This window comes from Fontimonas thermophila, assembly GCF_900113085.1.
In the GTDB taxonomy this organism is placed as follows: domain Bacteria; phylum Pseudomonadota; class Gammaproteobacteria; order Nevskiales; family Nevskiaceae; genus Solimonas; species Solimonas thermophila.
Genome location: NZ_FOOC01000003.1, coordinates 229484 through 286587, shown reverse-complemented (window position 1 = coordinate 286587; position 57104 = coordinate 229484). Strand labels below are relative to the sequence as shown.

The window sequence follows — 57104 nt, the reverse complement described above, 5'->3', positions numbered from 1 at the left end:
ATGCCAATGGCTTTGGAGCGGCTATTGCGCTCGGCCTGCAGCTTCTCGGTCTGCGTCTGCAGAGCCTTGCGGCGGTTCTCCAGGGCTTGGAACGCCGCAACGTCGAATACGAAGCCACGACGCGCAAGTTGGGCTGCGATGCGTGCCGGATCGGCGCGCAGCAATTTCGGATCGAGCATGATCGGACAATCGCGTGGATGGGGCGGTTATTGTAGGGCTGCGTCGCAGCCTTCACGCGAAGTATGCGCGGCCGATCCACAAACCCAGCCCACAAGCGGCCAGGCACAGCACCAGGTTGAGCGCGACGTTGAGCGCGGCTGCGCCAAGACCGACGTCCTCGAGCAGGCGCAGCGTCTCCACCGAAAAGGCCGAGAATGTCGTGAACGCGCCGAGAAAGCCGACGATGAGCAGCGCACACAGCACACCGTCGGTCGCACCCTGCTCTACCAGGCGCACGTATAGCAAACCGGCGGCGAGGCTGCCGGCCACGTTCACCGTGAGCGTTCCCAGCGGAAAGGCCGGACCGAACCAGGCTGTCAGCAGGCGCACGATACCAAAGCGCGCCAAGGCACCGAGTGCGCCGCCCAGCGCAACCGCAAGCCATTGCATCATGTGTGCTCCTCACCGGAACGTGGGCTTGTGCGCTGCTGGCGCAAGACCGCGAGCTTCTCGGCGATCCGGATCTCGAAACCCCGTGCCACCGGATGGTACAGCTCGGTGCCGACGAGACGGTCGGGCAGGAACTGCTGGCCTGCGGCGTGGGCGCCTTCCTCGTCGTGATCGTACCGATAGCCACGGCCGTAACCGAGATCTTTCATCAAGCGTGTCGGCGCGTTGCGCAAATGCATCGGGACTTCGAGCGAGCCGCTGCCCTCGACGAGCCGGCGCGCAGCGCCGTAGGCGGTGTACACCGCATTGCTCTTGGGCGCACAGGCGAGATAGACGACGGCCGCGGCGAGTGCCAGCTCCCCTTCCGGGCTGCCAAGCCGCTGGTAGGTATCCCAGGCGTCCAGGCACAGCGCCTGCGCGCGCGGATCGGCAAGACCGATGTCCTCGACGGCCATGCGCAGCACGCGACGCGCGATGTAGTGCGGATCGCAGCCGCCGTCGAGCATCCGCGCCAGCCAGTACAGCGCGGCATCGGGATCGCTCCCGCGCACCGACTTGTGCAGCGCCGAGATCTGGTCGTAAAAGTTCTCTCCCTGCTTGTCGAAACGCCGTAGACCCTGGCCGACGAGGCGCGCGAGCACGGCATCGTCGAATCGGAACTCAGCGCCGGAGCCAGATTCCCGTGTCTGTGCACGAACCAGCTCCATGGCCGTCTCCAGCAGCACAAGCCCGCGGCGCGCATCCCCGTCCGCCGCCTCGGCAAAACGATCGAGCCAGTGCGGTGGCAGCGCATCCGCGGCAAGCCCGCAGCCGTGACCGGCATCGATCAAGGCGCGCTGCAACACCTTGCGCACATCCTCGGCCGACAGCGCGCGCAGCACGAAGACGCGCACGCGCGACAACAGCGCGGCATTGAGCTCGAACGAGGGATTCTCGGTGGTCGCACCGACAAGTGTCAGCGTACCGTCCTCGACATAGGGCAGCAGTGCATCCTGCTGCGCCTTGTTGAAACGATGGATTTCGTCGATGAATAACACCGTTGCCTGTGGCGTGAGCGCGGCAGCGGCGGTCTGCGCCTGCACCACTGCCTCGCGGATTTCCTTGACGCCGGAAAGCACCGCCGACAGGGTGACGAAACGCGCCCGCGTGTACTGCGCGATCAGCCGTGCGAGCGTGGTCTTGCCGACCCCGGGCGGCCCCCAGAGCACCATCGATGGCACGCTGCCAGCCTCGAGCAAGCTGCGCAGCGGAGCGCCAGGCCCCAGCAGATGATCCTGCCCGACGATGTCGTCGAGGCATTGCGGGCGCATGCGCTCGGCCAGCGGCTGAGAAAGACCAGTCTGGCCCCGGCTCGGCGCTGACGGGGCAGCCTGCGACGTCATCGCATCCACCTAATCGAGCTGCACGACATCGACGCCTGCAGGCGGCGTGAAACGGAATCGCCGGCTGTCGACCCGCAGATTGCGCTGCACATGCTCAAAACGGATATCGCTGACGCCGCCCAGCGGATCGTGAAAACGCATGCGCACGGGCACGCCCGAAGCCTGCAGCCACAGCTCGATCAGACGGATATCCGCATCTGCGGTCCGTGGCTCGAGCCGGAGTTTTTCGCTGTCCCCCTCGCGCCCGGCGTCAATGATCACGAAACGCGCGTCGAGGCGCTCGCCTTGCGCCAGTAACGATGCCGGCGTGTCGCGCAGCACCGCGTCGGCATCGCGCACCGTCGCCTGGGCGAGATCGGGCTCGTAGTTCCAGATCTGCTTGCCATCGCAGATCATCAGCTGTTCGTAGGGCAAATCGTAGCGCCAGTAAAACCGCCCCGGTCGCGCGAGCACAAACTCGCCACTGCGCGTGCCCAGCACAGCGCCGTGTTCGTCGTACTGCGTCTGCTCGAAACGGGCCGACAGGGTTTGCACTTCGGTGAGAAACCGCTGCAGGCGCGCTTGCGCCTCGCTGGCCGCAAACGTGAGCGGACTGCAGAGACACAATACGGCAGCGACAGCGATGCGGATCATGACGACGGGCAACGGACAACTCTGTTGGAGAGTATGAAACGACAAGGCTGGCGCGCCAATGAACACGGTACGCCTCACTCATGCCCACCGGGAACGAGGATCTCGCGATTACCCCCCGGCCCGCTGGGCCCGACGATACCGGCGGCCTCCATCTGTTCGACCATGCGGGCAGCGCGGTTGTAGCCGATCTTGAGCCGCCGCTGCACCCAGGAGACCGATGCCTTGCGCGTCTGGAGCACCAGCGCCACGGCTTGGTCGTAGAGCGGATCGGCTTCGGCACCCTCGCCATCCTCGCCGCCGGGATTGGCCGGCGCTTCGTCGGCACAGACATCTTCGACGTATTCCGGCGGCCCCACCTGTTTGAGATAAGCAACGACCTTGTGCACTTCGTGATCATCGACGAATGCGCCATGCACGCGATCGAGCCGGCTCGCACCGATCGGCCGGAACAGACCATCGCCGTGACCGAGCAAGGTTTCAGCGCCCATCTCATCCAGAATCGTGCGCGAATCGATGCGCGAGGCGACCTGAAATGCCAGGCGCGATGGGATGTTGGCCTTGATCAGGCCGGTGATGACATCGACGCTGGGCCGTTGTGTGGCAACGATCAGGTGGATGCCAGCAGCCCGCGCCTTCTGCGCCAGTCGTGCGATCAATTCTTCGACCTTCTTGCCGACCACCATCATCATATCCGCCAGCTCGTCGATGATGACGACGATGTTCGGCAGCGGCTTGAGCAGCTCCGGTGGCGAAAGTGGCGGTTCGGCATCGAACAAATCGGGCGGTGCGGCCTTGAGCGGATCAGCAATCGGCGCTCCGGCTTTTTCGGCCTCCTCGATCTTGCGGTTGAGCCCGGCGAGATTGCGTACGCCCAATGCCGACATCAGCCGGTATCGCCGCTCCATCTCGCCGACACACCAGCGCAGCGCGTTGGCCGCGTCTTTCATGTCGGTGACCACCGGTGTCAGCAAGTGCGGAATGCCCTCGTAAACCGACAGCTCCAGCATCTTCGGGTCGATGAAGATGAAGCGCACCTGGTCTTTGGTCGCCTTGAACAGCATCGACAGAATCATCGCGTTGATCGCGACCGACTTGCCCGAGCCGGTGGTACCGGCGACGAGCAGGTGCGGCATTTTTGCGAGATCCACCACGACTGGATGCCCCGCGATGTCCTTGCCGAGCGCCAGCGTCAACGGCGAGGTCGCATGCCGATAAGCGCTGGAACCAACGATCTCGCTGAGCGTCACCATCTCGCGCCGCTGGTTCGGAATCTCCAAACCGATCACCGATTTGCCTTCGATCACTTCGATCACGCGCACGCTCGACACCGACAGCGAGCGCGCCAGATCCCGCGACAGATTGGTGATTTGTGAACCCTTCACCCCGGGGGCGGGTTGCAACTCGAAACGCGTGATGACCGGCCCGGGCGTTGCCGCGACCACCTGTGCCTTCACCCCGAAGGATTCCAGATGACGCTCGACGTCGCGGGACAGACGCTCCAGCTCCTCCGCGCTGTACTGTCGCCCGGAAGGGCGCGGCGGATCGAGAATCGTCAGCGGCGGAAGCGGGTCACCGTCGAACGCCGGAACCGGCTCACCGGTAGCTTTGGCCCGAGTGGTGTTGCGGGGCTTGTCCCCGGCAGGCGGCGCCGGCAGCAGTTCGAGCTGTTCTTCCTGGCTGCCCAGCAGCGGGGCCAGACGGCGCTTGCGCTTGTCTTTCTCCTTGACCGGTGCGCCGGATTTTTCGGATTCCGGCGTGGATTCAGCTGTCACGGCGACGCCGGCCACAGAGGAACCACTGGAGATGGCCGTATCGGGAGAAGCGGCGGGCGCGACAGCCCGTTCACGGCGCTGCATGCGCGCCAGGATCCAGGCGCCCAGCCGATCAACCACTGTGAGCCATGAAAACATCAATGCCAGCGGCGCGGCCGCGATCGCCAGAGTCAGCAATACCAGGCTGGCGCCGAAACCGTTGAATACGCCCACTAGGCTTTCTGCGAGCCATTGCCCGGCGATCCCACCGCTACCTTGCGGTGCCCAATGCGGCGAGGCGCCGACGTGCAATGCGGCGAGCGCGGCCAGGCTGGCGAGCAGCACGAACCAGGCGGCGACCCGCACCCCGCGCGGCATGCCGCTGTCATCGGGTTCCGGCGCGCGAAAAATCCGCAGCCCGATCAGCAGCACGGCCCACGGCAGAAGAAAGGCCACATAACCGCACAGCGAAAGCAGCACATCGGCGATCCACGCGCCCGCTGCGCCGGCGAGGTTATGGACCGGCTCGCCCGTCCCCGACGAAGACCAGCCTGGATCGTCCGGATGAAAACTGACCAAGGTGACGAGCAGAAACAGCGACAAGCCGAGACAAACCAGCATGGCCGCCTCGCGCGGCAGCCGTTCGAGCCAGCTCGGGCCGGCGGCGGCATCCGTGGCGTGGGACTTGCTTCGTGACATGCGGACGGTGGAATCGAACAGAGGGAGTATAGCGGAGGCGAAGACGCTCACCGCTGCGCCTCAAGCCTCTTGAAAGACGGCCGTAAACCTTCATATACCGTGACGGTCAAACGGTTAGAGACGGGTTTGCAGAGTCGATCATGACGATCCAGACACGCCATTTCGTATTGACGCCGGAGGGCACCATCCGTGAGTTCACGCCGGAACAGGCAGCCCTGATCGCAGCCGGCGCTGGCCGGTTGCCCGAGTTCGCCGGACATGATCTGCGTTACCTGCAACTGACGCTGGAGAACGTGCCGGACAGCGACGAACTGCGCATCCAGACCGTTGGTGCGCGAATCCATTTCGACGAACACGGTCGCCTGTCCGAAGCAGGCCCGCCTGCCGAATCCGAGCCGATCACCCGCTTCGAGCACGATGCCGTCGTGCAGTGGGCCTTGCGCGATCTGCCCGCAGTGGCACCGACCTTTCACTGACGGGCATGCCGGTGGTGGGCGCCGCCGGCGCGCTGGCGTATGCTTGGCGTGACGCCACCCCGCCTAGCCGACATGGATAGCCCGGTCCGTCTGCACTGGCTGGATCCGCGCAACCCGCACCAGCCTTTCCCGCCCGCGCATCTGGCGATGCGCGAACCCAATGGACTGCTGGCGATCGGTGGTGACCTGTCGGTTACGCGACTGCTGCGCGCCTACGCCCAAGGCATCTTTCCCTGGTACAACCCCGACGAGCCCATCCTCTGGTGGTGCCCCGATCCGCGTGCGGTCCTCATACCGGCGGACCTGCACGTATCGCGTTCACTGCGTCGCACGCTGCGCCGGGCCGACTACGCAGTCACCATGGACCGGGATTTCGATGGCGTGCTGGCGGCCTGCGCCGCCCCGCGCGGAAACAGCCGCGGTACCTGGCTTGGCGACGACATGCGCCACGCCTACCGCCAGCTCTACGAGCGGGGCCATGCGCATAGCGTCGAGGTCTGGCGCGCCGGCGTACTGGTCGGCGGGCTGTACGGCGTGGCGCTGGGGCGCATCTTTTTCGGCGAATCCATGTTCTCGCGGATCGACGATGGCTCCAAGATCGCCCTGTACTGGCTGTGCCGGCAGCTCGAAAACTGGGCGTTCGATCTGATCGACTGTCAGGTCAGCTCGGCACATTTGCGCAGTCTCGGCGCCATCGAGCTGCCGCGCAGCGACTTCTTGCGGCGCCTTGCACTCGCACAGGACGGCGGGCGTCTTCCGTCGCGCTGGCACTTCGAGATCGAGCGGCCGGCCGACCCAGCCCATCTGCCACCGTGAACGACGTCCAGCCAGTACGGCTCTACCTCAGCGCCGAACATGCCTGCGGCTACCTGGCGGGTCGTATCGCGCGCAGCGCTTTCGTCGATCCGCAGTGGCGGCTCAATCCGCCGCGCTACGAGCGTCTGCTCGAACTCGGTTTCCGCCGCAGCGGCGGGCATGTCTACCGACCGCATTGCCGGGATTGCGCATGCTGCATCCCAGCCCGCATTCCGGTCGCCCAATTCCACCCCAACCGCGCACAGCGGCGTTGCCTCAAGATCAATACCGACCTCGATCTTACACTCGAGCATACGCTCGGCGACGAACATTACGCGCTATACCGCAAGTATCTGCTCGGTCGCCACGCCGATGGCGGCATGGATCCTGACGACCGCCATGCCTTCCACGGCTTCCTCGAATGCCCCTGGGCACCCGTGCGTTACTGGTGCTTCCGCAAGAATGGGCGCCTGCTCAGCGTCGCCGTCGTCGACCATCTGCCGCGGGCACTGTCCGCGGTTTATACCTTCTTCGACCCGGCAGCGGCATCGCGCAGCCTCGGCACGCTGGCGGTGTTGCACCAGATCCAGCACGCGCGCGAAGAGGGCTTGAGCCACGTTTACCTCGGCTACTGGGTGCCGGAGAGCCGGAAAATGGCCTACAAGCAACGTTTCCAGCCTCTGGAAATCCTGGGCAGCGGCGGCTGGAGTCTTGACCGGCAGTAGCCTGCGCCTGGCATGCCGACAGCCGTCGGCGAGCGAACATTTCCGCGCCACTTCCCTATAATGCACGCCTCTTTGGGCATGGCGGAGCGTATGGCGAAGGAAGATCACATCGAGATGAACGGCGTGGTGGTGGAGACGCTGCCCAACACGACGTTTCGCGTCAAGTTGGAAAACGGGCACGTGGTCATCGCCCATATCTCTGGGCGGATGCGCAAGCACTACATCCGCATCCTCACCGGCGACAAAGTCACCGTTCAGCTCACACCTTACGACCTGACCAAGGGCCGGATCACCTTCCGCGACAAATAAGCCAGGTCAGATCGAGCCCGCTGCACCTGCCGCGCCGGGAATGCCCCGACCGAACCTGCATCAGCAGGGCGAGGTCACCAGTGGTGCTCCTTCACACAGGTTCGAGCTGCGAGGACTTTTCGCGGCCTTCGATCTCGAACGTGAGTGCGCCATCGCCGCCGAGGGTGACGTGCACGCGGCCACCGTTGGCGAGCTTGCCGAACAAGAGCTCTTCCGCGAGCGGGCGCTTGAGGTTCTCCTGGATCACACGCGCCATCGGGCGGGCGCCCATCTTCGGATCGTAACCGCGCTGCGAAAGCCACAGGCGCGCGGATTCATCGACCTCCAGCTGCACACCCTTGGCACCGAGCTGCTCCTCCAGCTGCATCAGGAATTTGTCGACCACGCGCAGGATCTCGGCCTGACCGAGCGGCGCAAACTGCACGATGGCATCCAGCCGGTTGCGGAACTCCGGCGTGAACAGGCGGCGGATCGCCTCCATCGCATCGGTCTGGTGGCTTTGCTCGGCGAAGCCCATCGTGCGCCGCGAAGACTCCTCGGCCCCGGCGTTGGTCGTCATCACCAGGATGACATTGCGAAAATCCGCCCTGCGGCCGTTGTTGTCGGTCAATGCACCATGGTCCATCACCTGCAGCAGCAGGTTGAATACGTCCGGATGCGCTTTCTCGATTTCGTCGAGCAGCACGACGGCGTGCGGATGCTTGATCACCGCTTCGGTCAGCAACCCGCCTTGATCGAATCCGACATAGCCGGGAGGCGCACCGATCAGACGCGAGACGGTGTGCCGCTCCATGTACTCGGACATGTCGAAGCGGATCAGCTCGATGCCCAGAAGCTGGGCGAGCTGGCGCGTGACTTCGGTCTTGCCCACGCCGGTCGGACCGGCGAACAGGAAACTGCCGATCGGTTTCTCCGGATTGCCCAGGCCCGATCGGGCGAGCTTGATGCATGCCGTGAGCTGCTCGATGGCCTGGTCCTGGCCGAAGATCACGAGCTTGAGATCGCGCTCCAGCGTCGCCAGACGGTCCCGGTCGTTGGCCGAGACGCTTTTGGGCGGGATGCGTGCGATACGCGCGACGGTTTCCTCGATGTCGCGTACCTGAACGGTCTTGCGGCGCCTGGACTCCGGCAGCAGGCGCAACCGCGCCGCCGCTTCATCGATGACATCGATGGCCTTGTCCGGCAAGTGTCGGTCGGTGATATGCCGGGCCGACAGCTCCACCGCGGAGCGCAGTGCCCCACGCGTGAACTGAACCTGATGGTGCTCTTCGAAACGTGCACGCAAACCTTCGAGGATCTTCACCGTATCCTCGATGCTGGGCTCGCCGACGTCGATCTTCTGGAAGCGCCGCGCGAGCGCGCGGTCTTTCTCGAAAATGCCGCGATATTCCTGGTACGTGGTCGATCCGATACACCGGATCTGCCCGGAAGCCAGCAGTGGCTTGAGCAGATTGGATGCATCCATGACGCCACCGCTGGCGGCGCCGGCACCGATGATCATGTGGATTTCGTCAATGAAGACGATCGATCCAGGCCGTCGTTGCAGCTCCGCGATGACGGCTTTGAAGCGCTTTTCGAAATCGCCGCGGTACTTGGTCCCGGCGATCAGCGATCCCAGATCGAGGCTGTAGACGACGGCATGCCGGAGCAGGTCGGGCACACGACCCTCGACGATGAGCCAGGCCAGCCCCTCTGCGATTGCGGTTTTGCCGACGCCGGCCTCGCCGACCAGCAGCGGGTTGTTCTTGCGCCGGCGGCACAGCGTCTGCATCACTCGCTCGATTTCGAGATCGCGCCCGATCAGGGGATCGATCGCACCCTGCGCCGCACGCTCGTTGAGGTTCACCGCGTATTGCTCGAGCGCACCCTGCCCGGCTTGCGTCTTGTCGCCGGCATCGTCGCGTTCCTCGGAATCCGCCGGCTTGTCCTGAATCGCGCCGTTCTTGGCAATGCCGTGCGAAATGAAATTGACGATGTCGAGACGGGTCACACCCTGCTCGCCGAGCAGATAGACAGCGTGCGTATCCTTCTCCGAGAAAATGGCGACCAGCACGTTGAGCGTGGTCACATGCTTCTTGCCGGCCGCCTGCACGTGGTAGATCGCGCGCTGCAAGACACGCTGGAACGACAGCGTCGGCTGCACCTCATGCCTGTCGGCGTCCTTGACCGACTGGACGTGCGTGCGGATGTAATCCCTGAGCCCTTCCTCGAGCTTGTCGGTGTCGGCACCGGCTGCGGTCAGCGCTTCGGATACCTGCGTGTCCGACAGCAGTGCAAGCAGCAGATGCTCCACGGTCAGCAGCTCGTGACCTTCCATCCGCGCCGAGACGAAGGCGGCATCGAGGGCTTTTTGCAGATCTTCGGACAACATGGCTTACGCTCCACAGCGGCGCCAGTGGCAACCGCGGTCAAGTCTTCTCCATCACGGTCAACAGCGGATGCTGGTGCTGACGCGCATAGCTGTTGACCTGTGCGGTCTTGGTTTCGGCGATTTCCGCCGGAAAAACGCCGGCGACCCCGCGACCCTGGGTGTGAATCTGCAGCATGATCTGCACCGCTTTCTCGCGTGGATGATGGAAAAACCGCTGCAAAACCTGGACCACGAAATCCATCGGCGTATAGTCGTCGTTGAGCATCACCACCTTGTACATAGGCGGATGCTGAAGCTTGGGCTTGGCTTCTTCCAGCGCAATGCCCTGTCCAGAATCTTTCCTAACCTCGTTGCTCATCGATGCAAGCCCTGTATCCGCCGGTGCCCTGCCGAACCTCGGCGCGCACCGCAGGCGATCCACGGTCCATCCAAGGCTTTCAGTGTAGCGCCGCAGGTCCACGCGGTGGAGACGGCCGCAACCGCTGGGCCGACAACGCGCTGAACGGCTTCAGAAAGCCGACAAACCGGTCTGTGCACGCCCGAGGATGAGAGCATGGATGTCCTCCGTCCCTTCGTAGGTATTGACCGTCTCCAGGTTCAACAAGTGCCGCATCACCGGGTAATCCTCGCTGATGCCATTGGCCCCGAGCATGTCGCGTGCCGCACGCGCGATCGCCAGGGCCTGGCGACAGTTGTGGCGTTTGAGCAGGGACACCGCCTCGGGGCTCGCCTCGCCGGCGTCGAACATGCGCCCGAGCCGCAGCGCCGCTTGCAAACCCAGCGCGATATCCGTTTGCATGTCGGCAAGTTTCTTTTGGATCAATTGGTTGGATGCGAGCGGCCGCCCGAACTGGCGGCGCTCGACGACATAATCCCGCGCCGTCAGCCAGCAGGTCTCGGCCGCCCCCAGCGCACCCCAGCAAATGCCGTAGCGGGCCTTGTTCAGGCAACTGAAAGGGCCGCGCAAACCGATGACATCGAGCCGCTGGATCTCCGGCACCCGCACCCCGTCGAGCACGATCTGGCCGGTCACCGAGGCACGCAGCGACAGCTTGCCCTCGATCCGCGGCGTGGACAGCCCCGCCATGCCGCGCTCGAGCACGAAACCCCGCAGTGCGCCCTCGTCGTCGCGCGCCCAGACGACGAAAACATCGGCAACCGGGGCATGGCTGATCCAGCTCTTGACCCCCTCGAGCACCCAGCCACCGGCGTCGCGGTGCGCCCGGGCCGACATGCCCCCCGGATCGGACCCGTGATCCGGCTCGGTCAGCCCGAAAGCCCCCACCGCCTCCCCGCTCGCCAGCAGCGGCAGCCAGCGCTGCCGCACGGGCGGCGCGGCGTAAGCCAGGATCGGATACATGACCAGACTCGATTGCACCGACAGCGCCGAGCGGTACGCCGAATCCACGCGTTCGAGTTCACGCGCCACCAGGCCGTACATCACCTGGCTGCCGCCGGGACAAGCCTCGCCCTCCAGGCCGATGCCCAGCAACCCCAGCGCCCCGAGCTCACGCAGGACCTCGCGATCGAAGCGCTCTTCCCGGAACGCCGTCTTGATCCGCGGCAGCAACCGCTCCTGGGCGTAGGCCCGCGCGTTGTCGCGGACCAGGCGCTCGTCGGCGCTGAGCTGGCGCTCCAGCCCGAGCGGATCACGCCAGTCGAAAACAGCCGCCATACACCCTCCTGGATGGTCCGCTCAAACGATGGTCACTTGTGGGTGAACGTGAATGCACCATCCCAATCCTTGCCGGGGGGATGCTCGCGCAAATACATGATGCGTTCGATGAACAGCTCATAGACCCGGTGCGGACGCCCCGACTGCTGCAACTGGAAGAATTCCAGCTCGGCCGCGTCCCACTGCTGGGCGCGGTACAGCTTGAGGGCACCGCGATGCCGGGCCAGATCCTGGCGCAGCGCAGGATCGAGCGCATCCTTCGGTCCCATCGGCTCGTAGATCGCCACCGGCTCCTGCTTGCCCTTGACCCGCACCAGATCCAGCTCGCGGAACGCCCAGTCGGACGGTGCGGCCAGGCGCGTTGCCTCCGAGCAAATGATCGATACGCCGTATTCCTTGGTCAGCCCCTCGAGACGGGACCCCAGATTCACCGCATCGCCCATGACCGTATAGGCCATGCGAAACTCCGATCCCATGTTGCCGACGTTCATCTTGCCGGTACTCAGGCCCACGCCGATGTGCAGCTTGGGCCAGCCGCGGGCTTCGAACTCGGCGTCGAGCTCGCGCACCGAGCGCACCATCTCCATCGCCGCGAGCAGCGCGTGCACGGCATGCCCGGAATCCGGCAGCGGCGCCCCCCAAAACGCCATGATCGCATCGCCCATGTACTTGTCGATGGTGCCGCGATGGCGCTGGATCACGCCGGTCTGCTGGGTGAGGAAACGGTTCATCAGCCGGGCGAGCTCGCGCGCGTCGAGCTTCTCGGAAATGCTGGTAAAGCCGCGCACGTCGGAAAACAGCACGGTCATCTCCCGGCTCTCGCCCTCCATCGAGATCGAGTCGGGATGCGCCGCCATCTCCTCGACCAGCTCGGGGGGCACATACTGGCCGAAGAGTCTTGCGATCTCACGCTTGCCGCGCGACTCGATGAAATAGCCGTAGAGCAGATGCGCCATGAACAGCGCCAGGGTGAAAATCACTGGTACGCCGAGGGGCATGATGAACTGGGCCTTGCTCCAAAGCCCGAGTGCGAGCGCGATGATCGCCGCGATCGCACCGAAGCCGATGGCGGCACTCGCCGGCGCCGAGAGCTTTGAAAAAGCCCAAGCCAGCAGCAGCGCGATCGCCAGGTGCATCACGGCCTCGATGCCCATGTAATACGGCGCCCGCTGGTGGATGCGGTTTTCGAGCATCCCCGACACCAGATTGGCGTGGACCTCAACGCCGGTGAACACCTTGTTGACCGGCGTGCTGCGCAAATCCAGCAAACCGGCCGCGCTGGTCCCCATCAGCACGATGGCACCATCGAGCAACGCCGGATTGGCCACCGTGCCGTGCAGCACATCCACCGCAGAGACGTAATGGAAGGTTCGGTTATCGCCCCGGTATGGCACGTAGGCTGCGACATGCTCATCGACCGGCACCGCGAGCGATCCGATGCGCACACGCTCGAGATGCAGCGACGTGCGCACGTCGGGCGGTTCGAACTCCAGTTCCACCGGCGGATTACCCAGCGCCAGCCGCACGATCGACAAGGCCAGTGACGGATAGACCGCGCCATCGTATTGCTGCATCAGCGGCACGCGCCGGTAAACCCCGTCGTCCTCGACCGCGACCGGGTTGTCGAAAAAGCCGCAATACGGCGTTGCCGCCTGCAACCGCGCAACATTGCCACCGTAGCCCTGAGGCTTGATGAAATCAACGTCATACAGGCGTGCGGCCTGGGCATCGATCAACGGCGCGCACAACGCGCCGGTCGCCGCCTGCTCGCCCTCCGGCACAAAGCGCTTGAAGAAAAATCCCAGCACGACCGGGCGACCGCTCAAGGCCTGGGCGAAACGGGCGTCGTAATCGAGTTGGCGGCGGATGTCCTCGGCGCGCGCCACCACCTCGGGAACCTGGGCGAAATCCTGACTCAAGAGCCGCTGCCACAGCGCCAGAGCCTCATCATCGGGCTCGGAGAAGACGATGTCGAATCCCAGGACACGGACTTTGTAGCGGTCGAACAGCTGATCCACCAGATTCGCCAGCTTGTCGCGCGACCACGGCCAGCCTTCGGCCGCCAGACTGCGCTCGTCCAGATCGACGATCACGACCTTGGGATCCGGCGTGCCGGGCAACGTCAGCAGCACGCGCGCGTCGTAGGTGAAATCCTCGACGACTTCAAGCAGACGTAGCGGAGCCCAGCGCGCCGTGTGCAAAAGAAACAGGGCGAATACAGCCAGGCTGATCGACAGTCGGATGAGGCTGCGTTTCGACACGGGCTCCCCCAGGCAAAACCGGCCATGGCGATTGGATCGGGACGTTACTAAAGTGGCGGTATGGCGGCAAACCCGCATCACCGCTACGGAAGCCGCAGCGGGGTCGGTTATGATGCGGACCATGCCCAGCACCTTGAACGTCGAGTCACTCGTGCGGATTTACGAGCGCTACGGTCGCGCCCTGCCGCCTGTGGCCAATCTGGTCTTGACGATCACGGCGGCCTGGCTGCTCGCGCAACTGGTCTGGTCACTGGTGCCGGAGCCGGAGGCAGCCCGCTGGCAGCTGCCCTCGCTGCAACCCGCACAGACGCGCCAGCACGAGACGGCATCCGCGGACATCGACAAACTGATCGGATCCGAACTGTTCGGCCGCTACGCGGCACCGCAAACCGGCAGCCGTGTCGAACAGGCTCCCGAGACCCGCCTGTCGTTGACACTGCTCGGCATCTTGGCCGGCTCCGCAGCCGAATCACGCGCGCTGATCGCCAAGGATGGGGGCGACGAAAAACCCTATGCCATCGGCGACGACGTCATCGCCGGCGTCAGCCTGCACGCCATCTTCCCCGACCGGGTGATCCTGTCGCGCAACGGCCAGTTCGAGACGCTCCGGCTGAACAAGGATGCGCCGAGCACGGCTCCAGCCGCCAATACCCCAGTCGATCGCGGGCCTGGCGACGGCAGCACTGCGCAACTCCTGGGCCAGATCCGCGACGAGATCCTCAGTGATCCGACCAAGGCTTCGAACTATCTGCGCGTGCAACCGGCGAACGTCAACGGCCAACTGCGTGGCTATCGCATCTATCCAGGCCGTGAGCGCGAAGCCTTCCAGCAGTTGGGGCTGCGCCCCGGCGACCTGGTCACCGCAGTCAATGGCGTACAATTGGACGATAACCAGAAGGCGCTACAGCTGCTGGGGGACTTAAGCCAGGCCAACGCGATCACATTGACGATCGAGCGCGGAGGTCAGGTACAGACGTTGAACCTGAGCTTGAACTGACATGATCCGCCGCCCATTCTCGCGTACTGGCGCCGCCGTCGCCATCGTCCTGCTACTCTGCGCGACCCTGCCGGCGCGGGCAGACATCACGCTCAACCTCAAGGACGCCGACATCAGCACACTGATCGCGACGGTCAGCGAGGTCACCGGCAAGAACTTCATCGTCGATGCCCGCGTCAAGGGCAAGGTCACGGTGATCAGCTCCTCGCCGATGGATGCGGCCGGTCTCTACGAGACTTTTCTCGCCGTGCTGGCCGTCAACGGTTTTGCCGCGGTTCCGGCCGGAGACACGATCAAGATCATCCCCGAGGCCAACGCCCGCCAGGAAGGCAGCGCGCGTTACGGCACAGGCGCGGGCCGCCCGATCGACGAAATCGTCACCCACGTCTATCAGTTGCAGAACATCAATGCCGCGCAGCTGGTCCCGATCCTGCGCCCCTTGGTTCCACAATGGGGTCATCTCGCCGCCTACCAGGCCAACAACACCCTGATCATTTCCGACCGCGCGGCCAACGTCGAGCGCATCGGCCGGCTGATCGCGCAGATGGATCAGGCCGGCGACCGCGAGATCGAATACATCCGCCTGCAACACGCGGCGGCCAGTGAGGTCGTGCGCATCCTGACGGCGCTGACGCAACAGGACAAGCAGACCGACCCGACTGCGAAACCGGCGACGATCATCGCCGACGAACGCACCAACAGCATCCTCGTCGGCGGCGACAAGACCGAGCGCCAGAAATTCGGCGAGATCATCCGCCAGCTCGACATCCCATTGAGCGACGATGGGGCCACCCAGGTCGTCTATCTGCGTCATGCCAGCGCCGAAAACCTGGCCCCGATCCTCGAGGGTTACGCGCAGCAGGTCAGCCAGAACGAACGGTCGGGTGGCAGTGCGACCGCGGCACCAGCGGCCGCCAGCGGCGGCGGGACCTACGAACGCACGCGGGTGCTCGCCGACAAGGACACCAACGCGCTCATCATCACGGCCCCGCCGAAGACGATGAAGCAGATCCGCAACGTGATCGCGCAGCTCGACATCCAGCGCGCGCAGGTGCTGGTCGAAGCCATCCTCGCCGAGGTCAGCGCCAACAAGTCGAGCCAGCTCGGTATCGACTGGGCCGTGTTCAACGGCGATCGTATCGCCGCTGCGGGCATCCTGGATCCGAACACCCTGGCTGCTCTCGGTACCCTTGCTTCCTCCGGCAACGAGCGTGCTGCTGCCGGCGCACTGGGCCAGGGAGTCAATGTCGTGCTCGGCAAGGATGGGGGCGACAACGGCACCACCTTCGGCCTGCTGCTCAAGGCCCTCAAGGGCGATGGAGATTCCAACGTCCTGTCGACACCGACGCTGGTCACCCTGGACAACGAGGAGGCCAAATTCTCGGTCGGCCAGGAAGTGCCGTTCCTCACCGGCCAGTTCACCAACACCGGGACCAGCAACAGTTCGGTCAACCCGTTCCAGACGATCGAGCGCAAGGATGTCGGCCTGAGCCTGTCGGTGACACCGCAGATCAACGGCGATGCCGATTCGGTCAAACTCAAGCTCAATCTCGAAGTCTCGAGCCTGTCGAGCGGCCGCGCCGGTGCCTCCGACCTGATCACCAACAAACGCACGCTGACCAATGTCGTCAGCGTCGAAAGCGGCCAGATCCTGGTCATCGCCGGTCTGATCGACGATCAGATCATCGATACCCAGCGCGGCGTCCCCTTCATCAGCGAAATCCCGTTGCTCGGCGCGTTGTTCAAATATCGCTCGGTGGACAAAACCAAGCGCAACCTGATGCTGTTCATCCGGCCGTCGATCCTGCGCAAACGCATCCAGAGCGACTATTACACGCGCAAGAAATACGACGCCGTACGCCAGGCCCAGGTCGATGCCGCAACCGGCGCCGGTCCGCTGATCGGCAGCCAGCGCCCGATCCTGCGCCCGCTGCATGAATGGGGCGAGGAACCATCTGTGCCCTCCTCCACGACACCGCCGGCGACGATCGAGGATGCGACCGGTGCATCAGGGAACAAGCAACCCGCCGATCCGACGGCACCGCGTGCCACCGATACGCCGGACTGAGCCCGCAACCGACGCCTCTGACTCAGCCTGCACCATGGAGTCCGTCCTGCGGCGACCACCGTTCACCTTCGCCAAACGCCACGGGCTGATCGTTACGGAAGATCGTGGCGATCATGTCATCGCCGTCGCCCGTCCGGGCGTGTCGATCGATGCCATCCAGGAGACACGCCGCTACGTCGGCCGCCCGCTGCGTCTGCACACTGTGACGGCACAAGAATTCGATGCCTTGCTGTCGCGCACCTACGAGGGACAGACGACCACAACCGCAAGCCTGATCGAGGGACTCGACGAGGAGCCAGCGGATCTGGACGCACTGGCGCAGGCCCTGCAGGAAAATCAGGATCTGCTCGAATCCGACGACGATGCCCCGATCATCAAGTTCATCAATGGGTTGCTCGTCGAAGCAATCCGCGAGAACGCCTCGGACATCCACATCGAGAGTTTCGAGTCGCGGCTGCAAATCCGCTTCCGCGTCGACGGCGTTCTACGCGAAGTGATGTCCCCGCCCAAAAGTCTGGCGCCGCGGTTGGTATCGCGCATCAAGGTCATGGCCAAGCTCGACATCGCCGAGAAACGACTACCCCAGGATGGCCGTATCTCGCGCGCCTTCGGTGGACGCAAGGTCGACGTGCGCGTCTCCACGATCCCCACCGGGCAGAACCACGAACGCGTGGTCATGCGCATCCTCGACAAGCAAACCGAGCGGCTCGACCTCGAACAACTCGGACTCGACGAGCAGCAGATCACGACGCTCAAGCGCATCATCCATCGCCCGTACGGCATTCTGCTGGTCACCGGGCCGACTGGGTCCGGCAAGACGACGACGCTCTATTCCGCGCTGTCCGTGCTCAATGACCGTACACGCAACATCATGACGGTCGAGGATCCGATCGAATACTACATCGACGGTGTCGGCCAGACCCAGGTCAATACCAAAGTGGAGATGACGTTCGCACGCGGCTTGCGCGCGATCCTGCGTCAGGATCCCGACGTGGTCATGGTCGGCGAGATCCGCGATCTGGAAACGGCGCAGATCGCAGTGCAGGCCTCGCAGACCGGCCATCTCGTGCTGTCGACCTTGCACACCAACACCGCCGTCGGGGCGGTGACACGTTTACGTGACATGGGCGTTGAGCCTTATCAGCTGTCGTCTTCCCTGATCGGACTGATGGCCCAGCGTCTGGTGCGCCAGCTGTGCGCCGCCTGCAAACAGCCGTACGAAGCCAGCACGGTCGAGAAAGAACAGCTCGGCGTCGATCCCGCCCGCAGCCTCACGCTCTACAAACCCGTCGGTTGCCCGCAGTGCCGGCACATCGGTTTTCTCGGCCGCACGGGCATTCATGAGATCATCGAGATCGACCGCAAACTCGAGGCGATGATCCATGACAATGCTTCCGAACAGGCGCTGGAAGCCTATGCGCGCACCCGGGGGCCCGGCATCCTGCAGTCCGGCCGCAACAAGGTACTCGCGGGTCAGACCACATTGCGCGAAGTGCTGCGCGTGACCATCGAAGAGTGAGCCATGGCGGCCTACGAGTACAGCGCACTCGATGCGCACGGCCGCGAAACCCGTGGACTGATCGAAGGCGACACGCAGCGGCATGCCCGTCAACTGCTGCGCGAGCGCGGACTGACCCCGATCGAGTTGCGCGAGGTCAGCGAGTCACAGGACGCACGCAGCAGACTCTTCCGTCACCGGGGAGGCATCCGCAACACGGAACTGGCCCTGTTCACGCGCCAGCTCGCCACGCTGGTCCGCTCCGGTCTTCCGCTCGACGAAGCCCTGGCCGCCGTCTCCGAGCAGAGCGAGAGCAAGCGGGTCAAACGCATCGCGCTGGGCGTGCGCGCCGGTATCGTCGAGGGCCATTCGCTGGCGCAGTCGCTCGAACAGTTTCCCCATGCATTTCCGAAGCTGTTCCGCGCCACGGTCGAGGCCGGCGAGCAGTCCGGGCAGCTCGATGACATCCTCGAGCGCCTGGCCGACTACGTCGAACGTCGTCAGATCATGCAGCAGAAAATCATGCTCGCGGCGGTTTATCCGGCGATCCTCACCTTCGTCGCCATCACGGTCGTCGTGCTGCTGCTGACCTATGTCGTCCCCCAGGTCGTGGAAGTGTTTACCAGCATCGACGCCGAGCTACCGCCGCTCACCCGTGGCCTGATCGCATTGTCGGACTTCCTCCGGCATTACGGGTTTCATCTGCTGGGTCTGTTCGCGCTCGGTGCCTTCGTCTTTCACCGTCTGTTGCGCAGGGAAGGCTTCCGGCGCCGAGTGCATCATCTAGCACTGCGCCTGCCGCTGGTCGGACGCCTCGTGCGCGGATCCAATACCGGCCGCTTCACCCGCACGCTTGGCATTCTCTTCGGCAGCGGAGTCCCGATTCTCGAAGCGCTACGCATCGGCACACAGGTCGTCACCAATCTGCCGATGCGCGACGCCATCGAGGCCGCGGCCATCAAGGTACGAGAAGGCGCGCCGTTGGCGCGCTCGCTGGCCGCAAGCAAGCTGTTTCCGCCGATCACGGTGCATCTGATTGCCAGCGGTGAGTCGTCCGGGCGCCTCGACGAAATGCTCGACCGCGCCGCCGAGAATCAGGAACGCGAAGTGGAAACCCTCGTCGCTGCGATGATGGGCGTCTTCGAACCGGCATTGATTCTGGTGATGGGCGGCGTCGTGTTGCTGATCGTGCTCGCGATCCTGCTGCCGATCTTCGATCTCAACCAGCTCGTCAGGTAAAGAACATCTTCCGTATCCGCCGCGCGGCTTCGCGCACGCATCGTCACCACGACCCAACCATCCCAATCAGGACCTGCACCGATGGACGCTCCCATGCAATGGGTCGGACTCATCATCCTGGGTTTTCTTGCGAGCTTCTTCTCCGCATTGGCCGGCGGCGGTGCCGGGCTATTGCAGTTTCCCGCGCTGATCCTGCTCGGCCTGCCGTTTGCCGGTGCAGTGGCCACCCATAAGGTGGCGGTCGTCGCGCTGGGGATCGGCTCGACGGCGCGGCACTTGCGCGAAAACGCGCTCGATCTGCGATTCGTTGCCATGATGACAGGGCTCGGTCTGCCAGGTGTCGTTCTCGGCACGCGCCTTGCGCTCGAAATCCCCGATCGCCCAGGCAAGCTGATATTCGGGACGATCAACATCGCACTCGGGTTGTACTCGGTCTTTCGGCCTCAACTCGGACTCGAACATGCGCCGAAGAACCGGAAGGGCCGCGGCCTGCTGCTCGGTGGCCTGTGGACGTTCGGTGTCGGCTGGCTCACGGGCCTGGTGCCATCCGGCCCAGGGGTATTCACCACGCTGCTGTTCCTGACCTGGTTCGGCTGCGACTACCGCCAGGCGGTCGCCATCACGATGATCATGGTGGGCCTGGTGTGGAATGGGGCCGGCGCAATCACCGCAAGTCTTGCCGGACCGGTGGCCTGGACGTGGGTTCCGGCGCTGGTGATCGGCGGTCTGGCCGGCGGCTATGCCGGCGCGCATCTGGGACTGCTGCGAGGCAATCGCTTCATCAAGCGCGCCTACGAGGCCCTGACCATGCTGATGGGGGCCAGTCTGATCGCGCAGGCCATGAGCCCTGCGTAGATCCGGCACGACGGCGGAACGTTCAACCCTTTACAGCCGCAACCGGCGCCGCCGGCAGCGCCTCTGCCAGCAGTCGGGTGATGCGCGCCGGCACCGCATTCTCGACTTCCCGCACGGCGACCCGGATTGCTGCGGCAAAGGCCTGCGTATCGGCGCTGCCATGCGACTTGATGACGATCCCATTCAGACCGACGAAGCTGGCGCCGTTGTAGTTGCGCGGATCCATTCTCCTGCCCAGCGCCTTGAGCGCGGGCAGCGCCATCAGCGCCGCAAAGCGCGTGAAGATCGAACGCGTGAATTCCTGTCTGATGAAGTGATAGATCAGCCGGGCCACACCCTCACCGGTCTTGAGCGCGATGTTCCCGGCAAAACCATCGCAGACGACGACATCGATGTCACGCAGGAAGATGCCATCCCCTTCGACGAAACCGATGTAGTTCAGCGATGAAGCCTGGAGGAGCTGGGCCGCCTGCTTGATGACTTCGTTGCCCTTGATTTCTTCCTCGCCGATGTTGAGCAAACCGACCTTGGGCCGCTCGATCCCCAGTGTCGCCGTCACCAGCGCGGAGCCCATCACCGCGAACTGGAGCAGCTGCTCGGCGGAGCACTCGGCATTGGCACCGAGATCAAGCATGTGGACGTGACCGTTGATCGACGGAATCGCCGAGATGATCGCCGGCCGGTCGATCCCCGGCAGGGTCTTGAGCACAAATTTTGCGGTCGCCATCAGTGCGCCGGTGTTACCGGCCGACACAGCCGCATGCGCCACGCCTTGCTTGACCAGATCGATGGCAACGCGCATCGACGAATCTTTCTTGCTGCGCAGCGCCTTGGCAGGCGACTCGTCCATGCCGACCACTTCGCTGGCATGGCGGATGCGCAAGCGCGCCTCGCCGGCACGGCCACGAGCGCCCAGATCGCGCAGCAGCGTCGGCTCGTCGCCGACCAGAATCATCTGCAGCTCGGGATGTGCCGCCAACGCGAGCAGAGCGGCGTCCACGATCGTCTCGTGACCGTGGTCACCGCTCATCGCATCAATGGCCAATACAACGGGAGCCTTCATCGGCAACCCCGCTGCGCAGCGGGCGCAGGTTCAGTCGCCGGCGTCGACGACGACTGCCTTGTCGATGACTTTCTTGCCGCGGTAATAGCCATCCGCCGTGACGTGATGACGGCGATGGGTTTCGCCCGAGGTCGGATCGGTGGACAGCGCCGGGGCTTTTGCCTTGCGCTTCCAGTGCGCGTGGCGGTGACCGCGATACGCGCGCGATTTCTTGGAATCCTGAACTGCCATTGCTCTACTCCGTCGGGCGGTGACCGCCTCGCCAGCTCAAAACCTGTGGTGACCGTTTTTCCGATGCGCATCCAGCGCCTGTGCGAGCACCGCAAAGGGGTTGTCCCGCTTTGCGCCTGCATCCGGCACCGGCGTCGATGCGGTCTCGACGGCATTTTCGCACGTCGGACAGCGCGGCAGCATCGGCAACGCCAGCAATACTTCGTCCTCGACCAGCTCGTGCAGGGGCAGACGGTCATCCTGCACCCAGTAGGGGTCGAAGTCCGGCAACAGCGCGCGCTCCTCGTCCTCGCTGTCAACGAACCGCAGATCGATCCCGATCTGCAAGGGCTTGAGATACTCGCTCCCGCAGCGCTGGCATCCCAGCTCCACGACACTGGTCACGCTGCCATGCAACCGTGGCCAGCCACTGCGCGCATCGGCCGCCAGATCGATCCGCAACACCGACGCGTTGCCGCCGAGCTGCGCACACAGTCGCGGCAGCGCGGTCACCGCCAGCTCGCCACAGAACCGATATTCTTGCGCCACCGCGAGCGAGGCGCGCACTTCGCGCGGAATACTCATCGCTTGCCCCGCACAAGGGCCGCGCATCATAGTGATGTGCTCCGCGAATGTCAAAGAAATTCAATGTCTAACCCCCCCGCTACTGCGCCCGCCACACGCCCTCCGGAACTGATCCTCGCCTCCGGCTCGCGCTATCGCGCGGCGTTGCTTGCGCGGCTGCGCCTGCCGTTCCGGATCCAGGCCGCACAGGCCGACGAGACACCGCAGCCCGGTGAAACCGCGCCGGCGCTGGCACTGCGCCTGTCGGCAGCCAAGGCCGGGGCGCTGCGCGCGCAGTACCCAAACGCCTGGATCCTCGGCTCCGATCAGGTGGCCGTCGTCGATGGCATCTTTCTCGGCAAGCCTGGTTCGCGGGAGCGCGCACTCGCCCAACTGCGGCAATGCTCGGGGCGCACCGTCGAATTCATGACCGGCGTCGTCCTGCTGACACCGCAGGGTGCTCATCAGGGCCTGGACATCACCACAGTGCGCTTTAGAACGCTCACCGAGCCGGAAATCGTCCGCTATGTCGACACCGAACCCGCACTGGACTGTGCCGGCAGTTTCAAATGCGAGGGCTATGGCATCACGCTGTTCGAGTCGATCGACAGTCGCGATCCGACCGGTTTGATCGGGCTGCCGTTGATCACCGTGTGCCGGCTGCTGCGCGAGGCCGGCTATTCGCTGCCGTAACGCGCAAGTCCGGCGATGCAAGCCTGCGGGCTACCCGTCAGGCCGCACGCGTATGCGCAGCCGACAGCCACGACGGCACATCGGCCACTGCGTCGATCACCGCGGTGGCGCCGGCCCGCAACAGCCGCGCAGGCTCGTGGACGCCGCAGGCCACACCCAGGCCCGTCATCCCGATCGCACGCGCCATCGCCATGTCGTATTCGGTATCGCCGATCATCAACGCTTCCTCGGGTTTTAGCCCTTCGTCTTCGAGGAGCTCGACGAGCATGCGTGGGTCGGGCTTGGAAGCGGTTTCATCGGCGCAACGCGAATTGACGATCACGCGCGCCAGGTCGGCATGGTGACGCAGCGAGCGCGCCAGCCCGCGCCGTGACTTGCCGGTTGCGATGGCGATGCGAAAGCCCTCCCGGTGCAGTGCGTGGACGGCGGCGAGGGCACCGGCAAACAGCGGCGCCTCACCGCCGCCCTCGGCAAGCCACTTGGCACGATATCCATCGAGCAGGCTGCGCAGCGCGCCCAGCTCCAGCTCGGGGTAGAGGCGGCGCAAACCCTCGTCGAGTCCAAGCCCGATGAGCTCGCGGATCGAGGCATCGCTACGCGCCGGCAAACCTAGATCAGCGATGGCCGACTGCATTGCACGAACGATCTGCGCCGCCGAATCCGCCAGCGTGCCATCCCAGTCAAAGATCAAAAGCTTGATCCGATCCACGGCCCATCACCCCCGCGGCAAGCGGTCGAGCACGTCGCGCAACTCCTCGGGCAAAGGCGCGTTGAGTAACAGCTTGGGGAATGGCCCCGCTGCCGGCAACCCGAGGAAATGGGCGTGCAAGAACATGCGCTTCAAACCGAGCGCGCGCAGCGGCCGGTTGGCCTCGTGCTCGCCATATTTCTCATCGCCGGCCACCGGGTGACCCAGGGCGGCGGCATGGACACGGATCTGGTGCGTGCGGCCGGAGAAGATACGGACCTCGCAGAGCACCGCATCGCGGAACTTCTGTCGGGGTGAGAACCGCGATTTCGCCGGCTTGCCGTCGTCTTCGTCGATCCGTACACGCCGCTCGCCCGATACGAGCGCATCGCGCAGCAACGCGGCATCGACATCGCGGTCCTCGCCGCGCCAGCGGCCGAGCAGCAGGGCGAAATAGCGCTTGTCGGCCTCGCCCTGCCGGAACGCATGTTGCGCCCGCAGCAAAGCCGACCGCGATTTGGCGAGCAGCAGCACGCCGCTGGTGTCGCGATCGAGGCGATGGCACAACTCAAGAAAGGCATACCGCTCCCAGGCGCGGACCGCCTCGATGACGCCATAGGTCAGACCGCTACCCGCGTGCGCCGCCCACCCCGCCGGCTTGGATAGAGCGAGATAGTGCTCGTCCTCATAAAGCACGGCTTCGCGCAGACGGTTGAGCGCAGCATCGGGTGGCCGCACGGCTTCACCCTTGTCGGCGGCGCGCACCGGGGGGATACGCACCTCGTCGCCGCTAACCAGCCGGCGCTCCGGCTTGGCGCGGCCGCCGTTGACCCGCACCTGGCCCGAGCGCAAGAGTCGGTAAATGTGCGACTTGGGCACGCCAGGCAATTGTTTGATCAGGAAATTATCGATGCGCTGACCTTCTTCACGGGCATCGATGACGAGCTTGCGGACTTGTGGACGATTCTGTGTCAAACTATGGGACTCCGTGGGTTCCGGCGCGAAAACTGTTTCCAATCAGCCCGTTCCGGAATCTACGGTGACGGATGAAAGAGGCGGCGGTGCCGCAGCATTTTAGCAGCCCGCCCGCTGCCGACGCGTTTTAAGACGGCCGGCGCCTGCGCCGGTCATCCAGTAACACTGCACAACCACCGCGCAAGCCGCGCCTCCCGGGCATACACACGACATCGCATATGACTGCCGTCCTGCTGATCTGCCCCGCTGCGCGCCGCTTGCGCCGACCAGGAACCACCGATGAAACGTATCTTGATCAATGCCACGCAGCGCGAGGAGCTGCGCGTGGCGATCGTCGACGGACAGAAACTCCACGACCTCGACATCGAAACCGCCGCCCGCGAACAGCGCAAGGGTAACGTCTACAAAGGTCGCATCACCCGCGTCGAACCTTCGCTCGAAGCCTGCTTCGTCGACTACGGCGCCGAACGCCATGGTTTCCTGCCAGTCAAGGAAATCGCCCGCTCTTATTTCAAAGACCCGAGCAAAGCCGGCAACCTGCGCGAACAGTTGCAGGAGGGGCAGGAGGTCATCGTCCAGGTCGAAAAAGAGGAACGCGGCAACAAGGGAGCGGCGTTGACCACGTTCATTTCGCTGGCCGGACGCTACCTGGTCCTGATGCCGAACAACCCGCGCGCCGGTGGCGTATCGCGCCGCGCCGAGGGCGACGAGCGCGAAGAAGCCAAAGAAGCGCTCGAGAAACTGCAAATCCCGGACGGCATGGGCGTCATCATCCGTTCCAACGGCGTCGGCCGCACCCTCGAAGAGCTGCAATGGGATGCCGACTACCTCAAGGACATCTGGGCGGCGATCGAAAAAGCCGCGGCCGAGCGCAAAGCACCCTTTTTGATCTACCAGGAGAACAACATCATCCTGCGCGCCCTGCGCGACTACCTGCGCCCGGACATCGGCGAAGTCATCATCGACAACGAGGAAATCTACGAACAGGCCCGCACCCACCTTGAGCACGTGATGCCGCAGCAACTGCCGCGGCTCAAGCTGTACCGGGACGAAATGCCGCTGTTCTCGCGCTTCCAGATCGAATCGCAGATCGAAATGGCGCACGAGCGCACGATCCGTCTGCCCTCCGGCGGCTCGATCGTCATCGATCACACCGAAGCCCTGACCGCGATCGACATCAACTCTGCCAAGGCAACCGGCGGCGCCAGCATCGAAGATACCGCGCTGAACACCAACCTCGAGGCCGCTGATGAAATCGCGCGGCAGCTGCGTCTGCGCGACTTGGGCGGGCTGATCGTCATCGATTTCATCGACATGAACTCGAGCAAGAATCAGCGCGAGGTCGAAAAGCGCCTGGAGCAGGCGGTCGAAATGGACCGCGCGCGCATCCAGATTGGCCGCATCTCGCGCTTCGGCCTGCTCGAGCTGTCGCGTCAGCGTCTGCGCCCGACGCTCGCCGAACACACCCAGATCCCCTGCCCGCGCTGCTCGGGCCGAGGGCAGATCCGCTCGGTCGAGAGCCTGTCGTTGTCGATCCTGCGCCTGATCGAAGAAGAGGCGATGAAAGAACGGACCGGGCGCATCATCGCCCAGGTTCCGGTCGACGTCGGCACATTCCTGCTCAACGAAAAGCGCCTCGCGGTACGCGAGATCGAGGCGCGCGAGCGTGTGCACGTCGCGATCATCCCCAACCCGACGATACATTCGCCGAATTACGAGATCCGTCGCGTGCGCGCGGATCACCTGCAACAGGACAACAACAACGCCGTCAGCTACACCCTGGCGCAGAATTTCGATGCCGCTGCACACGAGGAGCTGGCCAAACCACCGGCGCCCGTCCGCCCGGCGGCAGAGGCCGCGGTCAAACAAATCCTGCCCGCGACACCCGCCCCCGTCGCCGTGCGCGAAACACCCGTGATGACGCCGGTCACCCGCGAAAGCCTCTGGGCGAAGCTCAAGCGCTGGCTGGGCATCGGTGTATCCCGCACACCGGCGACGCCACCTCCGGTGCAGCCCTCGGGCAGCCGCAATGCGCATGACGATCGCCGCGACTCCCGTCGCACTGACAAGCGCCGCGACGAACGCAATGGCCAGTCGCGGCGGGATCCGCTGATGCGGCCGCAGCAAACCCCACCCCGGCGCGACGAGCGGAGCAACCCGCCGCCGCGCGCATCGCAGGCTGCGCAAGCACCCAAGCGCGACGAACGTCCATCTCAGCAGCCGCGCAGCGCACAACCGCCGCGCCGCGAGGAACGGCCGACGCCGCCGGCGCCGCCGATCGCCGATGCGCAAGCCGCGTCCGCCGAAATCGCTGCGGCCGAAACCGCCAACCCACCAGAGCCGGCCGCAGCAGCAGCGAGCGAACGCTCCGAAACCCGCGAGGGTGGCCGTCGCCGCCGCCGCGGTGGACGTGGGCGGGGCCGCCGCGACCGCGAAACCGCAGGCGCTGCGATCCCGACAACCGCTGCGGATCGCGATACCGCCGACACCGCCGAGGCCCGCGGCAATGTCGTCGCATCGGCCGACGGCACAGACCGCATGCCGGCGGAAACCCCGCCATCATCGATCGACGGCGTACCGGGCGAAACGCGTGACACCCCTGTCGTGGACATACCGGCGCGCGCATCGACTTCCCTGACGGCGGCCCCCGTCACCGAGCCGCCGGTCACCGTACCGGCTCCGAACGAGTCTGCGCCCGAATCCACAGTCACCGACGCCGAAAACAAGGCGATCCTTGCTGCGGCCGGGCCCGTCCAGCCGACCTCGCCCGCGTCGCCACAGGCAACGCCCACGCCACCGGTATCGGTCGATACGACAACGTCCACGGAGACGGCGAGCACTGCACCGCCAAATCCCGACTCCACCGCCGCCACCGAGCCGCCTCGACCGCAGTTCCGCGCAACCGCGCCGGCGGCCGACTACCTCAAACTGTTCGAGAAAGCGGTCTCCGACCACCGCAAGCCAGACTGAGCATCGGGCGCGAGAGATCAATACACATCTCGGCGGTAGCGCGCTTCGGCGTTGAGTCGTTCCAGCGCCGAAGCGCCCAGTACCTCGAGCAGCGCAGCGTTCACGCCCGGCACCATCCCTTTCTGGCTGCCACTGACGTAAATCGCCGCGCCTGCTTCGATCCACTCACGAAGCAGATCTGCATGCTCGCGCAGCCGATCCTGCACATAACACCTTCGCGGCGTATCGCGCGAGAACACCCAGTCGATGCGTGTAATCGCCCCGGCTGCATGCATTGCTTCAAGTTCATCGCGATAGAACGCATCATGTGCGGCCTGACGCTCACCGAAGATCAACCAGTTGCGGTAGCGTCCTTGCATCTGCCGCTCGCGCAGGTGAGCACGCAGACCAGCCAAGCCCGTGCCATTACCGATCAGGATCATGGGCCGATCGTCCGCGGGTCCATGGAAGGACTTGTTGCGGCGGATGCGCAATTCAACACTCTGCCCCACCTCGAGGGTTCGGGTTAACCAACCCGAACCAACGCCGAGCTGCACCGACCCATCCGGCTGCCGCAAGCACATCTGACGAACGAGAAGATGAAGCCGTCCATCGGCTGGAATCGATCCGATCGAATACTCGCGGACGATCGACCCGCCATTTCCCGGAATGCGGATCTCGACCAAATCACCAGCACGCCAGTGTGCAACCTCATCCAGTGGTGGAGCCAATTCCAAGTGAAATGCTGGACGACCGATGCTGCCATCGTTCAGTAACCGGCGTTCGAGCAGCGTCCATGCAGTCCAGGTCGGATTGGGTTGTGCCGCTATCCCAGTGGGTGCAAGAACCTCGATCTGATGCCACCAACGCGCCAGCGCGGCGACGTCGCCACGATCGACCTCGATCCGCGGAAACAGAGACTGCGCACCGCGCGCTTGCAGCCAGCTGTCGAAACGCCGACCGAAGCCGCAGAAATGACGATAGCTGCGATCTCCCAAAGCGAGCAGGCCATACTCGAGTGAGTCCAACCTGGGCAGCGCTGGTGCAACCCTCGCAAAAAAGGCACTCGCAGTATCCGGAGCATCGCCTTCACCGGTCGTACTGACGATGAACAACGCGCGTCGGGTCATCACGAGTGTGTGCCGATCAATATCAGCGAGCGCCGCCTGCTGCACGGATAAACCCGCGGCGCGCAAGGCGTCTGCAGTGCGCTCAGCAAGTGCCTCGGCCTGCCCGGTCTGACTGGCATACGCGACCAGCAACAAATCCTCCGAGCGCATGTGAGCCCGCCGGGGTCGATGGCGCTGGTACGCCCGCGCGCACAGCACTCCGTAACCGGTTACAGCAACCGCTGCCAAGACGCAGCGGGAAGCACCCGGTGGAACCCAGTAAAAGGGCTCACCCTGCACGAGCAAGAGCACCGATGCCGCGGTGATGATCAGTAAAAAGAACGCAGCCTTTACGGCAAGCGATACCGAGCGTTGCATCGTTTTACGCCTGGCTTGCAGGCGTCATTGCACTTAGGGCGTCAGCACCTCGACCACTGCGGCATAGTTCACACGGCGCTCAGTCGCGGGTGGTGTACCCCTGTCATCCGTGACGGTTGCCGACAGCCAGTAAAAGCCTGGCTTAGGCCAGTCGAGCGTAAAACGTCCGTGTTCATCGGTCTTCGCACGAATCTCATCGACGCTGTTGCGGTAGCGAATGCCATCGGCAATGACTACGACTTCGAGGTCGACAGCCGGCTTGCCATCGAGGAGTAAACGAAAAGTGGCCGGCTCACCTACATAAAGATCGTTGAACCCCGTGATCGGCTGCAACTCAAGACCCCGCCCTACCGGCTTGAGCGCGATGTCGTTGGGCTTGCCCGCCGTGACGAAGGTTTCGAGCCGCCCCAGCATTTGAATCACCCTGAGCTTGTCGGCATTTGCCGGTACTTCGCGCCCAAAGCCTTCGGGAGTGAACGGTGTGCCGCGTGGCGGCCAGACACGACGCTGACCGTTTTCCTCCCAGACCGCTGTGATCCCTTCATTGACCCATGCAATCCGATAAGTGCCGGCCTGCACCAATTCGAGATCGAAGCTACTGCGCAAACGTCCTTTGAAGAGATTAACCGGCGTCACCGCATTGCCATCCGGCCCGGTCACGACGAGGTTGTCCAGTGGTAAGGCGTTGTGGTCGCGGATGAAGGGGTCGGTCGAACTCGCGGCATCAACCGTCACCCACTGCCCGACGTTGAGAACGGTCTTGGATGGCTCGAACCAACGCTTGTGCGCATGGACACCGGGCGCAAGCAACAATGTTGCCAGCACAGCCACGCAGATCGTCTTGGCATTCATCACGAAATCCTCTGCTCTTTATCAAGGAGCCAAACTCAGCTTCACGCTATCCAGCTCGCTTTGCCCATCAACCTTGAGCTCGGTCGGCGCAGCGACCGGCCATTCGAATGGCAACTCGAGTACCTCGCGGCCACCTTCCTCGCGCACCGCCTCGACGAGCAGACGATAGCGACCCGGCGTCAATTCACCGAGCGGTGGATGTCCTTGGACAAAACGGAGCACGTGCGTCCCCACCGGACGCGTTGCGCCGGTAACTCCGTCGACCGGTAACGCGAGCGCTCGACCACTGCGCCGCCACCACTGGCGCAGATCGGGCAGCCACTTGGTACCCCCCTCCGGTGCCCCAGCGCCAGCTGCCTCTGCAGACCCTCCGCCCCGCTTCTGCTGGTACCAGACGGCCAGGTTGGCGACCACCGAACGATCGGGACGTTCGATCCACATCGCCACATATGGTCGGTGATATTCGGCAACCGAAAGTTGCGGAATCTGTACGCTCACCTCCAGCGCAGCGGCATGCGCGGAATCGACGGTCAACGCACACAAAACCACTTGGAAAATCCTTCTGTACATCGCAGACATGCCCTTGCTCTGGTCAATGGATGAACAACAGCGCCAGCAACAGCGGTACCACAAAACCCAATCCGACCGTCGGCCACGTTGCAATGCGCTGTGCCGCATGCAGCCTGAGTAGCAGCAATCCACTCACCGAACTGATCAGACAGACCAATGCAAAAAGATCGATGAACCAGCGCCAGACGGGTCCGGTGTTGCGGCCTTTGTGCAGATCATTGAGATACGCGATCCAGCCGCGGTCGGTCAGCTCGTACTCGACCGCGCCATTGCTGCGGTCGATGCTCAACCAGGCATCCCCACCAGGCCTTGGCAAGCTCAGATAAATCTCGTCCGCCGACCATTCTGCTGGTCGTGCTCCCATGCGCACCGCCCATTGCGCAGAGAGCCAATCCCGCAACGCTGTCGGCAGCGGTGCATATCCATGTCGAGGGCCCTCCCCCAGCATCGCGACGAGTGCCTGCGGAAGCAGGCCGACGTACCGGTCGGTCCTGGGCTTTGCGTCGATCTGGGCAGCGTGATTGAGCGTGATGCCGGTAAAAGCAAAAAACAGTAACCCCGTCAGACACAATGCAGAGCTGATCCAGTGCCATCGATGCAGGTGTTTCAGCCATAGGGCACGACGCCCAAACCGCTCGGCATCGAACTTGTCGTCCGCCATGACTCAGACATCCACCCAGCGCCGGAGCAGGTTGTGATACACGCCGGTGAGTTGCACGACGATGGGATGATCCGGCGCATTCGCAGCGAGTTGCTGGACGGCACGGTCGAGATCGAACAACAGCGTTCGCTCGCCATCGTCACGCACCATGCTTTGTATCCAGAAAAACGAGGCGAGGCGCGTCCCACGCGTAACCGGCGTCACACGATGCACGCTCGACGCCGGGTAAAGCACGAGATGACCGGCCGCAAGTTTGATCCGATGAATCCCGTAGAGATCCTCGACGATGAGCTCGCCGCCTTCATATTCATCGGGTTCGGACAGAAACAGGGTCGCCGAGAGATCCGTGCGCACGCGTACGGACGAACCCGGAACGGTACGTACTGCATTGTCGATGTGATTGCCAAAGGATTCACCGCCTCTGTATCGGTTGAACAGGGGCGGGTAGATGCGCGCCGGTAACGCTGCCGCAAAAAACAACGGCGAGCGTCCGAGCGCAGAAAGAATCATTTCACCCAGCGCACGCGCAACGGGAGACTGCTCGGGAAGCTGCATGTTTTTCTTGGCCAGAGCAGCCTGGGGTCCGGATGTAACATTGCCATCCACCCATTCCGCCTCGTCGAGCTGGCGTCGGCAGTGTGCAACCTGATCCTTGGTCAGGATATTCGGTATTTGCAGCAGCATGGTGGCCCCCGGGCAATGGCGCCTCCATCGCCGGAGGCGCACCGTGCCTGCCTCGCCGTTCAGAAGCGATAGAACGCGCTCAACACTGTATTGAACCCTTCTCCAGGCGTCGCCCAACCGTTACCACGGATGCGCGTGTAATACTCTTCGTCAAAAATATTGTTGACGTTGAGCTGAAAATCGAGCTTGGGCACGGCCGCATAGCCCACCATGGCACGGTGCACCCAGTATCCGGGTACCTTGACATCGTTGGGTGCCGGCGCCGAACCATTCGGTAACACTTCGCCCTGGTACTGCACCCCGTACCCGACACGCAGGCGGATCGGTAATTCATATACCGTCCACAGACTCAATGCATTGTCCGGAGTATTCGGCAGTGGCTTGCCCTTCTGCGGATCGCTTTCGACTCCGTCCGCAACGCTTTGCAGAATCTCGCTATCGAGATGCACAAAGCTGGCAAACACCGACCATTGCGGAGTGATCTGCCCGTACGCACCGATCTCGACGCCATCGACACGGTTTTTACCATCGAGAACCTGTTCGCCGGTGGGGCTCTCCGGATCATTGACCCGGAATCGGTTGCGCTCATTGCGAAACAATGCCGCATTGACCGAGAGCGCGCCGTCCGCGAATTCCCACTTGCTCCCCAGCTCGTAGTTCCGCGCCTGCTCTGGATCGACGCTACAGTTCGCACCACTGGAACTGGTCGGAACCGCCCTGCAGCTGGCATTGACGGATGCCTTGGACGGCGTCTCTGAATTGCCGTAGGCGATGTAAACGCTGCCGTTGGGAACCGGCTTGAAAATCAAGCCGGCACGATAGGACAACAGATCCTCGCTATTCGTGGCCGGCACCCCACCGCCAATGATCGCCCCCAGATTGCTGTTGTCGGGATCCGGATTCGCGCTCGTCGGCGCGGTGTACGTTTTGATCGTATATGGCGTCGTGCTGCCAACGTTGCGCTCGTAACGCAGCCCGCCGTTGAGTTCCCAGCGCTCGCTCAACTCCAATGCGTCGAACGCATAGACCGCGACGTTCTCGACGCTGCCATCTGCCTTGCTCGTACGCAAACGATTCCGCGGACCAGTGTAGAAACTGTCAGGGTTGTAGAGATCCATGACAGGGAAAGAAGTCACCGGGCTGCCATCGGGATTGTTGAATTCCCGGCTACCGTCGATACCGTACCGCTCATGGCTGAGCTGGAACCCGGTCACCAGCGTGTGCCGGACGTCTCCCGTCGCAAAAGTCCAGGTCAGATCCGTCTGGTTGGTCAGAATCGCGTTCTCCGTATCGCGGACATTGCCCCGCGGTCCGGACGGCTGATACGTGCCAGACGTTGTACAGGTGCCGGACGTGGCACCCAGCGGGGGCTGGCCAGCCTCTATACAAACGTTGCCCTGAGGCGGATCGACGATCGTCAACTGTTCTGTCTGCGCCCAGCGGCTCAGATTCCGGATTCTGAGCAGCGAGCTGACCCTATGATCGATGATCGCGGTCGAACTGGCAGTCTTGCTCTTCTGGATATCGACGTTGCGATATCCGAAGTAATCGCTCGGATCGACACCGGGAACCGGACGATTATTGCGGAACAAGACACCGTATTCCGGGATGTTTTCGTCTTCTTGATAAAAACCGGTCAACGTCAGGCGCGTCGCCGTGCCGATGCCCAATGCCAGCGAGGGTGCCAGCCCCCAGCGCTCGTAACGCTCGACGTCACGACCCGGCACGTCATTGACATGCGTCATCAGGTTCAGGCGAGCTGCGGCGGTCTCGGCAAAGGGCTGGTTCAAATCAGCGGTCAGGCGATAGTAGCCATCAGTTCCGACACCGGCCGTAATGACACGCTCGGCATTTGCCTTGGGGGTCTTGGTCACGAGATTGATCGTGCCGCCAATGGCACCGACCCCCGAGTAGACCGAGTTCGCTCCCTTGGTCACCTCGACTTGCTCGAGGTTGAAAGAGTCCGACCGCGTGTACTGCGCACTGTCACGAACACCATCCACGGTGATGTCGCTGCTGGCGCTGTAGCCGCGGATCGCAATGCTGTCTCCGTAGCCGCCACCCCCCCTCACCCGCCCCGAAGGTGATACCTGGCACATTGCCGAGGATGTCGCGGAGCGTGAACACATTCTGATCACGCATGACCTCCTGCGGGATGACCGTGATGTTCTGTGGCGTATCCAGCAATGGCGCCGTGTACTTGGGAGAACTTACCTCGCCGATCACATACCCGCCGGTTTCGTGACCTTCCACCTGCATCGGCGGAAGCTCGGTCGGCTCGTTGGCGCTGACCTCTTGTGCCTGCCCGATCGAAGCCGAGAACACCGCAGCCATCGCCGCAGCCCACGGCGTCTTTCGCATTGCTGTCATGAGTTCACCCCAATAAAGTAAATAACAATCTAAATGATAAGAATTATCATTTGTGTATTTTATTCGCCCAGCTTGCGTTTGCAAGCCCCCACGACATCGCCAGGGATCTCGGCTCGCTGGCGTCAAGCCGGCGCCATGCGCTTCACGCAATAGAAGTAGAGGCCCGCCCTACGCCCCGCCAGCCCGATTCAGCTGCGGGACAACAGAGCGGCGACGACCTTGAGATCTTCCTCGGTATCCACCCCGCGGGGCGGTGGCGTATCGACTACCCCCATGCGGATACGGAATCCGTAGGTCAGCGCGCGCAGCTGCTCGAGCGCCTCGCATGCCTCGAGCGGCGCGGGCGGCAACTGGCTGAACTCGGCGAGCGCGGCAACACGGTAGGCATAAAGCCCGATGTGGCGAAAGACGAGCCCTTCCGGCATCCGTGGCGCATCTTGCGTGCCACCGTCACGCCGCCAGGGAATCGGAGCCCGGGAGAAATACAGCGCATAGCCACGGCGGTCCATGACGACCTTGACGACGTTGGGATTGCGCCATTCCTCGGCAGCATGGATCGGATGGCACAGCGAGGCGATGTGCGCTTCGGCATCGCCGTCGAGCAACTCGGCGGCCCGACGCACCAGCGCCGGCGGCATCAGCGGCTCATCGCCCTGGAGATTGACGACGACCGTGCGTGCGTCCCAGCCGCGGCTACGTGCGATCTCGTTGGCCCGATCGGTACCGGACTGGTGTTGTGGCGAGGTCAGTTGCGCATCGGCGCCGAATCCCGTGCAAACCCGGAGCACCTCCTCACTATCGGTCGCGATCACGATCTCGCTGGCACCGGAGCGACGCGCCGCCTCCCAGACGTGGCGAACCACCGGTTTGCCGCCGACCTCACGCAGCACCTTGCGCGGCAGGCGGGTCGAGCCCAGCCGCGCTGGAATGACGACCTTGAAACCGCTCACGCGTCCAATTCCTCTTCGCTGAGCGGTCGCGCCTCTTCTTCGAGCATGACCGGAATCCCGTCGCGGACCGGGTAAGCGAGCCGCGAAGCGCGGCACCACAGCTCATTGCGTTCAGGATGCCATTCCAGAGGGGCCTTGGTCACCGGGCAGACCAGAATTTCGAGCAGACGCTTGTCCATCATCCTGCGACACTCCGCAAACGGGACACGGATTCTTGCACACGCGCCGCATCCGCAGGGGCGAGCTGTGCCTGCGCCGGCACCTGCCACCAGTGGGGGGCGGCAAAAGCCGCGCACTTGACGGCGTCTTTCTCGGTCATCAGCACCGGCAAGTCATCGCCAAACGCCAGGGTCTGTCTGTCGTAGGCTTGATGATCGGCAAACGCATGTTCGATGAGATCGAGTCCACGCGCACGCAAGGCTGCGAAAAACCGCGCCGGATGACCGATGCCGGCGACCGCATGCACCGGCCGGCCGCGAAAATCTGCGAGCGGACGCACCACATTGCCGCTTATGCTCCGCGCATCGGTGATCTGCACGTGCATGCGCAACGGGCGCAATACGGAATCGGTCCAGCCATCACCGTTGACGACGACCAGATCCACCTCGCGCAAGCGCTCGGGCGGCTCGCGCAGCGGTCCTGCCGGCAACAGCGCACCGTTGCCCAGACCGCGGGCACCATCGACGATGCAGATTTCGAGATGACGTGCGAGGCGGTAATGCTGCAGACCATCATCGGACACGACGATATCGACCCGCGATGTCTCGACCAAATGACGCACGGCAGCCACGCGGTCCGGATCAACGACGACCGGCACCGCGGTTCGCCGCGCGATCAGCAGCGGCTCGTCACCGCAATGGCGTGGATCGTCCGCTGCATCGACCCGGTGGGGATAGTGCGGCGCGCGGCCGCCATAGCCACGGCTGACGACGCCCGGATTCCAGCCCCAGCGGCGAAGATGCTCGACCAACCAGATCACGAACGGCGTCTTGCCGGTGCCGCCCACCGTGACGTTACCGACGACGATCACCGGTACCGGCAAATACGGCGCGGTGCTCAGCAGCCGCCGGCGGCGCACCGCAGCGACACGGCCATACAACCATGCCAGTGGCAGCAGCGGCAGCGGCGGCACTGGCGAGTACCAGCGGGTCTGCAACCAGGCTCTCATCAGGTGCCCGCTTCGGTCTCGAATTGCATGCGGTGCAAGGCAGCATAAAGACCGTTGCGCGTCAGCAAGGTCTGGTGCGTGCCGGTCTCGACGATACGGCCATCCTGCATCGCCACGATCAAGTCCGCATCCTGGATCGTCGACAGGCGATGGGCGATGACCAAGGTCGTGCGTCCTTCGACGAGCTCTGCGAGCGCTGCCTGAATCAGACGCTCCGATTCGGTATCGAGCGCCGACGTCGCCTCGTCGAGAATCAGAATCGGCGCATCCTTGAGCAGCGCGCGGGCGATGGCGAGCCGCTGGCGCTGGCCGCCCGAGAGGATCGCGCCGTTCTGACCCACCGGCGTGTGCAATCCCAGCGGCAGCTTTTCGATGAACTCCCAGGCATGCGCACGCTTGGCGGCATCGATGATGCGCGCCTCATCGGGCGGCGGATCGAGACCATAGGCGATGTTTTCGGCGATGGTTGCGCTGAACAACCGCACCTGCTGATCCACCAGCGCGATCTGGTTGCGCAGATCACGCAAGCGATATTCGCGCAGATCGTACCCATCGAGACGGATGCTGCCTGCGCTGACGTCATAGAACCGCGGCAGCAGAGAAAGCAACGTGGTCTTGCCACTACCGGACCGACCGACAAAAGCAACCGTCTGCCCCGGCTGGATCGTCAGATTGATGTCCTTGAGCGCATCCGGCAAATCATCGCGATAGCGGAAATGCACGTGGTCGAACTCGATCGCGCCACGTGCGCGCACCAGCGGCCGCACGCCATCGGCGGGTTCGACTTCTTGATCGAGCATCTCGAAAATCTCGGCCGCCGCGGCGATCCCGCGCTGCAAGCGCTCGTTGACCGAACCCATGTTTTTCATCGGTTGCATCAGCGACAGCATCGCCAGCATGAAAGCGGTGAACGTACCCGCAGTCATCGTTTCGATCATGCTCGGTTGCGTCGCGAAAAAGACAATGGCCGCTACCGCCCAGGCGGCGATGAACTGGATCACCGCTGCGCTGCCGGCCCGCGTCGCGACGATCTTCATCGACAGCCAGCGGTTGTTTTCGTTGACCTTGTCGAAATAGCGCGCCTCGAACTCCTGGCCGTTGTAGACCTTGACGACCCGCTGCCCCGTCACTGCCTCGTCGACCGCTTCGGTCACGGTGCTGACGCTTTCCTGGATCCGTGCGCTGATTTTGCGGAAACGGCGGCTGACATAGCGGATGATCAGCGCGATGAACGGGACGACGATGAAGGCGAACACGGTCAGCTTCCAGTTCAACCAGGTCATCAACGCGATGTAGAAAACGATGGTGAGGCTGTCCTTGAGCACGCTCGTGAGCACGGTGCTCGCGGCATCGGCGAGCTGCTCGACGTGATATGTCAGCCGCGCGATGAGTTGACTCGAACTGACGTGGTCGTAATAGCGTGCCGGCAAACGCAGCAGCTTCTCGAACAACTGGCCACGCACGTCCTTGACGACACGGCGCGCGACCCAGCTCATGCCATAGGTGGCGCAAAACGAGCTGATGCCGCGCAGCAGAAACAGACCGACGATGAGCAGCGGCATGGTGCGAATATAGGCCTGGTTCTGCTCGACGAACGCCTTGTCGAGCAGCGGCTTGACCATCGCGGCGAAACTCGCGTCCACGGCCGCAAAACCCGCAGTGGCGATCGAGGCCAGCACCATCACGCGCCAGTGTGGCAGGGAATAGCCGAGCAGACGTCGATATGTCGGCCAGGGTTTGCGGATGGCGTCGGAGGCTGCGCTCATGCGAAAGATCGGATCAACCGGCGTATGCTAGCAATGTCTGTGTTCACCGCTCGACCCTGACGACTCGCGCCATGGCCAAGACTCTTTTTGAAAAAATCATCGACCGCGAAATCCCTGGCACCATCGTTTACGAAGACGCGCAGTGCGTGGCCTTTCGCGACATCAATCCGGCGGCACCGGTGCACATCCTGCTCGTGCCGCGCAAACCCATCCCGCGCCTGGACAGCGCCAGCGCCGAAGATCAGGCGCTGCTGGGCCACCTGATGCTCACCGCGCCCAAGATCGCTGCGGCTCAGGGTTATGGCGATGCCTTCCGCATCGTCATCAACAATGGCGCCGGCGCCGGGCAGTCGGTATTCCATCTGCACTTGCACATCCTCGCCGGCCGTCCGCTGAAATGGCCGCCGGGTTGACAGTCGCTCAGCCGCCGCCCTGTTCGAACAACGCGCGTAAGCGTTCGACGCGCGCGCGATTGACGCCCAGATCGCTGTATCCGATCCGCGAGCGCGAACGCACCTGAATGACGCCATCGCCGATCAGGAACTCGACATCATCGCGGAACCGCAACAAGCGGCTCACGAACACGACGTGCAGGTATTCGGGGGTCGCGTACTCGATGCGGTTGCGCGGCATCGCTGCAAGAGCAGCGATCAACCGCTCGCGCGCAGCCGCGGCTGTGCCGGAATAACGCAGCGGCGCGATCGCATGGTCTGAGTCGGATGCGACCGACGACACGCAGTTCGGCCGCGGCGGACAGGCCGCAAACGTGCCGGTATTCCGCCACAAATCCGCGGGCGCTGTCGTCGCACAGCCCTGCAACAGCAGGGCACCGATGATACAAAGCTGCAGATGCCATCGTGCGCTCATCGCCGCTGCTCCGCGAATGCCTGATCCATCGGCGGCACCAGCGACTGCGGATCGACACGCGCATCGAACCAGTTCACACGCCAGTCGAGATGCGCGCCAGTCGCCCGGCCAGTGGCGCCCGATTCGGCGATCACCTGCCCCTGGCGCACGGCATCGCCCTCTTTGACCAGCAGCTTGGACAGATGCAAAAAGGCCGACTGCAAACCATGGCCGTGGTCGATCATCAGCGTACCGCCGGTGTAGTACATATCCGGATGCGCGAGACTGACGACGCCGCTGGCTGGCGCACGCACGGGCGTGCCGGTCGGCACGGCCACATCGACACCATAGTGAGGCTGCTTGGGTTCACCATTGAGGATGCGCTGGCTGCCGAAGACACCGGACACCGGGCCCAGGCATGGCCAGATGAACCGCTCGGTGAATCCGGTCAATGCGCTGTCGCGCTCGCGCACCCGCGCCACCAGTGCCTGCTCGGCGGCGATGCGGCGTTGCACCTCGGGCGGTGGCGTCACCATTTTCGGCGGCAATCCATCGATGCGCTGGATACTGTACGCCCGCCGAGCCACCTCGGCCTGGAATGTGCGCGGCGCCGGTTCGTCTGGCAATTGGACCTTGAGCTCCGCCGTCGGCGGCTCGTCACGGTGCAGACCGAAGACGAACCGCCCATCCGCGGTCAGGCGTAACGCACGGCCATTGAACCAGACACGCGAGCCCGGCGGTGCCTGACCGAAGAGCACACTGCCCTGACGCCACTCGCCATCGATGGCAACGCCGGGAATGCCGGCGTCGGCGGCTGCGCACCCCATCGCGACGCTCACAAACCAAAATCCGGCCCACACGGCCGGCAGCCCCATTTTCACGATGTCGCTGCTCCTTCACCTGGCGGCGCGGACCGGAGGATGAAATGAAAGATCGAACCCTTGCCCGGCTCGGAATCGACCCAGATGCGCCCGCCATGATGCTCGACGATCTTTTTGCAAATCGCCAGCCCCACGCCCGTACCCTCGTACTCTTCGGTCGGATGGAGCCGCTGGAAGATCTGGAAAATTCTGTCGTGGTATTCGCGCGCAATACCGATACCCTGGTCAGCGACCGTGAAATGCCAGAAGCCGCCTTCGGCCTGGACATCGATCTCGACGCGCGGTTGCGGTCCTGGCTGGAACTTCAATGCGTTGGTGACGAGATTCTGGAACAACTGCACGATCTCGTGCTCGACACCGAGTACGGTCGGCAAGGGCGCATGGGTGATCTGGGCGTTGCGGCTGTCGATCAGCGCCCGGAGCTGATGCACCACACGCGACAGCACCCCCTCGCAGTCCACCGGCACAAAAACCTGCTCGGTACGGCTGACCCGGGAAAATTCGAGCAAGGCATCGATCAGCGACTGCATCTGCTTGGCGCTCTGCGTGATGTAGCCCAGAAACTCCAGCGCCTCGCCGTCGAGTCGGCCCGCATGTCGCTGTTGCAGTAACTGGGAAAAGCCAATGAGACTGCGCAAGGGCGCGCGCAGATCGTGGGATGCGATATAGGCGAATTGTTCGAGCTCACGATTGGAGCGCTTGAGATTCTCTGCGTAGTCGGCAAGCTGGCGCTCGAAGGCCTTGCGCTCGGTGACATCGCGCACCGCTGCCGTCGCCCATACTCCCTCCTCGGTCTCCAGTGGGCTGAGCGAGATTTCGACCGGGAATTCGGTGCCGTCCTTGCGCCGGCCGAGCAGCTCCAGACCTACTCCCATGCCGCGGACCTTGGGTGAACGGAAGTATCCGGTGCGATGCTCGGCATGACGGCTGCGCAGCCGTTCGGGAATCAAGATTTCGATCGGCTTGCCGATCAGCGAATCGCGCTGATAGCCGAACAGGCGCTCGGTCTGGGCATTGACGAGACGGATCCGCCCGGCGGCATCGATGATGATGATGGCATCGGGTGCGGTTTCCAGCAGCGCACGGAACTTGTCGTTGGCGCGCTTGCGCTCTTGGGCATTGCGGATTGCCGCCATGACGTAGAGGCCGCGGTCGGTGCGCAATGGGCTGAGCGAGATTTCGACCGGAAATTCGGTGCCGTCCTTGCGCCGGCCCGGCAGCTCGGTGCCGGCACCCATCTCGCGGGTGCGGGGCTCGGCAAAAAAGCCCTCACGGTGACGCAGATGACCGCGCCGGTATTTTTCCGGCACGAGCATTTCGATGGACTGTCCCAGCAGCTCCTCGCGCGTGTACCCGAACAGTCGCTCGGCCTGGGCATTGACCAGCACGATGCGGCCTTCCGCATCGATCAGCACCATACCATCCGGCGCGGTTTCGACCAGATCGCGGTACCAGCGCGGATCGATATCCGCTGCTGCCCCGATCGCCGGGATGCCCGTCGTTTCCGTCATGATACACCCCGCCTTTTGCTGCCACACGCAACCATCATGCCGCAGGGTGTGGCCTGTGCCGATCTTACGCCCGTCAGCGGGATTCCCTCAGGCGCCGAACGGCATCACCAAGCGGTAAGGTTTCCTGTTTTTCCTCACCACGGAAGCGCAGCGTGACAGTGCGTTCCTCGGCCTCCTTGCGGCCGACGATGACGATGACCGGAATCTTCTGCGTCGCGTGCTCGCGGATCTTGTAATTGATTTTCTCGTTGCGCAGATCGGATTCGGCGCGGATGCCGGCGGCCTTGAGCGCCGCGCAAACCTCGATGGCATAGCCATCGGCGTCGGAGACGATCGGTGCAACCACCGCCTGCACCGGGGCGAGCCAGAACGGCAATGCGCCGGCGTACTGCTCGATGAGAATGCCAATGAAGCGTTCGAGCGAACCGAGCACCGCACGGTGCAGCATCGCCGGGCGCCGGCGTGAGCCGTCCTCGGCGACGTATTCGATACCGAAGCGCTCCGGCAGGTTGAAATCTACCTGCACCGTTCCGCACTGCCAGGGACGGCCGATGGCGTCGTAGAGCGTGAATTCCAGCTTGGGACCATAAAACGCGCCCTCACCCGGATTGATCGTATACGGCGCGTTCATCAGCTCGCAGGCGTGGGCGAGTTCGCGCTCGGCCCTGTCCCAGAGCGCATCGTCACCGATACGCTTGTCCGGTCGCGTCGACAGCTTGACCTCGACCTTGTCGAAACCGAGCTCACGATAAACCTCGAAAATCAGCCGGCCGGCGGCAGCCGCCTCCGCCGGCATTTGCTCCGGCGTGCAGAAGATATGCGCATCGTCCTGGGTGAAGCCGCGCACGCGCATCAAACCATGCAAGGCGCCGCTCGGCTCATAGCGGTGACAGGAGCCGAATTCGGCCATGCGCAGCGGCAGATCGCGATAACTGCGAATCCCCTGCTTGAAGATCTGCATGTGTCCCGGGCAGTTCATCGGCTTGACCGCGAGCATCGCCTTGCGCTCGTCGCCCTCATCGACTTCGGCGACGAACATGTTCTGCCGGTACCATTCCCAATGCCCGGACGTCTCCCAGAGCTTGCGGTCCATCAGCAGCGGTGTCTTGACCTCGACATAGCCGTGCTGGGCGATCTTGTTGCGGATGTAGTCCTCCAGCAGCCGGTAAATCGTGTAGCCCTTGGGATGCCAGAACACCTGGCCGACCGCCTCTTCCTGGATGTGGAACAACCCGAGCTGTTTGCCGAGCTTGCGGTGGTCGCGCTTCTCGGCTTCTTCGACCATCTTCAAATACGCCTTGAGCTCATCCTCGGTGGCAAAAGCGACGCCGTAGATGCGCTGGAGTTGCGCGTTGCTGGCATCACCGCGCCAGTAGGCGCCGGAGACCTTGGTGAGCTTGAAGGCATTACCGAGCCGGCCGGTCGATGGCAGGTGCGGGCCCAGGCACATATCGAGCCAGGTATCACCCTGGCGGTAGATGCTGATCGGCTCCTCGGGCGCGATGCCCTCGGTGACCCATTCGGCCTTGAAGCTCTCGCCCTGCGCGCGGAAATACTCGATCACGCGCTCACGCGGCCAGATTTCGCGCCGGATCGGCAGATCGCGCTTGACGATCTCCCGCATCCGCTGCTCGATTTTTTCGAGATCGGCCTCGGTGAATGGCGTATCGCGCGCAAAATCGTAGTAAAAGCCGGTTTCAGTCGCAGGACCAAAGGTGATCTGTGTCCCCGGGAACAACTCCTGCACCGCCTGCGCCAGCACGTGCGCGGCGTCGTGGCGGATCACCTCCAGCGCTTCGGGCTTGTCGCGGGTGATGATGTTGATCGTCGCGTCGCGGTCGATCGGGCGAGTCAGATCCCACAGCTCGCCGTTGACGGAGACGACGACGGCCCTCTTGGCAAGACCGGGCGAGATGCTCTGGGCGATCTCAAGCCCGGTCACGGGACCGTCGAAAGTTTTTTTGTTGCCGTCCGGAAACGTGATTTCGATGGGCATGGCGATGGCGGCGTGAAAACCTAGGACTGACCGCGAACATAGCGGACGGCGGCGGCAAGCCGCGCGAGCGTGCGTTCGCGCCCCAGCAGAAACAAGGTCTGATCGATCGGCGGCGACACCGCCATGCCGGCGACGGCGACGCGGATCGGCTGCGCGACCTTGCCCAATCCAAGACCGCGCGATTCGGCAAAACCAGTGATCGCGGCATGCAAAGAGGTCGCAGTCCACGCCGGTAGAGCGGCAAGAATCCCCACCAACGCTTCGAGCAGGTCTGCCGACTCGGCCGTCAAATGCTTGGCCGCATCTTTTTCGTCGTAACCGCTTAGTTCGGCGTAGAAGAAACGGGACTTTTCGGCCATCTCCAGCAACGTGCGGCAGCGCTCGCGCTGGGCGCGGATGACATCCTCGATCGCAGGCCCCTGCGCGGGATCGAGGCCCAGCCGGCGTAAATGCCAGTCGAATTCCGGCACGACCGCATGAAGCGGCGCCGTCTTCAGATACTGGTGATTGACCCAGTAGGCTTTTTCCATGTCAAAGCGCGCCGGCGAGGCGGAGACATGATCGAGATCGAATTTCTCGATCATCTCCTGGCGCGTGAACAACTCCTGGTCGCCATGCGACCAGCCCAGGCGCACGAGGTAGTTGAGCATGGCCTCGGGCAGAAAACCCATCGCACGGTATTCCATGACCCCGAGCGCGCCGTGGCGCTTGGACAGCTTGGCGCCATCGGCCCCCAGAATCATCGAGACGTGCGCGTACTGCGGCGGGGTCGCACCCAATGCCCTGAAGATATTGATCTGGCGCGGCGTGTTGTTGACGTGGTCGTCGCCGCGGATGACGTGGGTAATCCCCATGTCCATGTCATCGACGACGACGCAAAAGTTGTACGTGGGCGTGCCGTCGGCCCGGGCGATGATGAGATCGTCGAGCTCGGCATTGTCGAAAACGATCTCGCCCTTGATCAGGTCACGGATCACGACCTTGCCGTGCGCCGGATTGCGGAACCGCACGACCGGCTGCACACCGGCGGGAACCGGCGGCAGCTGCTTGCCCGGCTCGGGGCGCCAGCGTCCGTCGTAGCGCGGTTTCTCCTTGCGCGCCATTTGCTCGTTACGCATCTGCTCCAGCTCTTCCTTGGTGCAGTAGCAGTAATAGGCCGTACCCGCCTCAAGCATCTGCGCGATGACGGCCTTGTAACGGTCGAAACGCTGCGTCTGGTATACCGGCTCGGCGTCGGCATGCAGACCGAGCCAGGCCATGCCCTCGAAAATCGCATCGACCGCCGCCTGCGTCGAGCGCTCGCGGTCAGTGTCCTCGATGCGCAGCAAGAACTTGCCGCCATGCCGCTTGGCATAGAGGTAAGAAAACAGCGCCGTGCGGGCCCCGCCGATGTGCAGAAATCCGGTCGGGCTGGGTGCGAAGCGGGTGACGACGGTCATGGGTGACGAAAACCGTAAGTGACGAGAACCGAAAAACAGGGCGCACCTGTGCGCCATCTCCGGCAGGAAATGCCGCGTGAAGCGGGAAATTCTAGACTATTCGGCCCAATCTCCAGACCGTGCTGCAGATCTTCGCACCCCGGACCCGCCGCTTGCCGCATATGACTTGCCTTTTCGTCGAACAGCTGACCGTGATCGACTGCGCTTATCTCGACGCAGCGCGCGGACTCGTCGGGGAAAGCTGGATCGTCGATGTCGAACTCGAGGGCCATCTGGATGCTGAATCGATGCTGCTCGATTTCGCCGAACTCAAGCGCCGCTGCAAGCAGGTCATCGACCGCAGCGTCGATCACCGTCTGCTCGTCCCCGCCGCTGCCCCTGAACTACAGCTCACCGAGGATGGCGAAGACCTGCATCTGGTGTTCCGCTCCGACATCGGGGTCATCGAACATCTTTCGCCGCGCGTGGCCGTGACTCTGGTCGATACCGCCGAGATCGACGCTCAAACCGTATCCGCGCATCTGCATCCCCGTCTGCGCGCCGTGCTGCCCGACAACGTCGGCACGCTGCGCGTGCTGCTGCGCCATGAGCGTATCGATGGGGCCTACTACCACTACGTGCACGGTCTCAAGAAACACCGCGGCGCCTGCCAGCGCATCGCCCACGGTCACCGTTCGAAAATCGAGGTCTGCGTCGATGGCGTGCGTGACCCCTCGCTGGAACGCGCAGTCGCACACCGCTGGCTCGATATTTACCTGGGCACGCGCGAGGACATCGTCGCGCGCGGCAATGGCCGCATCCGCTTTGCTTACCGGGCAGCGGAAGGGCACTATCAGCTGGCGCTGCCGGAAACGCATGTGGATCTGCTCGATGGCGACAGCACCGTCGAGCGCATCGCCGAACACCTCGCACGGCGCCTGGCATACGAGCGCCCTGGCCAAACGGTCGCCGTGCGCGCCTACGAGGGCATCATGAAAGGCGCATCGGCCCAGGCCAGAATCGGATGACAGACGCACGTTCAGACTGGATTCATCGGCTTTTGCCAGGCTGGTGCCATGGCTTCACCGATCCGCCACACGAACCGCATCTTGCCGCTGCTGCTGGCAGCGCTCCTGCTCGGCGGCTGCGCCAGCCAGCCGATGCACACGGGCGGACCGGTCGGCTACCGCACCGATCCGTATATCGTTCCGGGGTACTGGGGCCCCTACGACTACGACGGCCCCTATGGCGTGCGTCCGTACCGCTACGCTTATCCCGACTACTTCTACTATCGCGACCGGATTTATTACTACCCCTATCCGGTCTATACCCCGTATCCGGTTTACCGTGACCGGCCCGATGCCGATCATGACGGCCCCGTGCGCCGTCCACCCCGCGATCCGGGACCCGGCCCCGAGGGTTCACCCCGCTCCCCGGATAAACCGAGGGGTATGGCCGGCAAAATCATCGACCGCTTCGCCCCCAAGCCGCGCTAAAAGTCCACGACAGGCCGCTTGTGGTATAAAAGCGCCCCTTTTTTACAACCCCAAGCCGCCCGCCGATGGCCGCCGACACCCCGCCCGAAGTCCGTTTTTTCAAGCGCGTCAGCGTCGAACAGGTCGAGGAAGGCCATGAACTCGCCCCCAAATTCGACGAACACGGCCTCATCCCCTGTGTGACCACCGCAGCCAAGACCGGGGAAGTGCTGATGCTCGGCTACATGAATGCCGAGGCGCTCAAGCGCACGATCGTCACCGGCGAAGCGCACTACTGGTCGCGTTCGCGCCAGGTGCTCTGGCACAAAGGCGCAACCAGCGGCCTTGTGCAGAAGGTGGTGGAGCTGCGTATCGACGACGACCAGGATGCAGTCTGGCTCAAGGTCGATGTCGTCGGCGATGCAAGTTGCCACGTCGGCTTCCGCTCCTGCTTCTATCGCTCGGTGCCGGTCGGCCCCGGCCCGGAAGTGCGTCCACTGCGCTTCGAGGAAACCGAAAAAACCTTCGATCCCAAGGCGGTTTACGGCGACGCGCCGAACCCGACGAAACTCTGAATCATCCGCAGCGGCGGACGTTGTGGCCGGTCATGGCGCTGCCGGAGCGTTCCACCAGCGCGCCGCCCGTTGCCGCCAGGTGACAACCCGTAGGCGACCGGATGCATCGCGGCCGATGTGCACCGCGCCCTCGACCCCGGTGATGTACTGGGCCGCGCCGATGGCCGCATAGCGGGCCACGACCTCGGCGCGCGGATGGCCGAAGCGGTTGCGCCAGCCGGCCGTGTGCACGACGATCTGCGGCTGCACCGCGCTCACGAAGTCAGCGCCCGACGAACTGCGGCTGCCATGATGCGGGCTCAGCAACACATCCGCACGCAGGCGCGGCCGATGCATGTCGAGCAGGCGGCGCTCGGCACGGCGCTCGATGTCGCCGGGCAGCAGTATGGAAAACGGACCGTCGATGCGCAGCACGCAGGAGCGGTCGTTGTCCGACCAAGGCCGCCCATCCGGATGCAGCAGCTGCAGGTGCACACCATCCCAATCCCACGACTGACCGTCCATGCAGGGCTTGCCCGTCTCCGATCCGATCTCGGCCCGGACATCGAGCAGCTCCCGCACCGCGGAAACCCCACCGGCATGATCGTTGTCGCCGTGCGAAACGATCAGCAGATCGAGGCGTCGGATCCCCTGTTTGAGCAGATACGGTGCCACGACGGAACGGCCCGCATCGAAGCCCTCTTCGTAAGCCGGACCGGCGTCGAACAACAATGTGTGCGAGCGCGTGCGCACGACGATCGCACTACCCTGGCCGACATCGAGCGCGGTCAGCTCAAGTCCGCCCGGGACGGGCACATTGCGCGGCAGCGCGAGCGCCGCAAGACAGGGGACGGCCAGTGCGCGCAGCGGCACGCCCCGCGGCAAGAACACCAGCACCGCGCCGAAAAGCCCCAAGAGCAGCGCCGGCAGCGGCGGACTCGCCGGAATCCACGCCGCGGGCGCATGCGCGACGCACCACGCCAGCATCTGGTAACCCTGCTCCAGAACCCAGCCAACGGCATGCAGTACCGGAGCCGCGGCCTCGTGTACCGCAAAACCGAGCTGTGCGATCAGCAATAACGGCGTCAGCACGCTAACCAGCGGCACCGCGATCAGGTTCACGAATGGCGCAAGCCAGGTCAGTCCGTGGAAGAAGTACAGCCCCAGCGGGATCAGCGCGAGTGCAAGAAACAACTGCACGCGTAACGCGAGGAGCCATGGCCGCTCGGCGCGCAGCCGCCCGAGGCTCACGTAGAAAATCGCAGTGACGGCCGCAAACGACAGCCACAAACCCGGTGACAGGGCCGCGAACGGATCGAACAACAAAATCAACCCCCAGGCATAGGCTAGTGCCCGGGTCGGCTCATGCAGCCGGTGCACGGCCGCCGATGCGATCAGAACCAGCAGCATGATCAGCGCCCGTGTCACCGGCGCCTCGAAACCGGCGAGCAAGGCGTAACCCACGGCAACGACCCCTGAACCGGCCAGCGCAAACCTTTGCGCTGGCAGCGCAAGGCATAGCCGCGGCCACAGCGACCAGCCCCAGCGCAGCAGAAAGAAGGCAAAACCGGCGACGATCGCGAGATTGAAGCCCGAGATCGCGATCAAATGCGTCGTGCCCGTCACACGGAACGTGCGCCAATCCGCATCGCGCAGACCCGAGGTGTCGCCGACGGTCAGGGCTGCCGCCAGAGCGGCGGCACGCGTATCGCCGAGTTCGGCGCGCAGGCGATCGACGATGCGCTGGCGCAGCCGCAAAATCCAATGCCCGCGATCGCCGTCCTCACACCGGTGTGCCTCGCGCACCGTTGCCAGCGCGCCGATGCCATCGCGCAGCAGCCAGCCCTCGTAATCAAACCCTCCCGGATTGAGCGATCCGTGCACAGCGCGCAGCTTGAGCTGCAAGCGCCAGCACTCGCCGGCCATCACGATCTCATCGCTCTGGTACCAGGATACGCGCAGACGCCGCGGCAGCGCGGAAGAGTGCGGCGCAAAAACAAACCGCCAGTCGGAACGCCCGGATTCCGCGGTGGGCCGGCGTTCGGGCAATGATGCGATGGTGCCGTCCACCCACAGGATCTCGCCATGGCGATCGGCCGGCCAGCGCGCATCGAGATACCGCTGTCCCTGCCAGCTACAGACGAGGACGCCGAGGGCAAAAGCCCCCCACAGACTGCGCCCGCGCCACGGCCAGAGAGCCGGCAGCGCCAGCGCGGCGAGCACGGCCGCCGGTGGTAGCCGCGGCAGCATCAGTACAGCCAGCACACCGGCGCTCAGCGCCAGCACGAGCAGCCGCACATCGACTGGCTCATGCGCACGGCGGCAGTGGCCCGCTACGGCTGCGTCCACATCCCCTCCCTGCTCCAAACCGCGCGCAGCGGCTCTTTATGAGGTTACGCGCGTCAAACCATTTGCATCCAGCGTCAGCACCCGCTCCATGCGCTGTGCCAGCGACAGGTCGTGCGTGACGACGACGAGACTGGTTCCCAGCTCGCGGTTGAGTTCGAGCATCAACTCGAACACGCGCTCGGCGGTCTTGCGGTCGAGATTGCCGGTCGGCTCGTCAGCGAGCACGCAGGCCGGCCGTGTGACCAGCGCGCGCGCCACGGCGGCGCGCTGGCGCTCCCCGCCGGACAACTCACCGGGCTTGTGCCGCGTACGTTCGCCCAACCCGACGCGCTCGAGCAGTGCCCGCGCCCGTGCGTAGGCTTCGCGCTCGGGCGTGCGCCGGATCAACAGCGGCATCGCCACGTTCTCGAGCGCCGTGAACTCGGGCAGCAGATGGTGGAACTGATAGACAAAGCCGAGTGCCTGGTTGCGCAAACGGCCGCGCGCCGCATCGCTGAGCGCCGACATGCGCTCGCCACCGACCCAAACCTCGCCTGCGGTCGGCGCATCGAGCCCGCCCAGACAGTGCAGCAGCGTGGACTTGCCGGTGCCGCTCGCACCGACGATGGCGATGCGCTCCCCGCGCCGCACCTCGAGATCGATTCCGCGCAGCACCTCCAGACGCAGCCGACCGTCGTCGAAGGTCTTGCACAGGCCTTGCGCCCTGAGGACCACATCACTCATAGCGCAGCGCCTCCGCCGGCTGCACCCGCGATGCGCGCCAGGCCGGATACAGCGTCGACAGCAGACCCAGGCTCAATGACAGTGCAGCAATACGCACGACATCCGTCGATTTGAGTTCCGACGGCAGGTCGCTGATGTAGTAAACGTCGGGCGACAGGAAGTGCTGCCCCGTGAGCCGTTCGAGCAAAGGCACCAGGCTCTCGACATTGAGCGCGAGCGCGATACCGCCGGCGACACCGAGCAGCGTGCCGACGACCCCGATGATCGAACCCTGGACCATGAAGATCGCCATGATCGAACGCGGGGTGGCGCCGAGCGTGCGCAGGATGGCGATGTCGGCCTGCTTGTCCTGCACCACCATGACCAGCGTCGAGACGATGTTGAACGCCGCAACCCCGACGATCAGGGACAGGATGATGAACATGACCATTTTCTCGGTGCGCACGGCGCGGAAGAAATTGGCGTGGCTGCGCGTCCAGTCGTTGACGTAGTACATACCCGGCAGTTCGCCGGCGAGCTCGCGCGCGACACGCGGCGCGTCGAACAGATCGTGCAGCCTCAAGCGCACGCCGGTCACCGATTCCCCCATGCGCAGCAGCGCCTGCGCATCGGCGAGATGAATCAGCACCAGCCCGCGGTCGAATTCATACATGCCGACGCGGAATACGCCGGTGACGGTGAAACGGCGGAAGCGCGGCAAAACGCCAGCCGGCGTCACGCTCGCCTGCGGAATCATCAGGTCGATCTTGTCGCCCAGGGTCGCACCGAGCGCGGTGGCCAGTTCATACCCGAGCACGATGTTGTAGGACCCCGGCGTAAGCGTGTCGAGCGAACCGGCTTTCATGTGCTGGCCGATGTCCGATACCCGGATTTCCTCCTCCGGCAGGATGCCGCGCAACAGCGTGCCCGACAGTTCGCCGCCGATCTTGACCATGCCCTCGCCCTCGATGTAGGGCGCCAGCGCAGCGATCTGTGGATGGTGTGCAGCCTGCTCGGCGACTGCGCGCCAGTTGTCCAAACCGCCCCGGAATGCCGAGATCGTCGCGTGCGAAGCCATGCCGAGGATGCGGGTGCGCAACTCGCGTTCGAAACCGTTCATCACCGACAGCACGGTGATCAGGGCCGTCACACCGATGGCGATGCCGAGCATCGACACCAAGGAGATGAACGAAATGAAGTGGTTGCGCCGCTTGGCGCGCGTATAGCGCAAACCGGCGTAGAGTTCATATGGATGGTGCATGCGCGCGCAATTAGACCACAAGCCGCGCAAAAATCGGCCCCCGCACCCAGAAGAGACGATGATTAGCGGGCGCGCTCCCGTCCAAAGGCGATGGCGAGCGTGACGCCGGCGAAATCGCTGTCCGGATTGAAATTGCCGTGGATGGCGAGTTCGAGCCAGCTTGCCGGGTAGAACAGCACCTCCACCGGCACACCAAGGGTCGGCGATTGCCCGCTTGCGGAAACATCGGTTAAACGGGCGATCCCGGCAGCGAGATAATCGATGGTTAGTCTTGCGGTGCGAGATTAGCCCATCCACAGCTCCCGCCAATCGGGATGACCGCAGCGGTGTTGCGGAATGGATCACGGTGCTATAGTCGGCCTGCGACTTTCCTGACTCGCTTGCCCATGCACAAGGTTCTCCGCTGGTTTGCAGCGATTGGTGTTGCGGCACTGTCTGCTGCCGGATATGCGGAAGTTTTGGCACTGCCCGGCAGCGCCGCGGTCCCTGCCGAACTGCCGCAGCGCGGGATGTCCCAAGCCGCCGTGCTCAAGGCCTACGGCGAACCGACCGTCCGCCACGCACCGGCTGGCGGCGGCAGCCCGCGCCATCCGCCCATCATCCGCTGGGATTACCCGGGCTGGTCGGTGTTCTTCGAACAGAATTGGGTCATCGACGTCGTCGTCCGGGATGCGCCGGCACCACTGCACCACGTGGACGAACTGAAAACCGCTCCGTAAAATCCGCGCCGCTTTTGAGCACCGGGGCGCATCGGCGCCCCGTTTCGTTTGGTACACCCGCGATGACGCCATCCCCGACGACCGTGCTGCCTGCCGAATGGGCACCCCAGAGCGCCGTGCAGCTCACCTGGCCGCGACCAGACGGTGATTTCGCCCGGCAGTTCGATGCGGTGGAGGCGTGCTTCATCGCCATCGCTGTGGCGATCACGCGCTTCGAGCCGCTGATCATCGCCTGCGGCGAGGACGCGCAGTCCCTGCGTCGCCGTCTCGTCGATGCCGGCGTACCACCGCAGCGCCTGCGCTTGGAGTGCGTGCCCGCCAACGACGTCTGGGCCCGTGACCACGGTCCGATCACGGTCTTTCGCAATGGCAGCCCCGTCCATCTCGATTTCGTCTTCAATGGCTGGGGCAACAAGTTCGAGGCCCATCTGGACAACCAGATCACCCGATGTCTGGCCGCACGCGGCGCGCTCAGTGCGCCGGTAGAATCCGTGGACTTCGTTCTCGAGGGAGGCGCGATCGAGTCGGACGGGCACGGCACCTTGCTGACCACGGAACGCTGCCTGCTCGCGCCGACCCGCAATCCCCAATTCGACAAAACCCAGATCGAAGAAAAGCTCAAGAATTGGTTTGGTCTTGAGCGCGTACTGTGGCTGCGGCATGGGGATTTGATCGGCGACGACACCGACGGCCACATCGACACACTCGCGCGTTTCTGCGATGCACGCACGATTGCCTATCAAGCCTGCGAGGATCGCAGCGATGCGCATTACGAAACGCTCAAGGCGATGGAGGCGGAGCTGCGCGCGCTGCGGACACGCGACGGCGCACCCTACCGCCTGGTGCCGCTGCCGCTGCCCGATCCGATCTTCGATACCGATGGCCGCCGCCTCCCCGCCGGCTATCCGAATTTCCTGATCATCAACGGCGCGGTGCTGGTGCCGACCTACGCCGATGCACACGATGCCATCGCCCTGGAGCGCCTGCGCGGCTGTTTTCCGCAGCGCGAGATCATCGGCATTGATTGCCGGCCGCTGATTCAGCAGTATGGCAGCCTGCACTGCGTGACCATGCAGATTCCCAGCGCGCCCGCATGAGCAAAATCCTTCGTGCCGGCATCGTGCAGCAGGCCTGCACCGACGATGCCCGAGCCAACCTGAAGACCTCCGAAACCGCCATCCGCGCAGCCGCGGCGCAGGGTGCGCAACTGGTGCTGCTGCAGGAGCTGCACACCAGCCTTTATTTCTGCCAGCACGAATCGACCGAGCTGTTCGACCTGGCCGAACCGATTCCAGGGCCTTCATCCGAATTCCTGGCCGCGCTTGCCTCGGAGCTGGGCGTGGTCATCGTGGGCAGTTTGTTCGAACGCCGTGCGCCAGGGCTTTATCACAACACCGCCGTGGTGTTCGACCGCGATGGCCGCATCGCCGGCACTTACCGCAAGATGCACATTCCGGACGATCCGGGCTACTACGAAAAGTTCTACTTCACCCCTGGCGATGCACCCATCGATGGCCGCGGCGGCTTCCAGCCCGTCAGAACCAGTCTGGGCACGCTCGGCGTGTTGGTGTGCTGGGACCAGTGGTATCCAGAGGCCGCGCGCCTGATGGCGCTCGCCGGCGCCGAACTGCTGCTCTATCCGACCGCAATCGGCTGGAATCCGCAGGACAGCGCCGAGGAACGCGCGCGCCAGCGTGATGCCTGGATCACGATCCAGCGTGCGCACGCCGTCGCCAATGGCCTGCCAGTGCTGGTCGCCAATCGTGTTGGCTTCGAGGCAGATCCCACCGGACAGTGGCCGGGCGCGCAGTTCTGGGGGCACAGCTTCGCCGCGGGGCCGCAGGGCGAAATCCTCGCCGCCGCCGGCGAGGATCCGGCTCTGCTCGTCGTCGACCTCGATCTTGCCCGCAGCGAGAACGTGCGCCGCTGGTGGCCGTTCCTGCGTGACCGCCGCATCGACGCCTACGGCGATCTGCTCAAACGCTACCGCGACTAACCCCCGCTGCCGCGCGCGCCGGTATCATTGCAGCGCGCACCCGGCACCGGAGATTGGCCATGCATCGGATCACTGCCATCGCTGCGTTACTCGCAAGCACCGTCGTGCACGCCGAAGCCGCACGCGTCGATCAATTCAAGTGGCTGGCCGGCTGCTGGGGCTTTGACACCGACAACGGCCGCTACGAGGAAATGTGGAGCGCCCCGACCGGCAACAACATTGTCGGTGTGTCGCGCCGCATCGCCGACGGCTTTACCCGCGAATTCGAATTCATGCGCATCGTCACCAGCGGCGGCGGCTTCGACTACATCGCGCTGCCGCAAGGCGAAAACGAAGTCCGCTTCAACAGCATCGTCGCCGACGGCACGCGCGCGGTCTTCGAAAACCCCGACAACGCCTTTCCCTCGCGCATCAGTTACGAATTCGTGCCTCCGGATGCCCTCAATGCCCGCATCGAGGGTCAATCCAACGGTCAGACCATGCGCCTGAACTTCCCGATGAAACGCCGGCCCTGTCCGTGATTTCCCATCTTCTCGCTAAGACCAATCATGCATAACGAAGAACTGCAGCTGTTCCGCGACACCGTCATCCGCTTCCTCAAAGCGCATGTCGAACCCCATTACGAGCAGTGGGAGAAAGACGGCATCCTGCCCAAGGATCTCTACCGGGCCATGGGGGACGCAGGCCTGCTGTGCGTCGATCAGCCGGAGGAATACGGCGGCATGGGCGCACCGTTTGCATTCTCCTGCGTGGTCGTCGAAGAAGCCGCGCGCATGGGCTTTCTGGCGCTGGCCTCCAATCTCACCGTGCATTCCGACATCGTCGCGCCTTACATCCTGCACCTGGGAACCGAGGAGCAGAAGCGCAAGTATCTGCCACGCATGGCCCGCGGCGAGTGCATCGGGGCGATCGGCATGACCGAGCCGGGAGCGGGGTCCGACCTGCAAGGCATCAAGACCACGGCCATTGCCGATGGCGACTATTACATCATCAACGGCTCCAAGACCTTCATCACCAACGGCCAGAACGCGGGCGTGATTGTGCTTGCGACCAAAACCGACCCCAAGGCCGGCGCCAAGGGCACGACCCTGTTCACCGTCGACACCACCCTGCCGGGCTGCAAGCGCGGCCGCAATCTGGAGAAAGCCGGTTTGCAGGCGGCGGACACCTCCGAGCTGTTCTTCGACAACGTGCGCGTGCACAAAAGCGAGGTGCTGGGCCGTATCGGCGGCGGCTTTGGCCATCTGATCGACGAGCTGCCGCGCGAACGCCTGGTGCTCGCGGTATCCGCGGTCGGCCACGCCCAGGGCGCGCTCGAGAAAACGATCGAATACGTGACCCAGCGCAAGGCCTTCGGCCAGCCGATCGCGAGTTTCCAGAATACCCGCTTCGTGCTCGCGAGCTGCAAGACGGACATCGAGGTGCACCGCGCCTTCGTCGAGAAATGCACGGCGCAATACGCGCAGGGCACGCTCGACGTGCCGACCGCCGCAATGGTCAAGCTCGCGACCACCGAAATGGAAGGCCGCGTCACCGATGCCTGCCTGCAGCTGTTCGGGGGCTATGGGTACATGACCGAATACCCGATCTCCCGTTACTGGGCGGATGCGCGCATCCAGCGCATTTACGGCGGAACCTCCGAAATCATGAAGGAGGTCATCGCGCGCTCGCTGGTCGGGCGCTGAGAACCGCCGCCGGACACCGGTCATCGCCTCCGCGATCCGGCCGACGACGACATCATCACAGCCATGCGCCTGCCTCCGCTCAATGCCTTGCGTGCCTTCGAAGCAGCGGCCCGTCACTTGAGCGTGCAAAAAGCCGCGCAAGAGCTGTTTGTCACACCGGCGGCCGTCAGTCAGCAGATCAAGCTGCTGGAGGAAAGGCTTGGGGTGGAGCTGTTCCGCCGCCTGCCGCGTCGTCTGGAGCTGACGCCCGCCGGCGCCGAGCTGCTGCCACGCCTGACCCAGGCCTTTCGCGAGCTGGAAGCGGCCATCGACCGGATCGAGGCGCGCAAGCGCGAAAGCCGCAACCGGCTGGTGATCGGCGCACCGCAGGCGCTTGGATCGAACTGGCTGCTGCCGCGGCTGGGGGAGTTCCAGGCCCGCTACCCGGACTTAGAACTCCAGCTCGCGACACGGCCGACGATGTCCGATGCGGTGCTGCGCGCCTCGGATCGGCCCGACGACTTGTTCCAGGGCTGCGACATCGCAATCCGGTTCGGCGACGGCCATTACCCGGGCTACTCGGTACACAAGTTGTTCTCGCTGTATTCGACGCCGATGTGTAACCCGGCGCTGATCGACAGCCGTCATCCGCTGCGCGAACCACGCGACCTGCGCCATCACACGCTGCTACACGTGCGCAACGATGTCGCCCAGATGGACATCGGCTGGCCGGGCTGGCGCGACTGGTTCAAGGCTGCCGGCATCGAGGACATCGAGATCCGGCGCGGCCCCGTGTTCAACCAGATCTCGCTCGCGATCGAGGCGGCGGCCGACCGCATGGGCGTCGTGCTCGGCGTACCGGTGCTGGCGGCGCGCGAACTCAGCCGCGGCCGGTTGACGATGCCGTTTTCGCTGAGCCTGACGATGAGCGCCTCGTATTACGTCGTCCACGCCCTGCAAGCGGCGCCGGAAGTGCAGGCCTTCCGCGACTGGCTGCTCGCCGAAGCCCAGGCCGAGGTCTGGGCCCGTCCGCTCGGGGGGCTGGAACCGCTGCGCTGGATTCCGCTGTAGTCCTCCCCCGGCCGGGCACGACCCGGTGTGCGGCCTACGGCCCGCTGTCTGCCGCAGCGTCTGCGTCTTTCTTGCCACCTGGCGCATCCGGGAGCGGCCGCCCCAGGTGCTTGAGCTCGGGTGGCAACGCCCATTCGGAGAGGTCGTAGCCGGCCTGTTTCATCGCGTCCGCGAGCTTCTCCAACTGCACGCGATGGCCGCGCGTGGCCGCCTGCGTGCCGGGCCGCGCGATCAGCACGGTGAACTGCTCAAAAACCCGGCCCCGATCGGTGATCACGTTCTGCGACCCGGCCTTCGACTGCGCCCACTTGCGCACCTGCAAAAACTCCTGGGTCGATACGACGAAGGCGCCGCCGCCGTCGATGATCACCTGGGTCAGATCGCCCTGGCGGACAACCCGCGCGCGCTTGAAGGCAGAGTCGTAGAGGCTGACGGTACCGGCCACGGTATTGCTCCGCTGGCAGAGAGGACGGCTTACTCGAATTCCATACCGCCGGCGCCCTTGCGCACGGAAAAACCGGCGTTCTGCAAGTCGTCGAAGATCTGCCGGGCGTGCGCCTCGTCCTGGGCCTCGACCAGCACTTCGAGCGTCGCATTCTTGGCATGACCGCGGTGCAGACGCTCGTGGTGCACCTGCACGATGTTGCCGCCGGATTCGCCGATGCGGC

At 64.1% G+C, this 57104-nt stretch carries 57 protein-coding genes (2 of these 57 running past the window's edge); 21 read left to right on the top strand and 36 right to left on the bottom strand.

The features are described from left to right. The 5 genes from serS to BMZ48_RS04595 form a co-directional block, all read right to left on the bottom strand. On the bottom strand, positions 1-179 hold the beginning of the coding sequence (gene serS / locus BMZ48_RS04615) for a serine--tRNA ligase (RefSeq protein WP_091532378.1). The gene continues 1108 nt to the left of window position 1, outside the view; 179 of the gene's 1287 nt are visible here — the first part of the coding sequence; it begins with the start codon at positions 177-179; its stop codon lies beyond the left edge, outside the window. Between the two features lie 52 nt (positions 180-231). Continuing rightward, entirely contained in the window at positions 232-612 is a 381-nt protein-coding gene (gene crcB / locus BMZ48_RS04610) for a fluoride efflux transporter CrcB (RefSeq protein WP_200769519.1), read from the bottom strand. Next, positions 609-1919 (bottom strand): replication-associated recombination protein A, encoded by a 1311-nt coding sequence (locus BMZ48_RS04605; protein ID WP_366450094.1) that lies wholly within the window; start codon positions 1917-1919, stop codon positions 609-611. Before BMZ48_RS04605 ends, crcB begins: the two co-directional genes overlap by 4 nt. Before the next feature lie 81 nt (positions 1920-2000). Continuing rightward, complete coding sequence (lolA, locus tag BMZ48_RS04600) at positions 2001-2624, bottom strand: outer membrane lipoprotein periplasmic chaperone LolA (RefSeq protein WP_143383628.1); 624 nt, start codon at positions 2622-2624, stop codon at positions 2001-2003. Between the two features lie 74 nt (positions 2625-2698). Further along, the gene (locus BMZ48_RS04595) at positions 2699-5074 is read right to left on the bottom strand and encodes a DNA translocase FtsK (RefSeq protein ID WP_091532374.1); all 2376 of its coding nucleotides are present in this window, start codon (positions 5072-5074) and stop codon (positions 2699-2701) included. A 140-nt stretch (positions 5075-5214) separates the two neighbouring features. On the opposite strand from BMZ48_RS04595, the gene BMZ48_RS04590 reads away from it, so the two are divergent. The 4 genes from BMZ48_RS04590 to infA all read left to right on the top strand — a co-directional run bounded on the left by BMZ48_RS04590 (position 5215) and on the right by infA (position 7379). Continuing rightward, complete coding sequence (locus BMZ48_RS04590) at positions 5215-5550, top strand: hypothetical protein (RefSeq protein ID WP_091532372.1); 336 nt, start codon at positions 5215-5217, stop codon at positions 5548-5550. 72 nt (positions 5551-5622) lie between these two features. Further along, a complete protein-coding gene (gene aat, locus BMZ48_RS04585; protein ID WP_091532370.1) occupies positions 5623-6366 on the top strand; it encodes a leucyl/phenylalanyl-tRNA--protein transferase in 744 nt (247 codons plus the stop codon). Continuing rightward, entirely contained in the window at positions 6363-7070 is a 708-nt protein-coding gene (locus BMZ48_RS04580; RefSeq protein ID WP_091532368.1) for an arginyltransferase, read from the top strand. Before aat ends, BMZ48_RS04580 begins: the two co-directional genes overlap by 4 nt. A gap of 90 nt (positions 7071-7160) precedes the next feature. Beyond that, on the top strand, positions 7161-7379 hold the full coding sequence (gene infA / locus BMZ48_RS04575; protein WP_091532366.1) for a translation initiation factor IF-1: 219 nt from the start codon (positions 7161-7163) through the stop codon (positions 7377-7379). Positions 7380-7470: 91 nt separating this feature from the next. On the opposite strand, the gene clpA is transcribed toward infA, so the two are convergent. From clpA to BMZ48_RS04555, 4 genes are all read right to left on the bottom strand, one after another. Next, positions 7471-9750, bottom strand: a complete 2280-nt coding sequence (gene clpA / locus BMZ48_RS04570; protein ID WP_091532364.1) for an ATP-dependent Clp protease ATP-binding subunit ClpA — start codon at positions 9748-9750, stop codon at positions 7471-7473. Positions 9751-9787: 37 nt separating this feature from the next. After that, positions 9788-10108: an ATP-dependent Clp protease adapter ClpS gene (gene clpS, locus BMZ48_RS04565; RefSeq protein ID WP_091532362.1), complete on the bottom strand. Its 321-nt coding sequence runs from the start codon at positions 10106-10108 to the stop codon at positions 9788-9790. Positions 10109-10258: 150 nt separating this feature from the next. After that, positions 10259-11425, bottom strand: coding sequence for an acyl-CoA dehydrogenase family protein (locus BMZ48_RS04560; RefSeq protein WP_091532360.1), 1167 nt, complete (start codon positions 11423-11425; stop codon positions 10259-10261). Positions 11426-11457: 32 nt separating this feature from the next. Further along, the gene (locus BMZ48_RS04555; protein ID WP_200769518.1) at positions 11458-13686 is read right to left on the bottom strand and encodes a CHASE2 domain-containing protein; all 2229 of its coding nucleotides are present in this window, start codon (positions 13684-13686) and stop codon (positions 11458-11460) included. A 121-nt stretch (positions 13687-13807) separates the two neighbouring features. On the opposite strand from BMZ48_RS04555, the gene gspC reads away from it, so the two are divergent. The 5 genes from gspC to BMZ48_RS04530 all read left to right on the top strand — a co-directional run bounded on the left by gspC (position 13808) and on the right by BMZ48_RS04530 (position 20343). After that, on the top strand, positions 13808-14683 hold the full coding sequence (gene gspC, locus BMZ48_RS04550) for a type II secretion system protein GspC (RefSeq protein ID WP_159431085.1): 876 nt from the start codon (positions 13808-13810) through the stop codon (positions 14681-14683). Between the two features lies 1 nt (position 14684). Further along, positions 14685-16751, top strand: coding sequence for a type II secretion system secretin GspD (gene gspD / locus BMZ48_RS04545; protein ID WP_091532356.1), 2067 nt, complete (start codon positions 14685-14687; stop codon positions 16749-16751). Positions 16752-16785: 34 nt separating this feature from the next. After that, positions 16786-18270, top strand: a complete 1485-nt coding sequence (gene gspE / locus BMZ48_RS04540; protein WP_091532353.1) for a type II secretion system ATPase GspE — start codon at positions 16786-16788, stop codon at positions 18268-18270. 3 nt (positions 18271-18273) lie between these two features. Further along, positions 18274-19488: a type II secretion system inner membrane protein GspF gene (gene gspF / locus BMZ48_RS04535; protein WP_091532351.1), complete on the top strand. Its 1215-nt coding sequence runs from the start codon at positions 18274-18276 to the stop codon at positions 19486-19488. Positions 19489-19569: 81 nt separating this feature from the next. Next, entirely contained in the window at positions 19570-20343 is a 774-nt protein-coding gene (locus tag BMZ48_RS04530) for a sulfite exporter TauE/SafE family protein (protein ID WP_200769517.1), read from the top strand. Positions 20344-20365: 22 nt separating this feature from the next. Here the strand turns inward: BMZ48_RS04530 and plsX are convergent, their stop codons facing one another. The 3 genes from plsX to BMZ48_RS04515 are packed head-to-tail and all read right to left on the bottom strand — an operon-like array spanning position 20366 to position 22201. Beyond that, the gene (gene plsX / locus BMZ48_RS04525) at positions 20366-21406 is read right to left on the bottom strand and encodes a phosphate acyltransferase PlsX (protein WP_091532347.1); all 1041 of its coding nucleotides are present in this window, start codon (positions 21404-21406) and stop codon (positions 20366-20368) included. 30 nt (positions 21407-21436) lie between these two features. Next, the gene (rpmF, locus tag BMZ48_RS04520) at positions 21437-21637 is read right to left on the bottom strand and encodes a 50S ribosomal protein L32 (protein ID WP_091532346.1); all 201 of its coding nucleotides are present in this window, start codon (positions 21635-21637) and stop codon (positions 21437-21439) included. Between the two features lie 36 nt (positions 21638-21673). Then, on the bottom strand, positions 21674-22201 hold the full coding sequence (locus BMZ48_RS04515; protein ID WP_159431084.1) for a YceD family protein: 528 nt from the start codon (positions 22199-22201) through the stop codon (positions 21674-21676). Positions 22202-22264: 63 nt separating this feature from the next. On the opposite strand from BMZ48_RS04515, the gene BMZ48_RS04510 reads away from it, so the two are divergent. Further along, positions 22265-22873 carry a Maf family protein gene (locus tag BMZ48_RS04510; protein WP_091532342.1) on the top strand — a complete coding sequence of 203 codons (609 nt, stop codon included), beginning with the start codon at positions 22265-22267 and terminating at the stop codon, positions 22871-22873. A 37-nt stretch (positions 22874-22910) separates the two neighbouring features. On the opposite strand, the gene BMZ48_RS04505 is transcribed toward BMZ48_RS04510, so the two are convergent. Both BMZ48_RS04505 and BMZ48_RS04500 read right to left on the bottom strand, forming a co-directional pair. Further along, positions 22911-23582, bottom strand: a complete 672-nt coding sequence (locus BMZ48_RS04505; RefSeq protein ID WP_091532341.1) for an HAD family hydrolase — start codon at positions 23580-23582, stop codon at positions 22911-22913. A gap of 6 nt (positions 23583-23588) precedes the next feature. Beyond that, the gene (locus BMZ48_RS04500) at positions 23589-24536 is read right to left on the bottom strand and encodes an RluA family pseudouridine synthase (RefSeq protein ID WP_091532340.1); all 948 of its coding nucleotides are present in this window, start codon (positions 24534-24536) and stop codon (positions 23589-23591) included. A 279-nt stretch (positions 24537-24815) separates the two neighbouring features. Here BMZ48_RS04500 and BMZ48_RS04495 point away from each other — a divergent pair, with 279 nt between their 5' ends. Then, a complete protein-coding gene (locus tag BMZ48_RS04495; protein ID WP_091532339.1) occupies positions 24816-27506 on the top strand; it encodes an Rne/Rng family ribonuclease in 2691 nt (896 codons plus the stop codon). 17 nt (positions 27507-27523) lie between these two features. Here BMZ48_RS04495 and BMZ48_RS04490 read toward each other — a convergent pair whose 3' ends face one another. From BMZ48_RS04490 to msbA, 11 genes are all read right to left on the bottom strand, one after another. Then, a complete protein-coding gene (locus BMZ48_RS04490) occupies positions 27524-28972 on the bottom strand; it encodes a sulfite reductase subunit alpha (protein WP_091532338.1) in 1449 nt (482 codons plus the stop codon). A 33-nt stretch (positions 28973-29005) separates the two neighbouring features. Further along, on the bottom strand, positions 29006-29824 hold the full coding sequence (locus BMZ48_RS04485) for a DUF4198 domain-containing protein (RefSeq protein ID WP_091532336.1): 819 nt from the start codon (positions 29822-29824) through the stop codon (positions 29006-29008). A gap of 21 nt (positions 29825-29845) precedes the next feature. Beyond that, complete coding sequence (locus BMZ48_RS04480) at positions 29846-30394, bottom strand: DUF2271 domain-containing protein (protein WP_091532335.1); 549 nt, start codon at positions 30392-30394, stop codon at positions 29846-29848. A 22-nt stretch (positions 30395-30416) separates the two neighbouring features. Continuing rightward, positions 30417-31055, bottom strand: coding sequence for a PepSY-associated TM helix domain-containing protein (locus BMZ48_RS04475; RefSeq protein WP_091532333.1), 639 nt, complete (start codon positions 31053-31055; stop codon positions 30417-30419). A 3-nt stretch (positions 31056-31058) separates the two neighbouring features. Next, a complete protein-coding gene (locus BMZ48_RS04470; RefSeq protein WP_091532331.1) occupies positions 31059-31739 on the bottom strand; it encodes a Fe2+-dependent dioxygenase in 681 nt (226 codons plus the stop codon). Between the two features lie 59 nt (positions 31740-31798). Next, positions 31799-33838, bottom strand: coding sequence for a TonB-dependent receptor (locus BMZ48_RS04465; RefSeq protein WP_268762362.1), 2040 nt, complete (start codon positions 33836-33838; stop codon positions 31799-31801). Further along, on the bottom strand, positions 33726-34109 hold the full coding sequence (locus BMZ48_RS13275; protein WP_200769514.1) for a TonB-dependent receptor plug domain-containing protein: 384 nt from the start codon (positions 34107-34109) through the stop codon (positions 33726-33728). Before BMZ48_RS13275 ends, BMZ48_RS04465 begins: the two co-directional genes overlap by 113 nt. Positions 34110-34297: 188 nt before the next feature. Beyond that, entirely contained in the window at positions 34298-35059 is a 762-nt protein-coding gene (gene kdsB, locus BMZ48_RS04460; RefSeq protein WP_091532329.1) for a 3-deoxy-manno-octulosonate cytidylyltransferase, read from the bottom strand. After that, a complete protein-coding gene (locus tag BMZ48_RS04455; RefSeq protein ID WP_091532327.1) occupies positions 35056-35238 on the bottom strand; it encodes a Trm112 family protein in 183 nt (60 codons plus the stop codon). The genes kdsB and BMZ48_RS04455 overlap by 4 nt, the downstream gene beginning before the upstream one ends. Continuing rightward, positions 35238-36227 (bottom strand): tetraacyldisaccharide 4'-kinase, encoded by a 990-nt coding sequence (gene lpxK / locus BMZ48_RS04450; RefSeq protein WP_091532325.1) that lies wholly within the window; start codon positions 36225-36227, stop codon positions 35238-35240. The genes BMZ48_RS04455 and lpxK overlap by 1 nt, the downstream gene beginning before the upstream one ends. Then, complete coding sequence (gene msbA / locus BMZ48_RS04445; protein WP_091532324.1) at positions 36227-37993, bottom strand: lipid A export permease/ATP-binding protein MsbA; 1767 nt, start codon at positions 37991-37993, stop codon at positions 36227-36229. Before msbA ends, lpxK begins: the two co-directional genes overlap by 1 nt. A 71-nt stretch (positions 37994-38064) precedes the next feature. Between msbA and BMZ48_RS04440 the strand changes: the two genes are divergently transcribed. Beyond that, the gene (locus tag BMZ48_RS04440; protein ID WP_091532322.1) at positions 38065-38406 is read left to right on the top strand and encodes a histidine triad nucleotide-binding protein; all 342 of its coding nucleotides are present in this window, start codon (positions 38065-38067) and stop codon (positions 38404-38406) included. A 7-nt stretch (positions 38407-38413) separates the two neighbouring features. Here the strand turns inward: BMZ48_RS04440 and BMZ48_RS04435 are convergent, their stop codons facing one another. From BMZ48_RS04435 to gltX, 5 genes are all read right to left on the bottom strand, one after another. Beyond that, complete coding sequence (locus tag BMZ48_RS04435; RefSeq protein WP_091532320.1) at positions 38414-38860, bottom strand: DUF1499 domain-containing protein; 447 nt, start codon at positions 38858-38860, stop codon at positions 38414-38416. Continuing rightward, entirely contained in the window at positions 38857-39714 is an 858-nt protein-coding gene (locus BMZ48_RS04430; RefSeq protein WP_091532318.1) for a M23 family metallopeptidase, read from the bottom strand. Before BMZ48_RS04430 ends, BMZ48_RS04435 begins: the two co-directional genes overlap by 4 nt. Before the next feature lie 2 nt (positions 39715-39716). Continuing rightward, positions 39717-41231 (bottom strand): sensor histidine kinase, encoded by a 1515-nt coding sequence (locus BMZ48_RS04425; RefSeq protein ID WP_091532316.1) that lies wholly within the window; start codon positions 41229-41231, stop codon positions 39717-39719. Positions 41232-41304: 73 nt separating this feature from the next. Then, positions 41305-43227: a threonine--tRNA ligase gene (gene thrS, locus BMZ48_RS04420; protein ID WP_091532314.1), complete on the bottom strand. Its 1923-nt coding sequence runs from the start codon at positions 43225-43227 to the stop codon at positions 41305-41307. Positions 43228-43247: 20 nt separating this feature from the next. Further along, a complete protein-coding gene (gltX, locus tag BMZ48_RS04415) occupies positions 43248-44666 on the bottom strand; it encodes a glutamate--tRNA ligase (protein WP_091532312.1) in 1419 nt (472 codons plus the stop codon). A 161-nt stretch (positions 44667-44827) separates the two neighbouring features. On the opposite strand from gltX, the gene BMZ48_RS04410 reads away from it, so the two are divergent. The 3 genes from BMZ48_RS04410 to hisI all read left to right on the top strand — a co-directional run bounded on the left by BMZ48_RS04410 (position 44828) and on the right by hisI (position 46695). Next, positions 44828-45673: a 6-carboxytetrahydropterin synthase gene (locus tag BMZ48_RS04410; RefSeq protein ID WP_091532472.1), complete on the top strand. Its 846-nt coding sequence runs from the start codon at positions 44828-44830 to the stop codon at positions 45671-45673. A 48-nt stretch (positions 45674-45721) separates the two neighbouring features. Further along, positions 45722-46141 carry a hypothetical protein gene (locus BMZ48_RS04405; RefSeq protein WP_091532310.1) on the top strand — a complete coding sequence of 140 codons (420 nt, stop codon included), beginning with the start codon at positions 45722-45724 and terminating at the stop codon, positions 46139-46141. A 65-nt stretch (positions 46142-46206) separates the two neighbouring features. Continuing rightward, on the top strand, positions 46207-46695 hold the full coding sequence (gene hisI, locus BMZ48_RS04400; RefSeq protein WP_091532308.1) for a phosphoribosyl-AMP cyclohydrolase: 489 nt from the start codon (positions 46207-46209) through the stop codon (positions 46693-46695). A gap of 30 nt (positions 46696-46725) precedes the next feature. Here the strand turns inward: hisI and BMZ48_RS04395 are convergent, their stop codons facing one another. The 4 genes from BMZ48_RS04395 to BMZ48_RS13270 all read right to left on the bottom strand — a co-directional run bounded on the left by BMZ48_RS04395 (position 46726) and on the right by BMZ48_RS13270 (position 51171). Further along, positions 46726-49023, bottom strand: coding sequence for a DNA internalization-related competence protein ComEC/Rec2 (locus tag BMZ48_RS04395; RefSeq protein ID WP_159431083.1), 2298 nt, complete (start codon positions 49021-49023; stop codon positions 46726-46728). A gap of 36 nt (positions 49024-49059) precedes the next feature. Beyond that, positions 49060-49746, bottom strand: coding sequence for a lipoprotein-releasing ABC transporter ATP-binding protein LolD (gene lolD / locus BMZ48_RS04390; protein WP_091532304.1), 687 nt, complete (start codon positions 49744-49746; stop codon positions 49060-49062). Next, positions 49739-50986, bottom strand: a complete 1248-nt coding sequence (locus BMZ48_RS04385) for a lipoprotein-releasing ABC transporter permease subunit (RefSeq protein WP_091532302.1) — start codon at positions 50984-50986, stop codon at positions 49739-49741. Before BMZ48_RS04385 ends, lolD begins: the two co-directional genes overlap by 8 nt. A gap of 62 nt (positions 50987-51048) precedes the next feature. Beyond that, positions 51049-51171 carry a hypothetical protein gene (locus BMZ48_RS13270; protein ID WP_268762361.1) on the bottom strand — a complete coding sequence of 41 codons (123 nt, stop codon included), beginning with the start codon at positions 51169-51171 and terminating at the stop codon, positions 51049-51051. Positions 51172-51372: 201 nt separating this feature from the next. On the opposite strand from BMZ48_RS13270, the gene BMZ48_RS04380 reads away from it, so the two are divergent. From BMZ48_RS04380 to gcvA, 6 genes are all read left to right on the top strand, one after another. Continuing rightward, positions 51373-51705, top strand: a complete 333-nt coding sequence (locus BMZ48_RS04380; RefSeq protein WP_091532300.1) for a hypothetical protein — start codon at positions 51373-51375, stop codon at positions 51703-51705. Between the two features lie 62 nt (positions 51706-51767). Next, a complete protein-coding gene (locus BMZ48_RS04375; RefSeq protein ID WP_091532298.1) occupies positions 51768-52802 on the top strand; it encodes an agmatine deiminase family protein in 1035 nt (344 codons plus the stop codon). Beyond that, positions 52799-53701, top strand: coding sequence for a carbon-nitrogen hydrolase (locus BMZ48_RS04370; protein WP_091532295.1), 903 nt, complete (start codon positions 52799-52801; stop codon positions 53699-53701). Before BMZ48_RS04375 ends, BMZ48_RS04370 begins: the two co-directional genes overlap by 4 nt. Positions 53702-53760: 59 nt before the next feature. Then, positions 53761-54222 (top strand): DUF6265 family protein, encoded by a 462-nt coding sequence (locus BMZ48_RS04365; RefSeq protein WP_091532292.1) that lies wholly within the window; start codon positions 53761-53763, stop codon positions 54220-54222. A 27-nt stretch (positions 54223-54249) separates the two neighbouring features. Next, positions 54250-55386: an acyl-CoA dehydrogenase family protein gene (locus BMZ48_RS04360; RefSeq protein WP_200769513.1), complete on the top strand. Its 1137-nt coding sequence runs from the start codon at positions 54250-54252 to the stop codon at positions 55384-55386. A gap of 63 nt (positions 55387-55449) precedes the next feature. Beyond that, a complete protein-coding gene (gene gcvA, locus BMZ48_RS04355) occupies positions 55450-56436 on the top strand; it encodes a transcriptional regulator GcvA (RefSeq protein ID WP_091532287.1) in 987 nt (328 codons plus the stop codon). Between the two features lie 34 nt (positions 56437-56470). Here gcvA and BMZ48_RS04350 read toward each other — a convergent pair whose 3' ends face one another. Then, the gene (locus BMZ48_RS04350; protein WP_091532285.1) at positions 56471-56881 is read right to left on the bottom strand and encodes a hypothetical protein; all 411 of its coding nucleotides are present in this window, start codon (positions 56879-56881) and stop codon (positions 56471-56473) included. Between the two features lie 29 nt (positions 56882-56910). Continuing rightward, a protein-coding gene (locus BMZ48_RS04345) for a threonine ammonia-lyase (RefSeq protein ID WP_091532283.1) crosses the window boundary here: on the bottom strand, positions 56911-57104 show its end. 1036 nt of this gene lie beyond the right edge of the window; only the last 194 of its 1230 coding nucleotides appear in the window; the start codon falls outside the window, past its right edge — the gene reads right to left on this strand; its stop codon occupies positions 56911-56913.

Coding starts and splice junctions, on each gene's coding strand:
- BMZ48_RS04370 (WP_091532295.1), top strand. CDS start 52,799: ATGAGCAAAATCCTTCGTGCCGGCATCGTGCAGCAGGCCTGCACCGAC.
- hisI (WP_091532308.1), top strand. CDS start 46,207: ATGGCCGCCGACACCCCGCCCGAAGTCCGTTTTTTCAAGCGCGTCAGC.
- BMZ48_RS04380 (WP_091532300.1), top strand. CDS start 51,373: ATGCACAAGGTTCTCCGCTGGTTTGCAGCGATTGGTGTTGCGGCACTG.
- BMZ48_RS04480 (WP_091532335.1), bottom strand. CDS start 30,394: ATGTACAGAAGGATTTTCCAAGTGGTTTTGTGTGCGTTGACCGTCGAT.
- BMZ48_RS04470 (WP_091532331.1), bottom strand. CDS start 31,739: ATGCTGCTGCAAATACCGAATATCCTGACCAAGGATCAGGTTGCACAC.
- BMZ48_RS04530 (WP_200769517.1), top strand. CDS start 19,570: ATGGACGCTCCCATGCAATGGGTCGGACTCATCATCCTGGGTTTTCTT.
- BMZ48_RS04475 (WP_091532333.1), bottom strand. CDS start 31,055: ATGGCGGACGACAAGTTCGATGCCGAGCGGTTTGGGCGTCGTGCCCTA.
- thrS (WP_091532314.1), bottom strand. CDS start 43,227: ATGCCCATCGAAATCACGTTTCCGGACGGCAACAAAAAAACTTTCGAC.
- gspD (WP_091532356.1), top strand. CDS start 14,685: ATGATCCGCCGCCCATTCTCGCGTACTGGCGCCGCCGTCGCCATCGTC.
- plsX (WP_091532347.1), bottom strand. CDS start 21,406: ATGAAGGCTCCCGTTGTATTGGCCATTGATGCGATGAGCGGTGACCAC.
- infA (WP_091532366.1), top strand. CDS start 7,161: ATGGCGAAGGAAGATCACATCGAGATGAACGGCGTGGTGGTGGAGACG.
- BMZ48_RS04425 (WP_091532316.1), bottom strand. CDS start 41,231: ATGACGGAAACGACGGGCATCCCGGCGATCGGGGCAGCAGCGGATATC.
- BMZ48_RS04435 (WP_091532320.1), bottom strand. CDS start 38,860: ATGAGCGCACGATGGCATCTGCAGCTTTGTATCATCGGTGCCCTGCTG.
- BMZ48_RS04410 (WP_091532472.1), top strand. CDS start 44,828: ATGACTTGCCTTTTCGTCGAACAGCTGACCGTGATCGACTGCGCTTAT.
- gspE (WP_091532353.1), top strand. CDS start 16,786: ATGGAGTCCGTCCTGCGGCGACCACCGTTCACCTTCGCCAAACGCCAC.
- BMZ48_RS04485 (WP_091532336.1), bottom strand. CDS start 29,824: ATGAATGCCAAGACGATCTGCGTGGCTGTGCTGGCAACATTGTTGCTT.
- gltX (WP_091532312.1), bottom strand. CDS start 44,666: ATGACCGTCGTCACCCGCTTCGCACCCAGCCCGACCGGATTTCTGCAC.
- aat (WP_091532370.1), top strand. CDS start 5,623: ATGGATAGCCCGGTCCGTCTGCACTGGCTGGATCCGCGCAACCCGCAC.
- BMZ48_RS04490 (WP_091532338.1), bottom strand. CDS start 28,972: ATGCAACGCTCGGTATCGCTTGCCGTAAAGGCTGCGTTCTTTTTACTG.
- crcB (WP_200769519.1), bottom strand. CDS start 612: ATGATGCAATGGCTTGCGGTTGCGCTGGGCGGCGCACTCGGTGCCTTG.
- BMZ48_RS04455 (WP_091532327.1), bottom strand. CDS start 35,238: ATGGACAAGCGTCTGCTCGAAATTCTGGTCTGCCCGGTGACCAAGGCC.
- BMZ48_RS04375 (WP_091532298.1), top strand. CDS start 51,768: ATGACGCCATCCCCGACGACCGTGCTGCCTGCCGAATGGGCACCCCAG.
- BMZ48_RS04510 (WP_091532342.1), top strand. CDS start 22,265: ATGTCTAACCCCCCCGCTACTGCGCCCGCCACACGCCCTCCGGAACTG.
- BMZ48_RS04605 (WP_366450094.1), bottom strand. CDS start 1,919: ATGCGCCCGCAATGCCTCGACGACATCGTCGGGCAGGATCATCTGCTG.
- BMZ48_RS04560 (WP_091532360.1), bottom strand. CDS start 11,425: ATGGCGGCTGTTTTCGACTGGCGTGATCCGCTCGGGCTGGAGCGCCAG.
- lolA (WP_143383628.1), bottom strand. CDS start 2,624: ATGATCCGCATCGCTGTCGCTGCCGTATTGTGTCTCTGCAGTCCGCTC.
- BMZ48_RS04430 (WP_091532318.1), bottom strand. CDS start 39,714: ATGGGGCTGCCGGCCGTGTGGGCCGGATTTTGGTTTGTGAGCGTCGCG.
- BMZ48_RS04440 (WP_091532322.1), top strand. CDS start 38,065: ATGGCCAAGACTCTTTTTGAAAAAATCATCGACCGCGAAATCCCTGGC.
- BMZ48_RS13275 (WP_200769514.1), bottom strand. CDS start 34,109: ATGACAGCAATGCGAAAGACGCCGTGGGCTGCGGCGATGGCTGCGGTG.
- lolD (WP_091532304.1), bottom strand. CDS start 49,746: ATGAGTGATGTGGTCCTCAGGGCGCAAGGCCTGTGCAAGACCTTCGAC.
- BMZ48_RS04365 (WP_091532292.1), top strand. CDS start 53,761: ATGCATCGGATCACTGCCATCGCTGCGTTACTCGCAAGCACCGTCGTG.
- gcvA (WP_091532287.1), top strand. CDS start 55,450: ATGCGCCTGCCTCCGCTCAATGCCTTGCGTGCCTTCGAAGCAGCGGCC.
- clpA (WP_091532364.1), bottom strand. CDS start 9,750: ATGTTGTCCGAAGATCTGCAAAAAGCCCTCGATGCCGCCTTCGTCTCG.
- BMZ48_RS04465 (WP_268762362.1), bottom strand. CDS start 33,838: ATGTGCCAGGTATCACCTTCGGGGCGGGTGAGGGGGGGTGGCGGCTAC.
- BMZ48_RS04385 (WP_091532302.1), bottom strand. CDS start 50,986: ATGCACCATCCATATGAACTCTACGCCGGTTTGCGCTATACGCGCGCC.
- BMZ48_RS04360 (WP_200769513.1), top strand. CDS start 54,250: ATGCATAACGAAGAACTGCAGCTGTTCCGCGACACCGTCATCCGCTTC.
- BMZ48_RS04495 (WP_091532339.1), top strand. CDS start 24,816: ATGAAACGTATCTTGATCAATGCCACGCAGCGCGAGGAGCTGCGCGTG.
- gspC (WP_159431085.1), top strand. CDS start 13,808: ATGCCCAGCACCTTGAACGTCGAGTCACTCGTGCGGATTTACGAGCGC.
- lpxK (WP_091532325.1), bottom strand. CDS start 36,227: ATGAGAGCCTGGTTGCAGACCCGCTGGTACTCGCCAGTGCCGCCGCTG.
- clpS (WP_091532362.1), bottom strand. CDS start 10,108: ATGAGCAACGAGGTTAGGAAAGATTCTGGACAGGGCATTGCGCTGGAA.
- msbA (WP_091532324.1), bottom strand. CDS start 37,993: ATGAGCGCAGCCTCCGACGCCATCCGCAAACCCTGGCCGACATATCGA.
- BMZ48_RS04595 (WP_091532374.1), bottom strand. CDS start 5,074: ATGTCACGAAGCAAGTCCCACGCCACGGATGCCGCCGCCGGCCCGAGC.
- gspF (WP_091532351.1), top strand. CDS start 18,274: ATGGCGGCCTACGAGTACAGCGCACTCGATGCGCACGGCCGCGAAACC.
- BMZ48_RS04405 (WP_091532310.1), top strand. CDS start 45,722: ATGGCTTCACCGATCCGCCACACGAACCGCATCTTGCCGCTGCTGCTG.
- rpmF (WP_091532346.1), bottom strand. CDS start 21,637: ATGGCAGTTCAGGATTCCAAGAAATCGCGCGCGTATCGCGGTCACCGC.
- BMZ48_RS04515 (WP_159431084.1), bottom strand. CDS start 22,201: ATGAGTATTCCGCGCGAAGTGCGCGCCTCGCTCGCGGTGGCGCAAGAA.
- BMZ48_RS04590 (WP_091532372.1), top strand. CDS start 5,215: ATGACGATCCAGACACGCCATTTCGTATTGACGCCGGAGGGCACCATC.